Annotated in this window: 47 protein-coding genes and 1 pseudogene; 25 read left to right on the top strand and 23 right to left on the bottom strand. The window is 70.8% G+C overall.

Features of this window, described 5'->3' with window-relative positions; all coding sequences use genetic code 11:
* Nucleotides 1-122: 122 nt before the first annotated feature.
* On the bottom strand, nt 123-326 hold the full coding sequence (locus QSK31_RS44240) for a hypothetical protein (protein WP_285691044.1): 204 nt from the start codon (nt 324-326) through the stop codon (nt 123-125).
* Between QSK31_RS44240 and QSK31_RS44245 the strand changes: the two genes are divergently transcribed.
* Entirely contained in the window at nt 282-1,160 is an 879-nt protein-coding gene (locus QSK31_RS44245; protein ID WP_285691106.1) for a formylglycine-generating enzyme family protein, read from the top strand. The genes QSK31_RS44240 and QSK31_RS44245 overlap by 45 nt on opposite strands.
* Nucleotides 1,161-1,204: 44 nt before the next feature.
* On the opposite strand, the gene QSK31_RS44250 is transcribed toward QSK31_RS44245, so the two are convergent.
* The 4 genes from QSK31_RS44250 to QSK31_RS44265 form a co-directional block, all read right to left on the bottom strand.
* Nucleotides 1,205-2,290 (bottom strand): calcium:cation antiporter, encoded by a 1,086-nt coding sequence (locus QSK31_RS44250; RefSeq protein WP_285691046.1) that lies wholly within the window; start codon nt 2,288-2,290, stop codon nt 1,205-1,207.
* 382 nt (nt 2,291-2,672) lie between these two features.
* Nucleotides 2,673-3,665 (bottom strand): type I glyceraldehyde-3-phosphate dehydrogenase, encoded by a 993-nt coding sequence (gene gap / locus QSK31_RS44255; RefSeq protein ID WP_285691047.1) that lies wholly within the window; start codon nt 3,663-3,665, stop codon nt 2,673-2,675.
* Nucleotides 3,666-3,743: 78 nt separating this feature from the next.
* Nucleotides 3,744-4,682, bottom strand: a complete 939-nt coding sequence (locus QSK31_RS44260; protein ID WP_285691049.1) for a GlxA family transcriptional regulator — start codon at nt 4,680-4,682, stop codon at nt 3,744-3,746.
* Entirely contained in the window at nt 4,679-5,302 is a 624-nt protein-coding gene (locus tag QSK31_RS44265) for a TetR/AcrR family transcriptional regulator (RefSeq protein WP_285691107.1), read from the bottom strand. The genes QSK31_RS44260 and QSK31_RS44265 overlap by 4 nt, the downstream gene beginning before the upstream one ends.
* A 170-nt stretch (nt 5,303-5,472) precedes the next feature.
* Between QSK31_RS44265 and QSK31_RS44270 the strand changes: the two genes are divergently transcribed.
* From QSK31_RS44270 to QSK31_RS44285, 4 genes are all read left to right on the top strand, one after another.
* Nucleotides 5,473-5,862: a hypothetical protein gene (locus QSK31_RS44270; protein WP_285691050.1), complete on the top strand. Its 390-nt coding sequence runs from the start codon at nt 5,473-5,475 to the stop codon at nt 5,860-5,862.
* Nucleotides 5,863-5,943: 81 nt separating this feature from the next.
* On the top strand, nt 5,944-6,312 hold the full coding sequence (locus tag QSK31_RS44275; RefSeq protein WP_285691051.1) for a flavin-dependent monooxygenase: 369 nt from the start codon (nt 5,944-5,946) through the stop codon (nt 6,310-6,312).
* A 122-nt stretch (nt 6,313-6,434) separates the two neighbouring features.
* Nucleotides 6,435-7,469 (top strand): glutathione S-transferase family protein, encoded by a 1,035-nt coding sequence (locus QSK31_RS44280; RefSeq protein WP_502873109.1) that lies wholly within the window; start codon nt 6,435-6,437, stop codon nt 7,467-7,469.
* A 74-nt stretch (nt 7,470-7,543) separates the two neighbouring features.
* On the top strand, nt 7,544-8,947 hold the full coding sequence (locus QSK31_RS44285; RefSeq protein ID WP_285691053.1) for an AAA family ATPase: 1,404 nt from the start codon (nt 7,544-7,546) through the stop codon (nt 8,945-8,947).
* Between the two features lie 6 nt (nt 8,948-8,953).
* Here QSK31_RS44285 and QSK31_RS44290 read toward each other — a convergent pair whose 3' ends face one another.
* Complete coding sequence (locus QSK31_RS44290; RefSeq protein ID WP_285691054.1) at nt 8,954-9,598, bottom strand: NAD-dependent epimerase/dehydratase family protein; 645 nt, start codon at nt 9,596-9,598, stop codon at nt 8,954-8,956.
* A gap of 66 nt (nt 9,599-9,664) precedes the next feature.
* Between QSK31_RS44290 and QSK31_RS44295 the strand changes: the two genes are divergently transcribed.
* The 6 genes from QSK31_RS44295 (at nt 9,665) to QSK31_RS44320 (ending at nt 18,706) form a co-directional block, all read left to right on the top strand.
* A complete protein-coding gene (locus QSK31_RS44295) occupies nt 9,665-12,523 on the top strand; it encodes an SWIM zinc finger family protein (protein ID WP_285691055.1) in 2,859 nt (952 codons plus the stop codon).
* Between the two features lie 64 nt (nt 12,524-12,587).
* Nucleotides 12,588-13,649 carry an ATP-binding protein gene (locus QSK31_RS44300; protein WP_285691056.1) on the top strand — a complete coding sequence of 354 codons (1,062 nt, stop codon included), beginning with the start codon at nt 12,588-12,590 and terminating at the stop codon, nt 13,647-13,649.
* A complete protein-coding gene (locus QSK31_RS44305; RefSeq protein ID WP_285691058.1) occupies nt 13,642-15,834 on the top strand; it encodes a DUF5682 family protein in 2,193 nt (730 codons plus the stop codon). The genes QSK31_RS44300 and QSK31_RS44305 overlap by 8 nt, the downstream gene beginning before the upstream one ends.
* Nucleotides 15,835-15,981: 147 nt before the next feature.
* On the top strand, nt 15,982-17,166 hold the full coding sequence (locus tag QSK31_RS44310; RefSeq protein ID WP_285691059.1) for a VWA domain-containing protein: 1,185 nt from the start codon (nt 15,982-15,984) through the stop codon (nt 17,164-17,166).
* Between the two features lie 297 nt (nt 17,167-17,463).
* Nucleotides 17,464-18,228, top strand: coding sequence for a class I SAM-dependent methyltransferase (locus tag QSK31_RS44315; RefSeq protein WP_285691060.1), 765 nt, complete (start codon nt 17,464-17,466; stop codon nt 18,226-18,228).
* A 40-nt stretch (nt 18,229-18,268) separates the two neighbouring features.
* Nucleotides 18,269-18,706 carry a nitroreductase family deazaflavin-dependent oxidoreductase gene (locus QSK31_RS44320; protein WP_285691061.1) on the top strand — a complete coding sequence of 146 codons (438 nt, stop codon included), beginning with the start codon at nt 18,269-18,271 and terminating at the stop codon, nt 18,704-18,706.
* Between the two features lie 262 nt (nt 18,707-18,968).
* On the opposite strand, the gene QSK31_RS44325 is transcribed toward QSK31_RS44320, so the two are convergent.
* The 4 genes from QSK31_RS44325 to QSK31_RS44340 all read right to left on the bottom strand — a co-directional run bounded on the left by QSK31_RS44325 (nt 18,969) and on the right by QSK31_RS44340 (nt 23,057).
* Complete coding sequence (locus tag QSK31_RS44325; RefSeq protein WP_285691063.1) at nt 18,969-19,781, bottom strand: ABC transporter ATP-binding protein; 813 nt, start codon at nt 19,779-19,781, stop codon at nt 18,969-18,971.
* Nucleotides 19,778-20,773: a FecCD family ABC transporter permease gene (locus QSK31_RS44330; RefSeq protein WP_285691064.1), complete on the bottom strand. Its 996-nt coding sequence runs from the start codon at nt 20,771-20,773 to the stop codon at nt 19,778-19,780. The genes QSK31_RS44325 and QSK31_RS44330 overlap by 4 nt, the downstream gene beginning before the upstream one ends.
* A gap of 188 nt (nt 20,774-20,961) precedes the next feature.
* Nucleotides 20,962-21,951: an iron chelate uptake ABC transporter family permease subunit gene (locus QSK31_RS44335; protein WP_502873110.1), complete on the bottom strand. Its 990-nt coding sequence runs from the start codon at nt 21,949-21,951 to the stop codon at nt 20,962-20,964.
* A gap of 83 nt (nt 21,952-22,034) precedes the next feature.
* Nucleotides 22,035-23,057: an ABC transporter substrate-binding protein gene (locus QSK31_RS44340; RefSeq protein WP_285691067.1), complete on the bottom strand. Its 1,023-nt coding sequence runs from the start codon at nt 23,055-23,057 to the stop codon at nt 22,035-22,037.
* Between the two features lie 176 nt (nt 23,058-23,233).
* Between QSK31_RS44340 and QSK31_RS44345 the strand changes: the two genes are divergently transcribed.
* Complete coding sequence (locus QSK31_RS44345) at nt 23,234-24,379, top strand: DUF5925 domain-containing protein (protein ID WP_285691069.1); 1,146 nt, start codon at nt 23,234-23,236, stop codon at nt 24,377-24,379.
* A 139-nt stretch (nt 24,380-24,518) separates the two neighbouring features.
* On the opposite strand, the gene QSK31_RS44350 is transcribed toward QSK31_RS44345, so the two are convergent.
* Both QSK31_RS44350 and QSK31_RS44355 read right to left on the bottom strand, forming a co-directional pair.
* Nucleotides 24,519-25,232, bottom strand: a complete 714-nt coding sequence (locus QSK31_RS44350) for an ABC transporter permease (RefSeq protein ID WP_285691071.1) — start codon at nt 25,230-25,232, stop codon at nt 24,519-24,521.
* A complete protein-coding gene (locus QSK31_RS44355; RefSeq protein ID WP_285691072.1) occupies nt 25,229-26,143 on the bottom strand; it encodes an ABC transporter ATP-binding protein in 915 nt (304 codons plus the stop codon). The genes QSK31_RS44350 and QSK31_RS44355 overlap by 4 nt, the downstream gene beginning before the upstream one ends.
* A gap of 108 nt (nt 26,144-26,251) precedes the next feature.
* Here QSK31_RS44355 and QSK31_RS44360 point away from each other — a divergent pair, with 108 nt between their 5' ends.
* Together QSK31_RS44360 and QSK31_RS44365 are read left to right on the top strand one after the other, a co-directional pair.
* Nucleotides 26,252-27,433, top strand: coding sequence for a sensor histidine kinase (locus QSK31_RS44360; protein ID WP_285691074.1), 1,182 nt, complete (start codon nt 26,252-26,254; stop codon nt 27,431-27,433).
* Nucleotides 27,430-28,020 (top strand): response regulator transcription factor, encoded by a 591-nt coding sequence (locus tag QSK31_RS44365; RefSeq protein ID WP_285691076.1) that lies wholly within the window; start codon nt 27,430-27,432, stop codon nt 28,018-28,020. Before QSK31_RS44360 ends, QSK31_RS44365 begins: the two co-directional genes overlap by 4 nt.
* On the opposite strand, the gene QSK31_RS44370 is transcribed toward QSK31_RS44365, so the two are convergent.
* From QSK31_RS44370 to QSK31_RS44390, 5 genes are all read right to left on the bottom strand, one after another.
* The gene (locus tag QSK31_RS44370) at nt 28,017-29,258 is read right to left on the bottom strand and encodes an adenylosuccinate synthetase (protein ID WP_285691078.1); all 1,242 of its coding nucleotides are present in this window, start codon (nt 29,256-29,258) and stop codon (nt 28,017-28,019) included. The two genes, QSK31_RS44365 and QSK31_RS44370, sit on opposite strands and share 4 nt — an antisense overlap.
* The gene (locus tag QSK31_RS44375; RefSeq protein ID WP_285691079.1) at nt 29,255-30,184 is read right to left on the bottom strand and encodes a hypothetical protein; all 930 of its coding nucleotides are present in this window, start codon (nt 30,182-30,184) and stop codon (nt 29,255-29,257) included. The genes QSK31_RS44370 and QSK31_RS44375 overlap by 4 nt, the downstream gene beginning before the upstream one ends.
* A 180-nt stretch (nt 30,185-30,364) precedes the next feature.
* The gene (locus QSK31_RS44380; protein ID WP_285691080.1) at nt 30,365-31,444 is read right to left on the bottom strand and encodes a molecular chaperone DnaJ; all 1,080 of its coding nucleotides are present in this window, start codon (nt 31,442-31,444) and stop codon (nt 30,365-30,367) included.
* The gene (locus QSK31_RS44385) at nt 31,441-32,193 is read right to left on the bottom strand and encodes an NUDIX hydrolase (RefSeq protein WP_285691081.1); all 753 of its coding nucleotides are present in this window, start codon (nt 32,191-32,193) and stop codon (nt 31,441-31,443) included. Before QSK31_RS44385 ends, QSK31_RS44380 begins: the two co-directional genes overlap by 4 nt.
* Nucleotides 32,194-32,967: 774 nt before the next feature.
* The gene (locus QSK31_RS44390; RefSeq protein ID WP_285691082.1) at nt 32,968-33,258 is read right to left on the bottom strand and encodes a DUF1540 domain-containing protein; all 291 of its coding nucleotides are present in this window, start codon (nt 33,256-33,258) and stop codon (nt 32,968-32,970) included.
* A 168-nt stretch (nt 33,259-33,426) separates the two neighbouring features.
* Between QSK31_RS44390 and QSK31_RS44395 the strand changes: the two genes are divergently transcribed.
* Both QSK31_RS44395 and QSK31_RS44400 read left to right on the top strand, forming a co-directional pair.
* Nucleotides 33,427-34,506: a glycosyl hydrolase gene (locus QSK31_RS44395; protein WP_285691084.1), complete on the top strand. Its 1,080-nt coding sequence runs from the start codon at nt 33,427-33,429 to the stop codon at nt 34,504-34,506.
* A 137-nt stretch (nt 34,507-34,643) separates the two neighbouring features.
* Nucleotides 34,644-36,431 carry a beta strand repeat-containing protein gene (locus QSK31_RS44400; RefSeq protein WP_285691085.1) on the top strand — a complete coding sequence of 596 codons (1,788 nt, stop codon included), beginning with the start codon at nt 34,644-34,646 and terminating at the stop codon, nt 36,429-36,431.
* Between the two features lie 82 nt (nt 36,432-36,513).
* Here QSK31_RS44400 and QSK31_RS44405 read toward each other — a convergent pair whose 3' ends face one another.
* On the bottom strand, nt 36,514-37,161 hold the full coding sequence (locus tag QSK31_RS44405) for a hypothetical protein (protein WP_285691086.1): 648 nt from the start codon (nt 37,159-37,161) through the stop codon (nt 36,514-36,516).
* A 166-nt stretch (nt 37,162-37,327) separates the two neighbouring features.
* Here QSK31_RS44405 and QSK31_RS44410 point away from each other — a divergent pair, with 166 nt between their 5' ends.
* Genes QSK31_RS44410 through QSK31_RS44430 form a run of 5 tightly spaced genes read left to right on the top strand, consistent with a single transcriptional unit; the run spans nt 37,328 to nt 42,261 of the window.
* Nucleotides 37,328-39,175, top strand: coding sequence for a S8 family peptidase (locus QSK31_RS44410; RefSeq protein WP_285691087.1), 1,848 nt, complete (start codon nt 37,328-37,330; stop codon nt 39,173-39,175).
* Nucleotides 39,176-39,195: 20 nt separating this feature from the next.
* Nucleotides 39,196-40,137 carry an aldo/keto reductase gene (locus tag QSK31_RS44415; protein WP_285691089.1) on the top strand — a complete coding sequence of 314 codons (942 nt, stop codon included), beginning with the start codon at nt 39,196-39,198 and terminating at the stop codon, nt 40,135-40,137.
* The gene (locus QSK31_RS44420) at nt 40,131-40,976 is read left to right on the top strand and encodes a patatin-like phospholipase family protein (protein ID WP_285691091.1); all 846 of its coding nucleotides are present in this window, start codon (nt 40,131-40,133) and stop codon (nt 40,974-40,976) included. Before QSK31_RS44415 ends, QSK31_RS44420 begins: the two co-directional genes overlap by 7 nt.
* Nucleotides 40,977-40,996: 20 nt before the next feature.
* Nucleotides 40,997-41,596: a sulfite oxidase-like oxidoreductase gene (locus QSK31_RS44425; protein WP_285691092.1), complete on the top strand. Its 600-nt coding sequence runs from the start codon at nt 40,997-40,999 to the stop codon at nt 41,594-41,596.
* A complete protein-coding gene (locus tag QSK31_RS44430; RefSeq protein WP_285691093.1) occupies nt 41,566-42,261 on the top strand; it encodes a ferredoxin reductase in 696 nt (231 codons plus the stop codon). The genes QSK31_RS44425 and QSK31_RS44430 overlap by 31 nt, the downstream gene beginning before the upstream one ends.
* Here the strand turns inward: QSK31_RS44430 and QSK31_RS44435 are convergent.
* Entirely contained in the window at nt 42,239-43,333 is a 1,095-nt protein-coding gene (locus tag QSK31_RS44435; protein WP_285691094.1) for a flavin-containing monooxygenase, read from the bottom strand. The two genes, QSK31_RS44430 and QSK31_RS44435, sit on opposite strands and share 23 nt — an antisense overlap.
* Before the next feature lie 3 nt (nt 43,334-43,336).
* A complete protein-coding gene (locus tag QSK31_RS44440) occupies nt 43,337-43,729 on the bottom strand; it encodes a hypothetical protein (protein WP_285691095.1) in 393 nt (130 codons plus the stop codon).
* 147 nt (nt 43,730-43,876) lie between these two features.
* On the opposite strand from QSK31_RS44440, the gene QSK31_RS44445 reads away from it, so the two are divergent.
* On the top strand, nt 43,877-44,671 hold the full coding sequence (locus QSK31_RS44445; RefSeq protein ID WP_285691097.1) for an SGNH/GDSL hydrolase family protein: 795 nt from the start codon (nt 43,877-43,879) through the stop codon (nt 44,669-44,671).
* Between the two features lie 277 nt (nt 44,672-44,948).
* Here the strand turns inward: QSK31_RS44445 and QSK31_RS44450 are convergent, their stop codons facing one another.
* Both QSK31_RS44450 and tuf read right to left on the bottom strand, forming a co-directional pair.
* Nucleotides 44,949-45,860, bottom strand: coding sequence for a Fic family protein (locus tag QSK31_RS44450; RefSeq protein ID WP_285691098.1), 912 nt, complete (start codon nt 45,858-45,860; stop codon nt 44,949-44,951).
* Nucleotides 45,861-46,108: 248 nt separating this feature from the next.
* A pseudogene (tuf, locus tag QSK31_RS44455) lies at nt 46,109-47,236 on the bottom strand (elongation factor Tu); the annotation flags it as partial.
* Between the two features lie 31 nt (nt 47,237-47,267).
* Between tuf and QSK31_RS44460 the strand changes: the two are divergent.
* Complete coding sequence (locus QSK31_RS44460) at nt 47,268-48,878, top strand: recombinase family protein (protein WP_285691099.1); 1,611 nt, start codon at nt 47,268-47,270, stop codon at nt 48,876-48,878.
* 176 nt (nt 48,879-49,054) lie between these two features.
* Nucleotides 49,055-49,651 carry an integrase core domain-containing protein gene (locus QSK31_RS49000; RefSeq protein WP_352244613.1) on the top strand — a complete coding sequence of 199 codons (597 nt, stop codon included), beginning with the start codon at nt 49,055-49,057 and terminating at the stop codon, nt 49,649-49,651.
* A gap of 821 nt (nt 49,652-50,472) precedes the next feature.
* On the opposite strand, the gene QSK31_RS44470 is transcribed toward QSK31_RS49000, so the two are convergent.
* Nucleotides 50,473-51,306: an alpha/beta fold hydrolase gene (locus QSK31_RS44470; protein WP_285691103.1), complete on the bottom strand. Its 834-nt coding sequence runs from the start codon at nt 51,304-51,306 to the stop codon at nt 50,473-50,475.
* Between the two features lie 126 nt (nt 51,307-51,432).
* Between QSK31_RS44470 and QSK31_RS44475 the strand changes: the two genes are divergently transcribed.
* Nucleotides 51,433-52,092, top strand: coding sequence for a TetR/AcrR family transcriptional regulator (locus QSK31_RS44475; protein ID WP_285691105.1), 660 nt, complete (start codon nt 51,433-51,435; stop codon nt 52,090-52,092).
* The last annotated feature ends 138 nt before the right edge of the window (nt 52,093-52,230 follow it).

Here is a 52,230-nt window from a genome sequence, read left to right on the forward strand (position 1 = left end):
CACCCTGCAAGTGCCTTCCGTGACAGGAAACTTGGACCCTCAGCAAGTCCTATTTTCCCTGATCAGAAGGCACTTCTTCGTTTCTGCCCAGTCCTTGGACACCCCTTAACGAAGGGTCGAGGCTAGCCGGCGTAAGCGATCTGGACGAAGACCTTCGAGCCCGCATCGCATACGGCCGGACCCTGGGTGCGCTGAAGGACCCCCGTCTTGAAGAGATCGACAGCCGGCACGGCCGTGCGCTCCTCCCGCAGTTTGTCACCGTTCCCGCCGGGAGCCACCGGATTGGCGCCGAAGACACGCCTTATCGACTGGAGCGGCCCGTCCATCACGTTGATCTTCCGTCCTTTGAAATCGCGGTAACTCCGGTAACCAATGCCGAGTACGCGATGTTCATCGCAGCGGGCGGCTATGAGACCGAGCGGTGGTGGCGCACTGACGCGTCCCGGCGCTGGCTTACCGGCGACGGGATCCTCGACGAGATCGCGGACGAATGGGCCAAGAAGCGCGACAATCTTCGACGGCGTCCACGTTTGCCAGTGGACATGCTCGCGCAAGGCTCCGCGACGCTGGCGCAAGCGGTTGGCATGGTGAAGCTCACCAGCATGGACGATGACCAGCTCCGCGAGGCACTGTCCGGTGTATATGGGCGCGGAGCTCCCCGCCAGCCTGCCTACTGGCACGATTTCCAGCTGAATCATCCCTCGTGTCCGGTGGTCGGCGTCAGCATCTACGAATCCGAGGCCTACTGCGCGTGGCTCGAGGCGGTTACCGACGCGCCCGTTCGACTTCCGACTGAACATGAGTGGGAGGCCGCGGCCGGGTCGAACGACACCTTTCCTTACGGATCCGCCGCCGATTTGTTCGCCGCGAACACCTTCGAGCTTCATGTGCGGACCACAACACCGGTGGGCATCTTCCCCCAGGGAGTCACCGCGACCGGATGCCTGGACATGTCCGGGAACGTATTTGAGTGGACCGCGAGCGTCTATCAGCCCTACCCGTACGAGTCGCACCGACAGGGGGCCGACTCCGCCGGCGACGTCCGCATCTGCCGAGGCGGTTCCTGGCGTCACCATCAGGTCCGCGCCCGCTCCGCCTACCGCGGCCGTGGCCACTGCTTCGTCCGTAATGACGATTTGGGCTTCCGTATCGCACGTTGACCGCGCGGTCGCACAGATCTCAATGACGTCGGCCGGTGACATGATCAGGGGCTGGCGGCCAGGAAGAGGAAGACCGCCAGGAGGCCCAGGTGGATGCCGCCCTGGAGGACGTTGGCCCGGCCGGGGACCACGGTCAGGGTGCCTACCGCCATGGTCAGGACCAGCAGGACGATCTGGGTGCCGCCGAGACCCAGGAGCAGCGGGCCTTCGAGCCAGATCATCGCGATCGCGATCGCGGGGATGGTCAGGCCGATGCTGGCCATCGCCGAGCCGAGTGCCAGGTTGAGGCTGGTCTGCATGCGGTCGCGTTTCGCGGCTCGGACCGCGGCGATGGTCTCGGGGAGCAGGACCAGGAGGGCGATCACCACGCCGACCACCGACTGGGGCAGGCCCGCGGTGGCCACGCCCGCCTCGATGGACGGGGACACGCCCTTGGCCAGGCCGACCACGGCGATCAGCGCGACCAGCAGGAGGCCGAGGCTCATCCCGGCGGCCCTGCTGGTGGGCGGGTCGAGGTGTTCCTCCTCGTCGATCACCTTGCCCGCCGTGGTGATCGGCAGGAAGTAGTCGCGGTGGCGGCGGGTCTGGACCATCACGAAGAGCAGGTAGAGGCCGAGGGAGGCGACCGCGGCGAAGGCCAGCTGGGCGGGGGAGAACTCGGGGCCGGGACGGCTGGTGGTGAAGCTGGGCAGCACGAGGCTGAGGGTGGCGATGGTGGCCACCGCGGCCAGGGCGCCGCCGGTGCCCTCGGGGTTGAAGACGGCTATCCGGCGGCGGATGGCGCCCACCAGGAGCGAGATGCCGAGGATGCCGTTGACGGTGATCATCACCGCGGCGAAGACGGTGTCCCGGGCCAGGGACTGGGTCTTCTCGCCGCCGCTGATCATCAGCGTGACGATCAGGGCGACCTCGATGATGGTGACGGCCACGGCCAGGACCAGGGAGCCGTACGGCTCGCCGACCTTGTGGGCCACCACCTCGGCGTGGTGCACGGCGGCCAGCACCGCGCCGGCCAGGAAGAGTCCGACGATGATCACGATCGGCGGTGGCAGGTCACGGCCCCACGTCAGGATCAGGGCGGCGATGGCCAGCGTGGGGACCGAAACGGTCCACTTGACTTTGGCAATCATCTACCAAGATTGCCAGACTCTCAGCGTCCCAGCCCGGCTTCCCGCACGGACGATCGCCTCGGCGCGGTCGGCGACCTGGAGTTCGGCGAACACGTTCGACACGTTGTCGCCCCAACTGACCCGCCGCGTGCTTCCAGCGCTTGCTTCCCGGCGCGCGCTTCCGATAGGTAAGCAGAGCAAAGCGGCATCACGAACGACCCTGGTCCGGGCGGACCAGGGTCGTTTTTGATCTTTGCCTTGAGGGTGACCACGCACGCAGAATGAAGGGTGCGCGGCTCTGTTCTGGCCGCCCCGCGGCCTTGGCGCCGCGCGCCCGGCCTCGGCGTGAGCGACGGTCAGCGCCACCCACCCAGGCACGACATCGATCTTCTGCCCTTGATCTTCAGCTCATCAACTCGAGGGTGTCGATGACGCGGTTGGCGAACCCCCATTCGTTGTCGTACCAGGCGACCACCTTGACGTGGCGGCCGTCCACCCTGGTCAGCGCCGCGTCGAAGATCGCCGACGCCGGGTTGCCGGTGATGTCGCTGGAGACGAGCGGCTCGTCGGCGTACTCGAGGATGCCGTCGAGCGTGCCCACCGCCGCGGCGCGGTAGGCCGCCAGCACCTCGTCGCGGGTGACCGCGCGGGCGACCGTCGTGTTGAGCTCGACCAGCGAGCCGACCGGCACGGGCACCCGGATCGAGTCGCCGGACAGCTTGCCGTCCAGCCGCGGCAGCACCTTGCCGATCGCCTTCGCCGCGCCGGTGGTCGTGGGCGCGATGTTCACCGCGGCCGCACGCGCCCGGCGCAGATCGCGGTGCGGGCCGTCCTGCAGGTTCTGCTCCTGGGTGTACGCGTGGATGGTCGTCATGAAGCCGTGCTCGATGACGGCCAGGTCGTCCAGCACCGACGCCAGCGGGGCGAGCGCGTTCGTCGTGCAGGACGCGTTCGACACGATCACGTGCCGGTCCCGGTCGTACTCGCCGGTGTTGACGCCGAAGGCCAGCGTCACGTCGGCACCGTCGGCGGGCGCGCTCACCAGCACCCGCCGCGCGCCGGCGTCCAGGTGGCCGCGGGCCGTGTCGGCCTTGGTGAACCGGCCGGTGGACTCGAGCACGATGTCGACGTCCAGTTCGGCCCAGGGCAGCTTGGCGGGTTCGCGTTCGGCGGTCACCCGGATACGGCGGCCGTCGACGACCAGGTCACCGCCGTCCACCTCGACTCCCCGGCCGAGGCGGCCGAGCGAGCTGTCGTACTTGAGCAGGTGGGCGAGGGTCTCCGGGGCGGCCAGGTCGTTGACGGCGACCACCTCGAGCTTGCTGTCGCGTTGCATCAGGGCTCGCAGGGTGTTGCGGCCGATGCGTCCGAATCCGTTGACGGCTATGCGAGTCATGCGACTCAGCGTGCTTGGCGGGCTGCTGGAACGACAGTGGCTTGGAAGCCACCGTGCGCAAGGATCCCGCCATCAAGATCAAGAGTGGAACGTGTGGCGGTACTCGCTCGGGGACGTGCCGAGGATCCGCTGGAAGTGCAGCCGCAGGTTGGCCGACGTGCCCAGGCCGACCCGGGCGGCGATCTGCTCCACGCCCAGATCGCTGAGCTCGAGCAGTTCCCGGGCCTGGTCGACGCGGGCGCGCAACACCCACTGCATGGGCGTGTAGCCGGTGTCCTCCACGAACCGCCGCGAGAACGTGCGCGCCGACACCTGCGCGTTGCGGGCCAGCGTCTCCAGGGTCAGCGGCTCACCGAGCCGGGCCAGCGCCCACTCCCGGGTGCCGGCGAACACGTCGCCCAGCGGCTCGGGAACGCTGCGCGGCACGTACTGGGCCTGGCCGCCGCTGCGGTACGGCGCCGCGACCAGCCGACGCGCCACGATGTTGGAGAGTCCGACGCCGTGGTCCCGGCGCACCAGATGCAGGCACAGATCGATGCCCGAGGCCGCGCCGGCCGACGTGAGCACGTCGCCCTCGTCGACGAACAGGACGTTCTCGTCCACCCGTACCGAAGGATGCTTTTCGGCCAGAGCCCTGGTGTAGTGCCAATGCGTGGTCGCGCGCTTGCCGTCGAGCAGACCGGTCGCGGCGAGGGTGAAGGCGCCGGTGGAGATCGCCGCCAGCCTCGTGCCACGGGCCTGGGCCTTCCGCAGCGCCTCGACCACCTCGGGCTGGGGTTCGGTGGTGGACGGCCGGCGATAGCCCGGGATGAACACGGTGTCGGCGCGCTCGACCGCCTCCAAGCCGTCCGCCACCAGGTAGGACAGTCCGTCACCGCCGGTCACCGGGCCGGGCGCGGCGCCGCAGACGCGCACGTCGTACGGCATGGTCGGGCGGTTGGCGAAGACCTGCGCGGGGATGCCCACGTCGAGCGGCTTGGCGCCGTCGAGCACGAGCACGGCGATGCGGTGATTCATCGGGCTCCCCCGTTCTCCGGCCCGCGCTTCAGGCCGGTCAGGTAGGCGCGGATCAACGGCTCGGCCGGCGGGCGGGCGTCAGGATCCAGGCCGCCGCCCGCCACCCGGTCGAAGAGCAGGCCGTCGATCAGCGCGACCAGGCCGGGGGCATGCCTGGCCGGCTGGCGTACGCCGATGGCGTCGAGGGCGGCCTCGGCGGCGGCCAGCGTCCCGGCCCGGATCGGCGAGCGTGACGTGATCAGGGCGTGCAGCTCGGGATCGGAGGTCAGGTCGACGCTCAGCGCGTACCGGGCGCGGTGATCGTCGGGGCGCTGGGCGAGCAGATCCAGGCCGGCGGCGAGGCTCTTCGCCGCGGCGGGCACCGTGCGGGCGGGCGCGGCGGGCACCGTGCGGGCGGGCGCGGCGACCGGGCGCAGGTCGGTGACCGTGCGGGTGGCCAGCCGGTGCACGATCGCCTCGATCAGCTGCCGCCTCGTCCGCAGGTAGTAGGACGTCGACCCGGCCGGCAGATCCAGCTCACGGTCGACGGCCCGGTGCGTCAGCGCCCGCAGCCCGTCCCGCGCGACGATCGCGATCGCGGCGTCCGCCAGGGCCGGCCGTCGATCTGTGCTCTCCGTCATCTTCACGCGCATACTCTACAGGCGTAGAGTCCTCTACATGTGTAGAGTCACGGTGATCGGGGCGGGCATCGGCGGGCTGGTCGCCGCCATCGGGGCTTCAGCGGCGCGGCATCGAGGTCACGGCGGCGCTGAGGGAACTGCGGGTTGTTCATCGGGCCGACCTGCACCGGGTGCTGGCGGCGGCGCTCGAGCCCGGCACGATCCGGTACGGCGTCTCCGCCACCGCCGAGCCGGACGGCTATGACGTGGTGGTCGCGGCGGACGGGCTCCGGTCCGCCACCCGGGCCTCGTGGCCGGGCGATCCTGGGGTTCGGTACAGCGGCTACAGCACGTGGCGCGGTGTCACGTCGCGGGCGGTCGATGTCGGCGGGGCGGCCGGGGAGACGGTCGGGCGTGGCGAGCGATTCGGGATGGCGCCGCTGGCGGACGGGCGGGTGTACTGGTTCGGGGTCGCGTCCATGCCCTCGGACGATGCTGGCGGGTCGGGCGGCGGGGCTGGGTTTTACGGGGAGGTCGGGGAGGTTCGGGGGCTGGCACGCGCCTATCGCCGCTCTGCTTGACGCGACCGAGCCGGGGCGATCTTTCGCACCGGGATCTACGACCTGGCCGGGCCGTTGCCGACGTTCCGGCGTGGGCGCACGGTGCTGCTCGGTAACGCCGCGCACGCGATGACGCCCGACCTGGGGCAGGGCGCCGGGCAGGCGATCGAGGACGCGGCCACGCTGGCGGTGCTGCTGGCCGGGGCCCGAGGCAATGCCGGGACGCGGGGTATCACTGGGGCGCGGGGTATCACTGGGGCACGGGATATCGACGAGGCGTTGACGGCGTATGACGAGATCCGGCGGGCCCGGACTCAGCCGATCGCCGTGCGCGCGCGTCGGATGGGCCGGCTGATGCAGAGCCGCAGCCCGCTGCGCGATCTGGCGCTGCGCCTGACCCCGCAGCGGCTGGTGAGTGCGCAGCTCAGCGCGCTCCAGGCCTGGCAGCCGCCGCACACCGCCGCGAGTTGATCTTGCGATTTCGCGCGGCCGCCGCCCCTCCCCCACCCCGTCACTGGGTGGGCGGTCAATGTAGCTCGGGGGTATGACAAAACGTCACGGTTGTCCACAGGCCCGACGGGGCATCAAAGACCATGAGGACGAGGCCGGCGACGAGGCAGGATGACTACATGGGCACCCAGGGTGAGTTCAAGCGCGACATGAACTACATCTCCACCCGCATCACCGCGGACGGACGCGACGGCTACCCGGTCGAGCCGGGCCGCTACCGCCTGATCGCGGCCCGCGCCTGCCCCTGGGCCAACCGGGCGATCATCGTGCGCCGCCTTCTCGGCCTGGAGGAGGTGCTCTCCATGGGGGTGGCGGGCCCGACGCACGACGAGCGCAGCTGGACCTTCGACCTGGATCCGGGCGGGCGCGACCCGGTGCTGGGCATCGAGCGGCTGCAGGAGGCGTTCTTCGCGCGGGACCCGGACTACGCCAAGGGGATCACGGTGCCGGCCATCGTGGACATCCCGACCGGGCAGGTGGTGACCAACGACTTCGCCCAGATGACCATCGACCTGTCGCTGGAGTGGACCAAGTTCCACCGCGAGGGTGCTCCCCGGCTCTATCCGGAGGAGCTTCGCGCGGAGATCGACGAGGTGAACGACGGCGTGTTCCGGGATGTGAACAACGGCGTCTACCGTGCCGGGTTCGCGTCGTCACAGGAGTCTTACGAGAAGGCGTACCGGAGGCTCTTCGATCGTCTGGATCTGCTGGAACGGCGGCTGGAAAGGCAGCGCTATCTGGTCGGCGAAACGATCACGGAAGCGGATGTGCGGCTGTTCACCACACTCGCCCGCTTCGATGCGGTGTACCACGGCCATTTCAAGTGCAACCGGCAGAAGCTGGCCGAGATGCCGGTGCTGTGGGCGTACGCGCGCGATCTTTTCCAGACCCCGGGATTCGGCGACACGATCGATTTCGTGGACATCAAACGCCACTACTACGAGGTCCACACGAACATCAATCCGACGAAGATCGTGCCGCTGGGACCGGATCTGAGCGGCTGGCTGACCCCGCACGGGAGGGAAGAACTCGGTGGGCGGCCGTTCGGCGACGGCGCTCCTCCGGGGCCGCCGCGGGAACCCGTCCCGTCCGGGCACGGCGCAACCGACGGCAGATGACTAACATCAATGTCGTGACCGGACAGAAAATGCGACCCCCACGACACCTGCGATAACGAGTAGCCTGCCGAGTCATGATCGACGAGCCGGAGGTACGCGCGTTCGCGGAACAGTTCCGTGCGTTTCTCAAGGCGATCGAGGAGTCCGTTCCGGCGCCCGAGCCGACCCGCCTGCATCAGCGGGTGACCGATCATCTGGGCGGCGACCCGACCGAGCAGCCGGTCACCACCGAGGGCTTCGCCGCGTACGACCTGGCCAACGTCCAGGCCGCGATGGACGCCTACCTGGCCGGCGACGGTGTCAGCGTCGACCTGATCGGGCTGGTCGGCAGCGGCCGTGACCACCACAACCTCGCCGATCTGATGAACAACGCCCGCAAGCAGGCGCAGTTCGACATCGGCACGGTCGACTACACGACGGTCACGGTCGGCGTGGGACGCGAGCGCGCGTGCGTGAGCTTCGGGCTCTACCTGATCTCCGACGGCGACAAGCGGCTGGCCGTGCTGATGCGACTGAGCAACTACCGCGGCGGCGCGCTGGAGACCTTGATCGAGGTGATGGGCGGCGGGGCCGAGGGCGGGCAGACGTTCCTGCACCGGATCCGCGAGGAGATCATCCGGCACCACATCTGCCGTGGCCAGGTGCTGTCGTTCGAGCCGTGGGAGTACGGCGCGGGCATGGGTCCGCTGCGCTTCCACGAGCGTCCCTCGGTGGAGGCCGCCGACGTGGTGCTCCCGGCCGGCACGCTGGAGGCGGTGCACCGGCAGATCCTGGGGGTGGCCGAGCACCGCGAGCGGCTCCTCGCAGCCGGCCATCACCTCAAGCGCGGCGTGGTCCTCTACGGCCCGCCCGGCACCGGTAAGACGCACACGGTAAGGCACCTCATCGGCGCGCAGCGGGAAGCGACCGTGATCGTGCTGACCGGGCTCGGCGTGCAGTACATCCGCGAGGCGTGCAACCTGGCCCGGGTGCTGCCACCGGCGCTGATCGTGCTGGAGGACGTCGACCTGGTCGCCGAGGAGCGGACCACGTCGTACAGCAATCCTCTGCTCTTCCAGCTGCTCAACGAGATGGACGGGGTGGCTGGGGACGCGGACATCGCCTTCCTGCTCACGACCAACCGGCTCGACCTGGTCGAGCCCGCTCTCGCCCAGCGCCCGGGGCGGGTCGACCTGGTCGTCGAGGTGCCTCTGCCGGACGCGCCGGGCCGGCGGCGGCTGCTGTCGCTGTACGGGGTGTCCGCGCACCTGGAAGCCGACGAGGTGGAGTCGGTGGTCACCAAGACCGAGGGCACCACCGGCTCGTTCTTCGCCGAGCTGTCCCGCCGCGCCGAGCTGCTCGCGGCCACGGCCGGTGACGCGCTGGTCGGCATGAAGCACGTGACGGCGGCGCTGGACGAGCTCGCCCGCAGCCGTGAGGCCGCCGCGTCGTCGGGCCGGCCGCAGTCGCCACCCGCGGCGAGCACGCCGTACGTCTGATGGTGTCTATCGAAGATCTTCGTGCTGGATGATGTGCGTGTGGAAGCCGCCACGGGCTGCCCGCAGCATCGCGCGTCCCAGCTTGTCGCTGCTGGTCGAGTACTTCGGCGCCACCCGGTCGAACACGTGCAGCAGCGGGCCGGCGACCGCGAACGCGCCCCGGAAGAACCGCGACCTCGGCCCCGCGCCGTGCGTCGGGATGATCAGCCCGGGCCGGAACGCGTAACCGTTCGGCAGCAGCCCGATGATCTCCGCCTCGGCACGCCCCTTGACCCGCTGCCACATCCGCCGGCCGGCCGGGTCGGTGCCCGCTCCGGAGACATAGACAAAGGTCAACTGCGGATTCAGACCCTTGAGGGTACGCGCGGCAGCGAGCGGGAACTCGTACGAGATCCGGGTGTATTCCGCCTCGTCCTTGCCGACCGACGACACGCCGAGGCAGTAGAAGCACGCGTCGGCGCCGGCCAGGTCGTCCACGATCGGGCTCAGGTCGGCGAAGTCGGTGAGGGTGACCTCGTGCAGCTTGGCGTGGCGTACCCCGGTCGGGCGACGGCCGACACTGACCACGCTCTCGACGTCCTTGGCGAGCAGGCTCTCGCGCAGCACGCCCTGCCCGACCATCCCGGTCGCCCCGAAGACGATGACCTTCACGGCCCCAGACTGCCCGATCGTGGCGGTGTTGTCGAAACTGTCGGACCCACTCCATAGGGTGTCGGCGTGTCCATCGAACGCTGGTCGGTCGAGCAGGTCAGGGCGGTCGCCCCCGACCCGGCGTCCGCGCGCGCCGGTCAGGGGCTCGGCGCGCCCTCGCAGTGGTCCGGTTCGGGGGCGTCCGACGACGTCCTGTGGGGCCTGTGCCGCACCTACCGGGTGGCCGTCGACCTCGCCGGCCCTCGTTTCAAGTGCTCCTGCCCGAGCCGGAAATTCCCCTGCAAGCACGCGCTCGGGCTGCTGTTCCTCTGGGCCACCGCCGGGGTCGGCTCGTCGCCGGCCCCCGACTGGGCGTCCTTCCCCGCCCCGCGCGTGAAATCGGACAGACCGCCGGACCCGGTCGCCGCCGCCAAGCGGGTCGCCCAACGCTCCGACCGGGTCGCCGCCGGCATGATCGAGCTGGGCCGGTGGCTGGACGACCAGGTGCAGGCCGGGCTGGCGGCGGCCGAGCGTGGCGGTTACGACAACTTCGACGAGATGGCGGCGCGTCTGGTCGACGCGCAGGCGCCGGCGGCGGCCTCCGCGGTGCGCCGGCTGGGCGGTCTGGTGGGGGTCGGCCCGCACTGGGCCGACCGGGTGCTGGGCGAGATGGGCCTGCTGCGGCTGCTGGTCGCCGGGCACGATCGGCTCGGCGAGCTGCCACCCGGCCTGGCCGCTTCGGTACGCACGCGGATCGGCTTCCCGGTCAGCACGGCGGACGTGCTGGCCGGGCCGCGCGTCACCGACCGCTGGCGGGTGCTCGGCCGGGTCGACTCCGAGGACGGCACCCTGCAGTCCCGGCGCATCTGGCTGCACGGCGCCACGACCGGGCGCTTCGCGCTGCTGCTGTCCTTCGCCGCACCCGGCCAGTCGCTGCAGTCCGATGTGGTGCCCGGCCGTGATCTCGACGCGGAGCTGTGCTTCTATCCCGGCGCGTGGCCGTTGCGCGCGCTGATCGCCGAGCGGCGCGGCGACTTCCCGCTGACCGCGCCCGCCGGGCAGCCGATCCGCGCCGCCCTGGCCGGGTGGACCGACGCCCTGGCCGCCGAGCCGTGGCGTCCGGACGCTCCCGTGCTGCTGGGCGGGGTGCGTCCCGCCGCCGACGACGACTGGCTGGTCGACGAGGCGGGCGACGCGCTGCCGCTGGCGGCCGGCTTCCGCAACCCGTGGTGGCTGCTCGCGGCCGGTGGCGGGCGGCCGGTCACGGTGGCCGGCGAGTGGTCGCCGGGCGGGTTGCGGCCGCTGGGCACGTGGGTGGAGGGCCAGTTCGTGGCGGCGCCCGAGCAGACGTACGACGGGCCGAACCGCCGCGAGCCGGAACTCCCCGCCGACCTGCTGGCAGCCGCGCTCGTCGGCACGGCACGGCGCCCGTGGCAGCCGGCTCCCGTCACGGTCGGCGGGCGGGCGCTCGACCTCACCGCGGGCGGCCACGCCGCCAACCCGGCCGCGGGCGGTCGGGTTCTGGGGGCGGGCAGCCTGTTGGAGGCGGCCGGCATCGCGCTGGTCTATCGCCGCGCCGGGGTGATGCCCGCCGCCGGGCACCGGGCGATCGGCGCGGCGCCGGTCGAGACGCAACCGACGCTGCCGTGGGCCGCGGGTGAGCGGCTGCGGCGGATCCTGACGCCGGGCGAGGCGCCGTTCGGGTCCACGGCCACGCCGGTCTACCTGGCCGAGTGGCTGCGGCTCGCGGGCGGGCGCGGCGGCCGGGCGCCCGGTGGTCAGCTGCCCGGGCTGCTCGACCAGGCAACCACCCACGAGGACCTCCGCGCCGGGACGGCGGCGGTGGCCGGGGCGCGCGGGCGGTGGCTGGCCGGGATGCGGGAGAAGTGGGCGTGGCTGCTGCTCGAGTCCACCGCGGCGCCGGACCGGACCCTCTGGGAGACCGGGACCGCCGACGAGCGGGTGGCGTTGCTGCACCACACGCGCCTGCACGAGCCGGGTGCCGGTCGGGTGTTGATCGAGGCCACCTGGGACGCGGACCCGGCCGGTGACCGGGCACGGTTCCTGACCGAGGTGCGGCACGGACTGTCCACTGCGGACGAGAGGCTGCTCGAGCGGGCGCTGGACGATCGCACCAGCTCCGTGCGCACGGCAGGACTCGAGGTTTTGAGAATGCTGCCCGGATCGGCGTGGTCGGGGCGGATGGCGGCGCGGGCCCGGGCGGCGGTGCGCCTGGAACGGCGGGTGATCGGCCGGGACCGGCTCGTCGTCACGCCACCGGAGGAGCTCGACGACCTGACGCGCCGGGACGGGCTGACCCCTTCGGGCGGGGCCAGGCGCGGTGCCGGGCCGGGCGCGCACCGGCTGGAGGAGATCATCGCCGGGACGCCGCTGGCGGTGTGGCAGGAGTACGCGAAGACGCCCGCGGCCATGATCGAGCTGGCGCGCGGCGACGACTTCGAGGACGCGCTGCTGCACGGCTGGGCGCAGGCCGCGATCGACCAGCGTGACGCCGTGTGGGCGGGCGCGCTGGTGGCCAACGACGCCCGCAACGACGGGCCGGCGCTGCGGCACATCGTCCGGTGGGACCTGCACTCGCTGCTGCCGCCCGCCCAGCTGGCGCGGATCGTGCTGGACTTCCTGGTCCGGCGGGACTACCAGGTCAGCCGCCTGCTCACCGCCCTGTCCGGCGAGTGGCCCGACGAGCTCGCCACGGCCGCCCTCGCGGCGCTGCACCACGGTGTGCGCTCCGACCAGGAGTCCTGGCTGGTCCACGAGCTGTGCCCGCCCGCCATCGCCGGCATGCCCACCCGCTACGCGCCGCGTGTCGCCCAGCTGGCCGAGTCGCTCGACAGCGAGCTCGGCCCCACCATCCGTACCCGTCCCATCGCCGAGCTGGCCGCGGCCCTGAACTTCCGCGCCGAGATGCACCAGGAGTTCCAGTGACTCCCCGCCTCGCCTCCGCTTGTCCTTTCGCCGCCTTTCCTTCTCTTCGCCACCTGGAGTTCGAGTGACCGCGCTGCGTCCGCACGCCGAAGATCAGTACGCCGACGAGCTGGCCGCGCTGGCTGCCGCCGACGATCGGCCGCGCCCGCCCGGGTGGCGGATGTCGCCGCACGCCGTGGTGACCTATCTGCTCGGCGACGGCGCCAAGATCACCCCGAAGTACGTCGGACCGCGGCGGCTGCTCGAGGTGGCGGTGTCCACGCTGGTCACCGACCGCGCGCTGCTGCTGCTCGGCGTACCCGGAACTGCAAAGACCTGGGTCTCCGAGCACCTGGCCGCCGCCATCTCGGGCGACTCGACCCTGCTGGTGCAGGGCACGGCCGGCACGGCGGAGGAGGCCATCCGGTACGGCTGGAACTACGCGCGTCTGCTCGCCGAGGGGCCGAGCGAGGCCGCCCTGGTGGCCAGCCCGGTGATGCGGGCGATGCGGACCGGCACGATCGCCCGGATCGAGGAACTCACCCGGATGCCGTCCGACGTCCAGGACGCGCTGATCACCGTGCTGAGCGAGAAGACGCTGCCGGTGCCCGAGCTGAACACCGAGGTGCCCGCCCAGCGCGGCTTCAACGTGATCGCCACCGCGAACGACCGCGACCGCGGCGTCAACGACCTGTCCAGCGCGCTGCGGCGCCGCTTCAACACCGTGGTCCTGCCGCTGCCGGCCTCCGCCGACGAGGAGGTGGACATCGTCGCGCGGCGGGTCGCCCAGCTCGGCCGGTCGCTCGACCTGCCCGAGGTGCCGGCCGCGATGGAGGAGATCCGCCGGGTGGTCACGATCTTCCGCGAGCTGCGGTCCGGGATGACCGAGGACGGCCGCACCAAGCTCAAATCCCCGACCGGCACCCTGTCCACGGCCGAGGCGATCTCGGTGATCACCAACGGGATCGCGCTGTCCACCCACTTCGGCGACGGCCGCCTGCGTTCCGCCGACGTGGCCGGGGGCATCCTCGGCGCCGTGATCAAGGACCCGGTGTCGGACGACGTGGTCTGGCGCGAGTACCTGGAGACGGTGGTTCGCGAACGCGCCGACTGGCGGGACTTCTACCGCGCGGCCCGTGATGCCTGAGCAGTTCTACGGCATCCGCCACCACGGCCCCGGCTCGGCGCGTGCCGTGGCGTTGTCGCTGGCCCGGCAGCAGCCGTCGATCGTCCTGATCGAGGGGCCTCCGGAGGCCGACGACCTGGTCCCCTGGGTGGCCGACGCCGCGCTCGAACCGCCCATCGCGCTGCTCGGCTACTCGGCCGACGACCCGCGGCGGTCGGCCTTCTGGCCGTTCGCGGTCTTCTCCCCCGAATGGCAGGCCCTTCGCTGGGCCGTGACGCATGACGTGCCGGTCCGCTTCTTCGACCTTCCCTTCAGCTTCCGCCTCTCCGCCACCGCTCCCCCCTCCAAGGAGGACAAATCGGTCCGGCCGGTCGACCCGATCGGTGAGCTGGCGGCGGCGGCCGGCTACGACGACCCCGAACGCTGGTGGGAGGACGTCGTCGAGCATCGCGGGATGCCCGCGTTCGAGGCCGTGGGCGAGGCGATGGCCGCCATCCGGGAGTCCTCCCCCGAGGACCCCGAGGACCTGGTGCGCGAGGCGTACATGCGCACCGTCCTCCGCGAGGTGCGCCGCGAGCACGAGAACATCGCGGTCGTCTGCGGCGCCTGGCACGTGCCCGCTCTGGACCGCAAGGTGACCCTCAAGGAGGACCAGGCGCTGCTCAAGGGCCGGCGCAGGAGCAAGGTGACGTTCACCTGGGTGCCGTGGACCTACGGGCGGCTGTCGTCGTGGTCCGGCTACGGCGCCGGGGTGCGCTCCCCCGGCTGGTACCACCACCTCTTCACCACCACGTCCGAAGTGGTGCCGCGCTGGCTGGTGGACGCGGCCGGGGTGCTGCGCGCCGAAGGGGTGCCCACGTCGTCGTCGCACGTGATCGAGGCGACGCGGCTGGCCGAGGCGCTGGCCACGCTGCGGGGGCGGCCTCTCGCCGGGCTGGCCGAGGTCACCGAGGCGGCCGAGTCGGTGATGTGCGACGGGGAACGGCTACGCGTCGAGCTCATCGATCGCAAGCTGGTCGTCGGCGAGCGGCTCGGGTCGGTGCCGGAGGAGATGCCCGCCGTACCCCTGGCCAAGGATCTCGCCGCGCAGCAGCGCGGGCTGCGCCTCAAACCGGAAGCGTCGCAGCGCGTGCTCGAACTCGATCTCCGCAGGGAGATCGACCTCAACCGGAGCAGGCTGCTGCACCGGCTGCGACTCCTCGACGTGCCGTGGGGACAGTCGCAGTCCGGGCGGCAGGGCACGGGCACGTTCCGGGAGAGCTGGCGGTTGCAGTGGCAGCCGGAGTTCGCGGTCAGCCTGGTCGAGGGCAGCATGTGGGGCACCACGGTGGCGGCCGCGGCCACCGCGCGGGTCACCGACCGGGCCCGCAAGGCGGCGACGCTCGCCGAGGTCACGGCGCTGGTCGAGGTGTGCCTGCTCGGCGACCTGCAGGAGGCGTACCCGCCGGTGCTGGCCGCCCTGGACGTACGGGCCGCCGAGGACTCCGACGTCACGCACCTGATGGCGGCGCTGCCCGCGCTGGCACGCACGGTCCGCTACGGGGACGTACGCCGCAGCGACGTCGAAGGCCTGTCCACCGTGACGGCGAGCCTGCTCGGCCGGGTCTGCGCCGGGCTGCCCGCCGCGGTCGCCTCCCTCTCCGACGAGGCGGCCAAGGACCTGCGCAAACACATCGACGGCGTGCACGCGGCGATCGCCCTGCTCGACGACGAGCCGATGCGCGAACGCTGGCTGGCGGCGCTGACCTCGGTGGCCGGCCGTACCGAACTGCACGGCCTGCTGGCCGGCCGCCTCACCCGGCTGCTGATGGACGCGGGCCGCCTCGCGCCGGCCGAGGTCCGCCGGCGGCTGCGGCTCCCGCTGACCGTGGGAACGCCACCGGCGCACGCGGCGGCGTGGGTCGAGGGCTTCCTGTCCGGCGGTGGCCTCCTGCTCGTCCACGACGACCTGCTGCTGGAACTGCTCGACGACTGGCTGGCCGACATCGAGAGCTCCTCGTTCGACCAGGTGCTGCCGTTGCTGCGGCGGACGTTCGGCGCTTTCGCGGCGGGCGAACGGCGGGCCATCGGCGAGCGGATCGCCCACGGGCGTACGGCTGTGAACGGGGCCGAAGCCGCACTGGACCATGAGCGGGCGGCTCAGGTCCTGCCTACGCTGGCCGCCCTGCTCGGCGTTCCGGCGCGGTCGGCCGGTGCTCCCCGATGACCGCCGTGCCTGTGGACAGCGCCAAGAATTTGTCGTACCCCTGCCCTACATTTCGGCCCACCCAGTGCACGGGGTGGGGGAGGCGGCGGGGGCCCGATCCAAGATCAAATTTTCGGCGTTCCGGATGTGCGGCGATGAGGTGCGGCGATGAGTGAGCGGGACGACCAGACTCGCGGGGAGCGGCAGCGCCGGTGGCGGCTGGTGCTCGGCGGCCCGGCCGACGACGCGCTCGGCGAGGCCGACGGGCGTGACGGGCAGATGGATGCCGCGCTGGCCGCGCTCTACGACGCCGCTGCCGGTGACGACGAGGGCGGCGAGCAGAAGTCGCGGCGGTCGGCCGGGCTGGGCGGCTCCGCGCCGCGGGTGGCGCGCTGGCTCGGGGACATCCGCGAGTTCTTCCCGAGCACCGTCGTGCAGGTGATGCAGGCCGACGCCATCGAGCGGCTCGACCTGCACCGCCTGCTGATGGAGCCGGAGATGCTGCAGGCGGTGGAACCCGACGTCCACCTGGTCGGCACGCTGCTCTCGCTCAACCGCGTGATGCCCGACCAGACCAAGGCCGCGGCGCGGCATGTCGTCCGTACCGTCGTGGACGACCTGGAGAAACGCATCGCGCAACACACCCGCGCGGCCGTGACCGGCGCCCTGAACCGCGCCTCCCGCACCACCCGTCCGAGGCCGGCGGACATCGACTGGGACCGCACCATCCGCGCGAACCTCAAGCACTACCAGGCCGAGCAGCGCACCGTGATCCCCGAGCGCCTGATCGGGTACGGGCGCCGGTCGCACGCCGTGCAACGTGACGTGATCCTGTGCGTCGACCAGTCCGGCTCGATGGCGTCGTCGGTGGTGTTCGCCGGCGTCTTCGCCGCGGTCCTGGCGTCCATCCGCTCACTGCGCACGTCGCTGGTGGTCTTCGACACGTCGGTGGTCGATCTGACGGACCAGCTGAGCGATCCGGTCGAGGTTCTCTTCGGTACGCAGCTCGGCGGCGGCACCGACATCAACCGCGCCGTCGCGTACGCCCAGCAGTTGATCACCAACCCCCGGGACAGCGTCTTCGTCCTGATCAGCGACCTGTACGAGGGCGGCGTCCGGCAACAGATGCTCCGCCGCGTCGCCGAGATGACCGCCGCCGGCGTGCAGGTGGTCGTGCTGCTGGCGCTGTCCGACGAGGGCGCCCCGTCCTACGACCGCGAGAACGCGGCGGCACTCGCAGCCCTCGGCGTCCCGGCGTTCGCCTGCACCCCCGACGCCTTCCCGGAACTCATGGCGGCCGCCATCCAACGCCGCGACCTCCAGTCCTTCGCGGAGCGCTTCGCAGACCGCTGATCCGGTACGGGCCCAGCGCCCGCACCGCCGGCCCGCGTCGTCCTCGGCGCCGTTTCGCCCTCGGTTCCGCCGCGCTCCCCGGCTCCGCCGCGCCGCCGCGCGCCGGGCCGCCATCCTGCGCCTCCGCCTCCTTCGCCCCGCACCCCCTCTTCTCGCCCCGCCATCCCCTCTCCCCTTTGCCGCGCTCTCCCTTCGCCGCGCTCTCCCCCTTCGCCGCGTTCTCCCTCTTCGCCGCGCTCTCCCCTCGCCGCGGTTCGAGGCTTGCGCGCGCCACTCCATGTAACTACCGTTCGACTTGTGAGTGCTTACATCGCCCATGCAGAGGCATGGCAAGAGAGCTGGGATCGGCAACAGCAGGGATACCTGCCCGATCGTGAGGAGAGGTTCGCCGCGATGCTCGACGCGGTGGACGCGGCAACCGGCGGTGAGCCCCCACGGTTACTCGATCTGGCGGGCGGCACAGGCACGATCACCTTGCGTGCGCTGGCGCACTTCCGCACTGTCACGGCCACCGTCGTCGATCAGGACCCGGTGTTGCTCGCCCTGGCCCGCGCGTCACTCGACGAACGGGCCGCCGTGGTGGCCGCCGACCTCAACGACTCCTCGTGGGTGGAGTCGCTGCCGCACCGCGAGTTCGACGCAGTGCTCACTGCGACGGCCATGCACTGGCTGCCCGAGCAGCGCCTGAACGAGCTGTACTCCGAGATCCGCGGCCTGCTGCGTCCGGGCGGAGTGTTCATCAACGCCGACCAGATGGCGGACGACGGACTGCCGGCGTTCGGCAAACGCCTGTTGGAGCGCGAAGATGCCCGCCGGGACGCGCGTTACGCGGCCGGGGCGGTGCTGTCGTGGCGTGACTGGTGGGACAAGGTGCGCGCGGACGAGTCGTTCGCCGAGCTCATCGCCGAGCATGACCGCATCTACCCGCCCGAGCGCGGCACGCACACCGAGTGGCTGCCGCCGGTGTCCTGGCACCTCGAGGCGTTGCGCGGGGCGGGCTTCGCCGAGGCGGGCATCCTCTGGCGCGGCGGGCCGGACGCCGCGGTGATCGGCGTCCGCTAGATCACACCTTCGTTCCACGACGGAAAAGTAAGGTCATCACATGCCTTTGTCCGGAGAGTACGAGCCGAGTACGTCGAGTTGGGCGCGCAAGCAGGCTGAGGCCTACGAGTCGTCCCACGGCACCAAGGCCACCGATATCCAGGGCAAGCCGATCATCGTGCTGACCTCCGTCGGCGCGAAGACCGGGTTGCTCCGCAAGACCGCCCTGATGCGCGTCGAGCACGACGGCGCCTACGCGGTGGTCGGCTCGCTCGGCGGCGCACCGAAGAATCCGGTCTGGGTCTACAACCTGCGCGCCAACCCGCTCGTGGAGTTGCAGGACGGCGCCGAAAGGCACGACTACACGGCCCGCGAGCTGCCGGAGGGACCGGAACGCGACGAGTGGTGGCAGCGCTCCGTCGAGGCGTTCCCGAACTACGCCGGCTACCAGCGCAAAACCGAGCGCCTCATCCCGGTGTTCGTCCTGACCCGCGCCTAACCGTCACAAGCCCGAGCCCTCCATGCCGGGGTTCGGGCCGCGCACGTCCCAGCCTCGAGCGCGCCATCCCCGTGTTCGTGCCGGCGCACGCCCAGCCTTGACCGCCCGAGCGCCTATCCCGGCGCTCGGGCCGACGCACCGCTCAGCTCCGGCCGCGGCACCTCACCTCGGCGTCGGTGCTGACGCACCGCTCAGCCTTGACCCCCCGAGCACCCATCCCGGCGCTCGGGCCGACGCACCGCTCAGCTCCGGCCGCGGCACCTCACCCCGCCGTCGGTGCTGACGCGGCGCGCCTTGCCGCCCGATCGGCCGGCACCACCAGCGGGGTGCCGGTCTGCGGGTCGGGGATCACCTCGCACCTCAGCCCGTAGACGTGCTCGACCAGCTCAGCCGTGATGATCTCGGACGGCTCGCCCTGCGCCACCACCTGGCCCGCCTTCATCGCGATCAGGTGGGTCGCGTAGCGGGTGGCCTGGTTGAGGTCGTGCAGCACCGCGACCAGGGTGCGGCCCTCCTCGTTCAGGTCGGCGCACAGGTCGAGCAGCTCGATCTGGTAGGCGATGTCGAGGTACGTGGTGGGCTCGTCGAGCAGCAGGATGCCGGTCTGCTGGGCGAGCGCCATGGCCATCCACACTCGCTGGCGCTGGCCGCCGGAGAGCTCGTCGACCGCCCGGTCGGCGAGCGTGGTCACACCCGTGGCCTCCATCGCGAGCGCCACCTGCTCCTCGTCCTCGGGTGTCCACTGCCGCAGCAGCTTCTGGTGCGGGAAGCGGCCGCGGGCCACCAGGTCCGCGACCGAGATGCCCTCGGGTGCGATCGCCGACTGGGCGAGCAGCCCGAGCCGCCGCGCGACCTCCTTCGACCGGTAGGACGAGATCGCCGCGCCGTCCAGCACCACCGTGCCGGCCTTCGGCGTGAGCAGGCCGGACAGTGCCCGCAGCAGCGTCGACTTGCCGCACGCGTTGGGGCCCACGATCACGGTGAACGACCCGTCGGGGATTTCCACGGTCAGCCCGGACGCGACCACCCGCTGGTCGTACGCGAGGGTCAGGTCCGCACCGGAGAGGCGGGTCATGAGGCTCCCTTCCGCCATTGCACACTGAGCAGCCAGGCCAGGTAAGCCCCGCCGACCGCGCCGGTGACCACCCCGACCGGCATCTGGGCGGGAGCGAGCAGCCGCTGCGCGACTAAGTCGCTGACCACCATCAGCAGCGCTCCCGTGATCATCGAAGGCAGGAGCGGGAGAGTCGCCGACCGCGCGAGCCGCTTGGTGATCTGCGGCGCGGCGAGCGCCACGAACGCGACCGGTCCCGTGGCGGCGGTCGCCACGGCACAGATCGCCACCGCGAGCAGCACCAGGATCAGCCGGGTGGGCCCGGCCTTCACGCCGAGCGAGTGCGCCGTGTCGTCGCCCATCTCGAGCAGGTGCAGCCGCCGGCTCATCAGCAGCAGCGGCGGGGTGAGCAGGATCAGCGCCACCCCCAGCAACTGCACGTAGCTCCAGGTGCGCCCGTTCAGCGTCCCCACCAGCCAGACCGCGGCGGACTGCGCGGCGTCCAGGCGAGCACGGCTGATCAGGTAGCTGTTCAGCGCCACGAGCATGGCGCTCACGCCGATGCCGACGAGCACCACCCGCCGGATCGCGCCGCCGCCGACCGCCGCCAGGCCGTACACGATCAGCGCGGTGGCGACCCCGCCCACGACGGCGCCGAAGGCCGCCCCACCTGGCCCTGCGCCGAACACGATGATCGCGAGCACCGCGCCGGAGGCGCTGCCGGTGGTGAAGCCGACGATGTCCGGACTGCCCAGCGGGTTGCGCGACAGGCTCTGGAAGACGGCGCCGGACGCGGCCAGCGCCGCCCCCGCCAGCAGTCCCAGGCACAGTCGCGGCAGCCGCAGGTCGAGCAGCACGAACCGGTCGGCCCGACGCCCCGCCCCCGAGAACACGTCCATCATGTCGGCCAGCGGAATCCGCGTCCCGGCGTAAACCACCGTGACCGCGGCGGCGACGAGGACTCCGGCCAACAGCAGAACCGTGACGCCGGTCGTACGCAGGTCGAGCCGCACCGCGACGCCGCCGGCGCGAACAGAGACCCGCCTGCGCTGAGCGACCGATCGCTCCGCCGTCCCCGTCCCTGTCCCGGTCCCCGTCCCGGTCCCTGTCCCGGTCCCCGTCCCGGTCCCCGTCGCCGTCGCCGTCGCCGTCGCCGTCGCCGCAGAGCTTTCAATTGGCGCGGGGCGCTCGGTCGGCTCGGTCATAGCGGCACGATCCGGCGCCGGAGGATCACGGCCAGGAAGATCGGGGCACCGATGAAGGCCGTGATCAGACCGGCCTGCAACTCGCCCGGCCGCGCGACCACCCGCCCCGCCACGTCGGCGAGCAGCAGCAGCGCCGGCGCCAGGATCAACGAGTACGGCAGAAGCCAACGCTGGTCGGGCCCGACGATCGCGCGGGCCAGATGTGGCACCGCCAAGCCGACGAAGGCAATCGGCCCGACCGCGGCCGTCGCCCCGCCGCAGAGGAGCGTGATCGCGATCGCGCTGAGCACCCGGGTGCGACCGAGGTTCGCGCCCAGCGCTCTCGCGGTGTCCTCGCCCAGCGCGACCACGTTCAGGGACGGCCCGAGCCCGAGCGCGAGCAACGCTCCCGCCACGATGAAGGGCAGCACGCCCAGCACGACGTCCATGTCCCGGCCGGCCAGCCCGCCGACGACCCACAGCCGGTAACGGTCGAACGTGGTGACGTCCAGCAAGGCCACCGCGTTGGTGATCGCCAGCAGAGCCGCCCCGACGGCGGCGCCGGCCAGCGCCAGCCGCTCCGGCGAGGCGCCCGACCGGCCGCGCGTGCCGAGGAGGTAGACCACGACGAACGCTCCGGCGGCCCCGGCGAAGGCGAACCAGATGTAACCGGTCAGCGAGGTCACCCCGAGCGTCCGGATAGCCAGCACCACGGCGGCCGCGGCCCCCGCGTTGATGCCGAGGATGCCCGGGTCGGCCAGCGGGTTGCGGGTGAGCGCCTGCATCAGGGCGCCGGCCAGCCCGAGCGCGACACCGGCGGCGAGGCCGAGCAGCGTACGCGGGATCCTCAGGTCCTGAATGATCGTCAGGTCCTCGGCGCGGGAAGGATCGGTGATCCGCCCGTCCAGCGCGTCCCAGACCGTGCTCAGCGGGATCGCCTTGGTGCCTATCGCGATGCTCAGTGCCGCCGCCCCGACCAGGATGGCGACGGCGACGACCAGGCCCAGGCCGCGTGTGGTGAGACCACCACGCGCCCGGACCCTTTCCGCGGCCGGGAGGTAACCGGCCTTGACGGCCGCCGCCGTGGTGGTCACTTCAGCGCGTCCCGCACCATCGGCAGGAACTTCTCCAGCGTGAACGGGGTGCTGAGCACCGAGTTGGTGGAGAACGCGTTGACCAGGTCCGCGTCGTCGACGATCAGCAGCCGCCCGGCCTTGGCGGCCGGGATGCTGTTGAGCACGGTGTCCTTCTTGAGCTCGGCGCCGGCCCCGATGCCGAACATCACGGTGAGGTCGGCGTCGAGCAGGCTGACCCGCTCCTTGGAGATCTCCGCGTAGAACGACGCCGGCTTCAGAGCCTCGATCTTCGGCGAGTTGGTGAAGCCGAGCGCTTCCATGAACTGCACCCGGCCGTCCCCGCGGGTGTATGCGCCGTACTGACCGGCGAAGGCCGCCGCCACGCACACCGTCTTGCCCGCGAACGTCGGGTTGGCCGCCTTGGCGTCGGCCAGCGCCTTGTCGTTGTCGGCGACCAGCTTCTCGCCTTCGGCCTTCCGCCCGAGCGCCTCGGCGATCATCACGGTCTGGTCCTTGAGCGTCGTCCCGTACGGCTGGGTTCCGGTCGGGCCGGACAGCGTGGGCGCCAGCTTCTCCAGCTGTTCCCAGGTGGCCTTCACGTTGTCCGACTTGGTGAAGGTGACCAGGTCGGGCCGCAGCGCCGCCACCGCGTCAAAGTTGATCTCCGGGCCCTTGAGCACCGTCGGCTTGGCCCCGTTGAGCTTGGCCTGTGCCCACGGCCCGACGCCGACCGGCCACGCCTGGAACCAGTCGAGGATGCCGGCCGGGACGACGCCCAGCGCGAGCAGCACGTCGGCGTCCGCCCAGCCGAGCGAGACGACGGCCTTGGGCGCCTCCTCGACCGTGGTCGTGCCGAACTGGTGGGCGACCGACGCCGGGAAGGTGCCGCCGCCCGTGCCCGGCGAGGCAGCGCCGCCGGTGCCGCTGCCGGTGCCGGTGCCGTCGCCCTCGCTGCCACACGCGGCGAGGAAGCCGGCTGCGGCCGCACCGACAGCGCCGAAGAGCAGTCCCCGGCGGGAAAGGTTATGGCCGGTCATGAAATCTCCCGATTCATCAAGTAAGGCTTGCCTCACCTTAGCGGGCCCCCTTCGTCCCCGCGCAACCCGCTGGCCTGCATCTTCGACTGTCCGGACTGGACGGAGGATGATGCGCGGGAATCGCTCAAAGGGGAAACGGCTGTATTTCCGGCCGCATCGGGACGATCATGGTGGGTATGCGTGCACCCCATCAGTCCGTCGACCGGCTCGGCAGCCGTCCTGTGGAGGCGGCCGCAAGCCTGCCCACCCACCACGCTCTGCCGCTGGCCGCGTCCGTCGACGACGGGGACCGCCTGATCGACGTGGTCGACCTGCTCGCCCTGGACGCGTTCGTCACCGGGCGGGAGCCGTTCGGCCGCAGCAGCTACCTCGAGAACGTCCGCGCCGACGCGCCGCTCAGCACCGACGACGCCCGCGTCGTGCGGGACGCCGTCGAGGAGGACGGCCAGGGCCGCCTCTCCGTCGGCGAGGGGTGGACGCTGCACGTGTCGCGCTGGCGTCAGAGCCGCCGCGCCCGCGTGACGGTCACCGCGATCAGCGCTGAACTGGCCGAGTCCGTGCTGGCCGCGGTCACCGAGGGAGCGGTCGAGGAGCCGCAGCCCGCGCCGGAGAGTGTGCCCATCGGTTTCTGGCATTTCGGCGCCCACGGCCCGCGCCGGGTCCAGCGTGAGATCGACGCCGCACCGTGGCCGGAGATCAGGGGCAACTACGCGACCCCGGTCGCCGAAACGCTGGAACGCCTGATGGTGCTCGACGGCAGCGTCGTCAGCGGCCGGCTCCTGCTGCTGCACGGGGAGCCCGGCACCGGCAAGACGACCGCGCTGCGCGCACTCGCCCAGCAGTGGCGTTCGTGGTGCCAGGTCGACTGCGTGCTCGACCCCGAGCGCCTCTTCAGCGATCCCGCCTACCTGATGAGCGTGGCGCTGGGCACCGGCGACGACGACGAGCCGCGCTGGCGCCTGCTGATGCTCGAGGACTGCGACGAGCTGGTCAGCGGCGAGGCCAAGGCGAGCGCCGGCCAGTCGCTGTCCCGCCTGCTGAACCTGACCGACGGCCTGCTCGGCCAGGGCCGCAACGCCCTCATCGCGATCACGACGAACGAGGACCTGGCCTCCCTGCACCCGGCCGTGGTGCGACCGGGCCGGTGCCTGGCCAGCATCGAGGTGGGCCGGCTGCCCCATGCGGAGGCTGCACACTGGCTGGGCACGTCGAGGGGTATCGGGCCGGAGGGCGCGACGCTGGCCGAGCTCTACGCCCTGCGTACCGGCGCCCAGCCCGTCACGGTGCCGAAGTCGACGCCCAGCACCGGCATGTACCTGTAGCACTTGTCGCACCTCCTTCGATATCGTCGCCGGCCGGGCTCGCGTGAACGGGCACGGCCGGCGCTCGCGGCGCCCAGGTGCACGTCGAGCGGACCCGGACCTTCTGTATCGATGACGCGGACTTCTGCATCGATGGCGCTCAGCCGGTGCGCGGATCCCATCGGAAGTAGCGCCACGCCAGCAGCCCGGCCACGCCGGCGATGGTCACCATCACCGCGACGTCACGCCAGCCGTCGAACCACGCACCGCCTGGATGCCATGCCAGCCGGACCAGCTCGGTCACCGCACCGCCCGGCAGCAGGAACGCCCACTGCCCGCCCTGCAGCACCCAGAGCCCCCCGCCGCACAGCGTCAGGAACACCGGCACCGTGGTCAGCTGAGCCAGCTCCGGCGCGGGAGTCACCACAGACGTGACCACCGCCAGGACCGAGGCGCACGCCGTGCCCAGGCCGACCGCGGCCACGAGGGGCCACCACCGTCCGGGCGGATCGACGCCGGCGACCAGGGTCACCGCGATCAGCAGAACGGTCTGGACGATCCCGAGGAGCACCAGCGGAGCCAGCAACCCCGCCCAGGCGCCGACCGGAGTCAGCGCACTCTCGCGCAACCTCTTGAGCACTCGCTCCTGCCTGCGCGCGGCCAGCATGGTCACCGCCTGCAGGTAAGGCGTGCACCCGAGAAGCAGCAGCACCTGCATGGCCACGGCATCCGCGTTGAGCCCCATCGACGAGTCGCGCGCCAGCAGCATCCAGCCGACGCCCGCACCGACCGGCAGCAGCACCGCGTTGGCGAGCGCGAGCGGGCTGCGCCACAGCAGCGCGAACTCAGCCCGCGCGAGAACCGGCCAGATCATCGCCCCTCCTCCCCCGCCGCCCATTGCCCGCCCAGCCCTGCCCCACCTGGTCCTGCACCGCGGAATCCCGCACCACCCGGCCCTGCCCCGCCCGGCCCTGCCCCACCGCGTCCCGGACTGCCCTTCGACGCCGCGTCCTGCACCGCCTGGTCTCTCACCGCCCGGTCCTGCCCCGCCTGCTCGCGTACCGCCACGTGCTGCGCCGCCTGCTCGCGCACCGCCGCCTGCTCGCGTACCGCCGCGTGCTGCCCAGCCGTCACCGCGCGGAATGCCGCCGCCGCGTCCCCGCTGCCCGAACGCGCGACCCGGCCCTCGTGCAGCACGACGAAACGATCCGCGTACTGCGAGGCCTCCTCCAGGTAATGCGTGGTCACGAGCACGGTGGCGCCGGCCGTCACACGGTGCCGGAGCACCTCCCACGCGCTGTCCCGTGACTCCGGGTCCAGGCCCGCGGTCGGCTCGTCGAGCACCAGCAGGGGAGGATCGCCGGACAGCGCGATCGCGAGGTCGAGGCGACGGCGCTCGCCGCCGGAGAGGTGCCGCACCTTGACCCTGGCGCGCCCGGCCAGGCCCACCTCAGCGAGCGTCCCCGAGGCCGCCCGCCCGTTGAGCCCGGTCCACAACCGGAGTGTCTCGGCGCTGGTCAATCCGGGTGTGAAACCCGAGTCCTGCGGCACCATGCCGATCAGTGGCGCGAGGGCGCGCCGCTCACGGCACGGATCGCGGCCCAGCACCCGGACTGTGCCGGCGGCCGGGCTGAGCAGGCCGCGAATGAGGTCGACGAGGGTGGTCTTGCCGGCCCCGTTGGTGCCGAGCAGAGCGACGATCTCGCCGGCACGGACGGTCAGGTCGACACCGGTCAACGCCTGGTGGCCGGCATAGGCGAAGTGGGTCCCGCTGCACTGAATCATGGGTGAAGCGTGGCCGCGTCCGATGCCCGCGGGTAGTGACATCGTGTCATCGAAGCTGATGACATTTGTCAGTACCGGACCGGATCCGCCGAGCGGCATGATGGCCCCATGACCCGCTCGTTGCGCTATCTGCGGCACTTCACCGCAGGCTCGCTGCTCTTCTCCGCGCTGCTCGTGGTGGCCTTGTCTCCCACGCCGGCCGCGGTGGCGGCGTGCGCCGTGGCGGGTGTTCTCTATGTGCGAGCGCTCTACGCTCGGCCCGGCTCCTGGGTGCTCCGGCTGATGCCGGTGGGCGCGGTCGCCGCGGTGATCGTCACCGCACAGGACCCGCGGAGCATCTGGCCGACAGCCGCCGTGCCGGCCGTGGTCACGACGGGAGCCATGATCTGCACGCGGTGGCCGCGCCTGCCCATCGCCGGCATCGGGCTGGCCGTCACGGGCGTGACCGTGGTGCTGGCGACGCGAGACTGGCCGGCGGCGCTGATCGCGACCGGCGCGACGTTCATCTGCGTCTCCGCTCTCATGGCGCAGTTCTGGGTGTGGGAGGTCGCGGTCCAGGTGGATCGTGATCGGGTCCGCGGAGCGGTGGACGCGGTCGACCGGGAGCGCCAGCGGTTCGCGGCCGACCTGCATGACATCCAGGGGCACAACCTTCAGGCGATCGTTCTGAAGAGCGAGCTGGCCGCCCGGCTGGTCGCGGTCGATCCGGGGCGAGCGGCGGCCGAGATGAGCGCGGTGGAGGAGCTGGCGCGTAGGACTCTCGCCGAAACCCGCAGCGTGGCGCACGGCTACCGCGAGGTGTCGTTCGAGACGGAGCTGGCCAACGCGGTCGGATTGCTGAAGGCGGGCGGTGTTCGCTGCCACACGGATCTCGTCGCCTACGACGACGTGCGACCCGAGGTTCGGCGCTTGCTCGCGCTGCTCGTGCGCGAGGCGACGACGAACGTGCTCCGGCACAGTGACGCCGACAAGGCCGACATCACGCTCGCGGCCACCGCCGACGAGGTGCGGCTCACGGTTCGCAACAACAACCCACTCGCCCGCTTGCACGGCGACGGTCAAGGGCTCACCGGCCTGGCGGAGCGATTCACCGCAGCGGGCGGCAGGCTGCGCTGGGCGTCGAGCACCGACTGCTTCGAAGTCGAGGCGGCGCTGCCGCGGACACCCGGGGAAGACGATGGCACCGGCCACACCGGCCACCTCGAGATCGGCCGCCACGAGAGCGCGGCAAACAGCCAGACAGTGACCCCGCACCGGGACCGGGCCGAGCGAGGGACGGCGGCTCCATGATCCGCTTGCTCCTTGCCGACGACGAGGTGCTGATCCGCGGCGCCATGGCGGCGCTGCTCGATCTCGAGGCGGACATCTGCGTGGTCGGCGAGGCTGCCGATGGGGAGACGGCCGTGGCGCTGGCCGGGCGGGTGCGGCCCGACGTCGCCGTGTTGGATCTCGAGATGCCGCCCGGTGACGGCATTGCGGCGGCCGAGCAGCTGACCATCCCCGTCGTGCTGGTCACGCGACACGCGCGGCCCGGTGTTCTGCGGCGGGCGCTCGGGGCCGGCGTGCGTGGCTTCGTTCCGAAGACCACGCCGGCGAGTGCGCTCGCCGAGATCATCCGCCAGGTTCACGGCGGGCGGCGCTATGTGGATCAGGACTTTGCGGCCTATGCGCTCAGTGAGCAGCCGTGCCCGCTGTCGCCACGGGAGAGGGACGTCCTGCGCGCCACGCGGCAGGGTAAGCCGATCAAGGAGATCGCCGCCGCCACCCACCTGGCTCCGGGGACTGTGCGGAACTATCTGTCCACCGCGATCGCCAAGCTTGCTGTCAACGATCGCCATGCCGCGGCCCGGGCGGCGTGGGAGCAGGGGTGGATCTAACGATGGGAGGGAACGCTCTTCGGGGCCGCGGTCAGCAGCGAGGCGTGCACCTTCTTGTGGCCGGTGGCGGGGCCGTGAGACTCGAGCAGCACCGGAGCACCGAGCGCCGCGCCGATCTCGGCCGGCCAGTCCGCCGGGCGGTGCAGGTCGCCGGGGCAGGCCTCGGACAGCAGGGCCGTCAGGGCCGACTGGTGAGACAGATCCTTGAACTCGCCGGGAGCGATGCGGTCCCAGCGGGCGCCCTCGATCTCGTAGGACGTGCACATCTGGAGCGCCGGACTTGCCACGTCCAGGTGAGTGACGGCCAAGCCGTCGACGCCGCCGCACACCTCCACCGCATAACGGTGGGCGACCGCGTCGAAGTGGCCCACCCGGAACGTCCCCTGCCACTCTCCTACGCCGTTGTGAGCCTCCGGCAGATCGAGGGGCGCCTCCGTGACGAACGGCCCGGCACCGTGCCGGGTCGTGTAGGTCCGCACCACGCCGAGCCGCAGAAAGTCGTCGCACAGCGCGGCCACGTTGCCGAACGTCGTCGTGGACCACGTGGTGTAGGGATGCCATCCCCGCCACTCGTCGAGCAGCACGCCCTGGGCGCCCTCGAAGATGCACGGACCTTCGCGGAGCAGAGTCGCGACATGGTTCCAGTCCACAATCGACACCGCCCGTCCGAAGGCCAGGAAAGCCTCCACCACGGCGGGAAGGGGCGGCGCGGGAAGCGGGCCGTATTCCTCGGTCAGGACGGATCGGACCTGCGCCAGCCGGGCACGCAGCCGGGCGGGCGAGCGGACGTCACCGACACGTGGGGCGGACGGGTGCTTGAGGGCGTACGCCATGGTCTGTCCCACACCCATGCCGCAGGAACCGTGGCGGCCCGCACCGCGCCGCTGCTCACGCACCTGGTTGGCGGCGCGATGCCACGGAGTGGCGAGCAGTGCGTCCTCGTCGACGGTGAGCAGGTGGTACGGGTTGCCCAGGGCGGATGCCTCGGCGGACAGCGCCAGCGGGTCGACCACCATGAAACGGGTGAGGTGCGTGGGCACGCCTTGCAACGTGCCCGAGCCGAACTGGGCGAAGGTGTGATGCCGGCCGGACGCGGTGATCACGTTGTGCGCGGCCTGCGCTCCCCCGTTGAAGCGCAGGACCGCGCGGCGGGGAGCGGTGGCGCACAGCGCGTCCACCACCGACCCCTTGCCGGCGTCGCCATAGCCGAGATCGACGACCGCGATGTGCCTGGTCACAGCCGGATGTTCCCGGCCGACGTGGGCAGCTGCCGCCGCAGCGGTGCCAGCGCCTTGCCGACCGTGGTGGCGGCCGTCGAGCCGTACTCCGTCAGATCCGCCAATCCGGCATCCAGATCGATGGTGTCCTCGCCCATGCCGACCGTGAGCGCGATCGTCTCGCACACCGCGTCCAGGTCGTCGAGCTCGATCACGTTCTGCCCGAGCAGCCCGCGCCATCGCGTGAGCACCTCGGCGTCACCGCCCCAACCTGCCGCCGTGGGCAGGAGGTAGTAGACGTGGAAGGTGCGCTGCAGTTCGGCCAGCATCGCCTCGGTGCGGATCGGCTCCGTCAGCTTGTCGCCGATCCGGGCCCGGACTTCGTTCGGCTTCACCGCCGGGTACGGCATCTCGTCGCCGATCAGGAAGAGGTAGCCGCGACGGCCGCGGTTCAGCATGGAGTCCAGCGACGTGTGCCGGGCCATGAAGTACATCGCCAGCTCGTAGGACTCCATCTTCTGTCCGCCGCCACCGCCCTCGAGGACGATGCGCGCGAGATCGTCGTCCATGCGGTTGTCCGATTCGAACTGGCCGACCTGCAAAGGCACCCGGTCGCACGTCGCGTCGCCGACCGCGCCGAACATGATGTGCGGATCGGTGGCGTAACCCTTGCGGGTCAGCAGGCCGAGCAGCTGCGGCAACTTCGTCTGCAGTACGCGCGGCACGCCGCCCATCGAGCCGGTCACGTCGAACAGCACGGCGATCGGCGTGCTCGACGGGTGCTCGTGGCTGTCCCGGCTCTCCCGGTGGGTGACACCCTTCGGGTCGAGTGCGGCGTGCGCCTCCCGGGCACCGCCGTCGCTGTAGGCGAAAGCGCTCGCCCCGGTCGCCGCACGATAGTTCTTCGCGGCGTCGTACACATCGGTGGACCAGCGTCCACTGCCCATGATCGTGCCTCCTTCTCAGACGTGGATTGCTCAGACGTGGGTTACTCAGACGTGGGTTACTCAGACGTGGGTTACTCAGACGTGGGTTACTCAGACGTGGGTTACTCAGACGTGGGTTACTCAGACGTGGGTTACTCAGACGTGGATTGCTCAGACGTGGATTGCTCAGACGTGGATTGCTCAGACGGTGAATGGCCGGAACTTCCGCGGGCCGAAGCAGGCGAAGAGCACCTCGTCCAGCTCGGCCAGCAACGCCCAGGCGTCCTGAGGACGCATGCGGGGCGCGTCATAGAGGCAGCCGTCCAGAAATCGGGCGATCGGCGCGGGCGGGCGCCGGATCAGCCGTCGCATCAGGACAGTCGCCAGGTAGATGTCGGTCGCCGGGGTCGCCGGCTGCTTCGCCAGTGCCTCCGGCGGATAGTCGGCGCGGTGCTGGGCGACCAGCGCGGTCAGCGGCGTGCCGGTCGCCACCGAGTAACACCAGTCGACCAGCACCACACCGTGCTCCTCGGGATGAATCAGCACGTGCGCCGGCAGCACGGCGCCATGCACCACGCCAACCCGGTGCGCCCAGCCGAGCCCGGTCAGCAGCCGCCGCCACATCCACGCCGCGTCACGCGCGTCGATGCCGTCCGGGCGTCGCCGCAGCACCTCGGCGAGCGTCACGAAGCCGTGCAGTCGCTCGAGCACATTCACCCGCTTGCGGCCGTCCCGCGTCGACTCGATCAGACGCGGCGCGTAGGGCCGGTACTGGCGATCACCCTCCGTCCACAGTGTTCGCAGCGCGACGGCCTCGGCGGTCATCAGGTCGTTGTCGCCGGGCAGCCGCGGCACCTTACGCAGCGCCCGGCCGCCGTCGTGCGGCACCAGATCGGCAATGTCGCCGCTCAGCCCGTCGTGCATGTCGGCGTGGTCACCGCTCGGCCCACCCGGCTTGTCGGCGTGGTCACCACTCGGTCTGAACGCCGCCCACAGCGCCGACAACTTCGCGAAGGCCTCGGTCGCCCGCGCGCTCTCCGTCGCGGGTGCGGCGTCCGGGTGCACGATCTTCGAGAGCTTTCGGTACGCCTCGACGGGCTCCCCCACCGCAGCGGCCGAGTCCCCACCGCCGACGAAGATGGACGCCGGTTCGGAGCGCGGTCCGGCCGGATCAGCGAAGCCTCCCGCGGAGTCAGCCGACGCCGGGGCGGTGCGTGGTCCGGCCAGGTCGGCGAAGCTTCGGGCGGAGTTGATCGCGGCGACCGCCTCCTCGAATGTCATCGCACGTCCTCCTCCCTCGTGGGGCGCAGCAGAGCCGGGTGGAGCAGGCGGGCGTCGCCTGCGCGGTACAGGCGGGCCTTCGGGCCGCCGCGCTCGCCACCCCGGGCTGCGGTCGCTCCGGTGCTCTCCACGAAGCCGGGCACCGACAAGACCTTGCGGTGGAAGTTGCCGGCGTGCAGGTCTTCGCCCCATACGGCGGCGTAGACCGCGCGTAGCTCGCTGATCGTGAACTCGGCGCTGAGGAAGGCGGTGGCCAACGGGGTGTATTCGAGCTTCGACCGGGCCCGGTCGAGGCCGTCTGCCAGCACGGCCGTGTGGTCGAAAGCGAGTTCACCGATCTCGTCGACGGGCACCCAGAACGCGCTGGATGCGTCGCCGCCGGCACGGGGGTCGGGCAAGCTGGGCGCGAACGCCAGGTAGGCCACCGACACGACGCGCATTCGTGGGTCGCGACCCGGGTCGCCGTAGGTTCGCAACTGCTCGAGGTGCACCTGGTCGAGAGCGTCCTCGCCGGGGCGCAGAGCTGTTTCTTCGGCGAGTTCCCGCAGCGCCGCGGAGTCCAGCGTCTCCGCCTCACGGACGAAGCCGCCGGGTAGCGCGCGCCAACCGGCATACGGTGACTCGCCGCGCTCGACGAGCAGGGCGCACAGCCGTCCGTCCCGAATCGTCAGCGCGACGACATCCACCGTCACTGCTACCGGCGCGTAAGCGTGCGGGTCATACGTCGCCAGGAACTCTTCGTCCGTCACCGCGTGTCCTCAGTTGTTCTCAGTTCGAGTAATTCTTTATCTGAGAACAACCTAGCTCGCTAAGTCGCGATGGTCAACCGGACCGGCGGCGAAGCAAGGAAGGCGCAGGTCAAGCGATGCTGGCGGGACGCACGGCGCGGCAGAGCGGGCAGGCGAGGCGGCGAGGCGGCGAGGCGGCGAGGCGGCGAGCGGCGAGCGGAAGCAAACGAGGAGTGGGGCAAGCAGCGAACGGCGGGGCAGGGACAGCGGGCAGGGCAGGCGGGGCAGGGACAGCGGGCAGGGCAGGCGGGGCAGGGACAGCGGGCAGGGCAGGCGGGGCAGGAACAGCGGGCAGGGCAGGCGGGGCAGGAACAGCGGGCAGGGCAGGCGGGGCAGGAACAGCGGGCAGGGCAGGCGGGGCAGGAACAGCGGGCAGGGCAGGCGGGGCAGGGCGAGAAGGCGAGCGGGGAAAGCGGGGCAAGCGGCGAGCGCAGAGGGCGGCCGAGCCGAAGGGGGCCGGGAAGCGGTTGGCGGCGAGGGCGGAAGGGATGAGACCGGGGCGACAGGTGGACCGGCGGGCGGGCGGGTCGGCGGCCCGAAGCGACGCAACGGTGATCTCGGGCTGGGACCTGCGGATGAGAATGCCTCGGCCGGAGCGGTGGATCTTGCGGGGGCCGGCGGTGCTTCAGGGCGCCTCGTCAGTCGCGGAGTGGTGCGAACCGACGGCCACCAAGAATGGGGAAATAAATGAGGCCCGCCTTCTTCAGGGAAGGCGGGCCTAATGTTCATTTAGCCTTACCTGGCCTCATAGGTCAGGCAGTCGGCCCGGTCGGTGGCGCTTCCAACGGTGATGGCCGGGGCCTGGCACTCGAGGTTGCTGTTGTACTTGCACTCGGAGCGTTTGCAGGCACCAACCTGGGCCGTGAGCTGGCCGATCCCGCCCTGCAGGTCGGAGTCGACGTAGGTGTCACATTCCGAGTTGCGGCGGCCGATGGTGATCGCGAAAGCGGTGCATCCGTCGTGGTTGTAGCCGCAGCCGCTGACCGTGCACTGCGACACCCGCGGCATTTCCATCATCTGCGTCATGGCGTGGCCTCCTCGTTTTCCATGCGTCCGCCAGCCACGATAATGCAACCGGCCGCATTTCGCGGGACACGCTTGTTGTCTTTTTACCGCGATTCGACATCCGAGGTTAGGCTGCAATTACCCATTCTTAGGTAAGCCTATTCTGACGAAAACTGGGAGGATCCGCGCATGCCACGCGTCCGGCTTGCCGCCGCCCTGGTGGTGCTCCTCGCCGCCGGCGGCTGCACCACGACCGCCGACGAACCGGCGCAGGTCCCGGCGACGGCTTCGAGCGACAGCGTCCGGTCCGCTTCGCCGGCCGGCTCGCGGTCGGCAGCACGGTTGCTTGCTCTGCCGCGTACCCCAGGAATGTGGCCCGGACCGAACGGCCTGTCCGGAGTCAACGGCGATCCGACCTTGGACACCGCGAACGTCGAAGCGTTCTGTGCGGCTCGGGGGCGGCCCTGCGCGGTAGCGCAGACCTACACCGACCGCAGCACCTACCAGACCATGACCAGTGGCACCGGGTGGACCTTCGAGTTCTTCGACGACTTCCCGGGCGCCCTGGTCGTCTCGCAGGGGCTGGTGCCGACCGGCGGCGAGGCCGAGCTGCCGAGATGTGCGGCCGGCCAGTACGACGTGCAGTGGCGCGACTTCGGGAACCTGATGGTGCGGCATGGCCGCGGCGACTCGATCGTGCGGCTCGGCTGGGAGATGCAGGAGCGCACGATGCCGTGGCGGGCGACGGACACGCAGGCGTACATCGGGTGCTACCGCCGGGCCGCGGACGCGATCCGGGCCGCCAACCCGGACGTCGTCCTCGACTGGTCGATCAACGCGCACAGTTCCCCGGACGGCCTGTGCGGCGGGGTGAGCACGAACTGCTATCCAGGCGACGACTACGTCGACATCGTCGGCATCGACAACTACGACCACTTCCCGTGGAGCCCCACGAAGCAGAAGTTCGACCAGACGGCGGCCAAGGCCGAAGGGCTGTCGTGGCTGTACGCGTTCGCCCGGGCGCACGGCAAACCGTTCTCGGTGGGCGAGTGGGGCGTGGTGCCCACGGGTGACGCGAAGAAGGAGAACCCGGAGTACATCCGATGGATGCACGAGTGGTTCGCGGCGCATGCGGAGCATCTGGCGTACGAGGCGTACTTCTCCGACTGCGGCGAGGGTGGGGTACAGAGCAGTCTGTTCCGGGATGCGGCGGAATGCACCAGGAACCCGGCGTCCGCGGCGGTGTACAGATCGCTCTGGAAAGACTGACCCATCGAACTTGCTCATTACGGGCAAATGCCTGTGAAATTCACATTACGCTCCGTGCGAGAGGGCCCGGCTGCGTCGACATGCGCGGGCCACACACCCAGCCCAGACGGTTCTTAGAGACCGTAGGAGGACCTCGCATGCGCACGTCCCATCTCAGTGCCCGGGCCCGGCTCATTCGAGCCGGGCTCGCGACTGCGGCGGCCACCGCCCTGGTCGTCGCGGGTACGGCAGCGCCGGCCTTCGCAGCCGACGTCGTAGTAACCGTTTCACCCACAGCGGGCCCGGTCGGCGGCGGCAACACCGTCACCGTCTCAGGCACCGGAGTCTTCACCGGTATCACCACGCCCGGCGGCAAGCTGGTCGCCAACACGGGCCAGTGCCCGGCCACGAACACCGCGACCAGCGTTACCGCTCCGAACGTCACGATCACCAAGGCGTCCGGCGGCGGCGCCGACAACGGCGGCACGTTCGTGGTGCCGGCGACCCTGGCGAACGGCGTGTACCGGGTCTGCCTCTACAACGCCACCGGAACGACGGGGCAGATCGCCGGGCACACGGCCGACAACGCGCCCTACACGATCGCCCCGGTCGCCCTGACCCTGACTCCGGCGACCGGCGGGGTCGGCGGTGGCTCGATCACCGCGGCGGCGAGCCTGGCCTACACGACCCCCGCCACGACACTCGGCGCCCTCGTGACCACGGCGACCTGCCCGACCGCCTACAACACGGCGTCTCCCGCGGTGGCGGCCACGGCGGTCAAGACCGTCGGCGTGAACGCGAACCAGAACACCACCGTGACCATCCCGTCCGGTCTGGTCACGAACACGACCTACAAGGTGTGTGTCTACAACGGCAACGCGGGCACGAGCGCCCTCATCGGTAGCGCGACCAGCTACCAGGTGCTGCCGACACTCACCCTGAGCCCGACGGTCGGCCCGACCGCCGGCACCAACACGATCACGGCGTCGGCGAGCACCAGCGTCTTCGCCGGCTCCCCGACGCCCGGCGTCCTGGTCGTCAAGGACCCGCTGACCTGCCCCGCGACCTACGTCCCGACCACGGGCATCGTGGCCGCCACCGGCGTGCAGAAGGTCTCGAACACCAAGATCCTGTTCACGGTGCCCGCCAGCACCACACTGGACTCGGGTGCCTCGACCACTCCTTACACGATCTGTGTCTACGCGAGCACGTCCGCCGGCGCGCTCATCACCACCACCGCGGCCTACACCGTCGCTCCGGTGCTGGCCGTCACGAGCATCACGCCGGCCGGTGGCCCCGCGCAGGGCGGCAGCCCGGTGACCATCGCCGGCAGCGGCTTCCCGACGGACCCGGACGCGACCGTCACCGTCTCGCTCGGTGGCAGCCCGCTTGACGACGTCCAGGTCGTCTCCGGGTCGTCGATCACCGGTGTCACCACAGCGCACGCCGCGGGCAACGCCACGGTGAGCGTGACGACCGCGGCCGGCACCAAGAGCGCCGCGTCGCCGTTCGTCTACTCGTACGGCGTCACCATCTCGCCGAAGACCGCCCCGACGAACACCACGACCTATGTGGACATCCTCGGCGTCGGCTTCTCGTCCCTGACCTTCGGCACCGGCAACCCGACAACCGGCCCGACCGGCTCCCGGGTGTTCCTGGTCAAGGACGTCTACAACGGGGCCGCGGACTCCGTGGACACCGCGGAGTGGGATTTCGCGCCGGTTCAGGAGTGCACCGGCATCTTCCCGATCAGCGACAACGAGATCATCTGCCAGCTGGACCTGGGCGGCACGCTCGACACCGACGGAACGGCCCTCGGGACGGACGTGTCGAACGGCACGTACCAGATCACGGTCGTGAAGAACTCGCTGCCGGGTGCGACCATCGCGGCCGGTGACGTGTCGATCATCTCCAGCGGTTCGACCTTCACGGTCGCCCCGTACTGATCCGGCGGAACAAGAACGAACAGAGCATGAAGCGGGGCCCGGAGCGTCAGCTCCGGGCCCCGTCGCCCGTCCGTGAGAGAGATCAGCGAAGAGCCGACCACACCCTGTTCAGCTCGGCGACGCTGCGCGCGGCGGACGGCTTGCCCTTCGGGTCGATCGCGATCGTGTAGACGCTCTTCGCCGCGCTGATCCGCCAGCAGATCAGCAGCGTGTCCCGCTTCTTCGGGGGCACTCCCTCCGCCAGAGTGATGCTCTGCGTGCACGCCGCCGCGCCGACCTTCTCGCCCTTCTGCCCCTGCACCCAGGCCAGCTCACGCTTGCCGGTCAGGTCCTGTGGCGCCGACACCACCTGCAGCGTTCCCGCCGGCACGGGCACCTTCTTCACGGTCACGTCGGCCTCGTTGACCTTCATGCTGGTCACCGGCCGCTGGGCCTGCTGGGCCGCTTCGGCCGCCGCCCCCCGTACCGCATCGATCTGCTGTTTCTTGGTCTTTGTCCCCGTGGTAGTCGCAGTTGAAGCAGACGTGGTTGCCTTCTTCCGCGGCGCAGGGGCGTCGGCCGGCTCGGCGGAGGCCGAGGACGGCGACGAGGTGGGCACGTCGGCGGGGACAACGAAAGCCGCCCGGGGTTTGTCGTCGGACAGCTGATCCGTGATCGCGTAGGCGCCGGCGCCCAGCGCGGCCAGTCCCACGACTCCGACGATCACCTGCTTGCGGCGTGCGTGCGTCATCAACTTCATCCTTTGCGGGTCTCGACTGGGTCGCCCCGCTCCGGGCTGGGCGGCCCCGAACCCCCATGGTCGCAAGAATCAGGACATAGCGGACCAGAACCGGAAGAGACCTTCAGTCCGGCGGCACCCGGCCGATCGATTGCCTCGTCGCCAAGGGAGGATCTTCATGGGCCGGAATCTGAGCCGCTACGCATTCGGAACGCTGGGCGCGACGGCACTCGCCGCGGTGGTCACCCCGTTCCTCACGACCGCCGCACCCATCTCCGCGTTCCCGGCGGCCACGCCGGGCTCCAGCGCATCAGCCGTCCCGGAGCCGAGCGCCCCGGCGGTGGAGAACCCGGCGGTGGAGAACCGGAGGATCGACGCCGACCACCCGATCACGATCACGAAGACCACGATCGACCCGTCCGGCCGCCCGGTCTTCACCTCGGAGACCGTCACCAGCCGCGCCGCCGTCGCGAACGCGCAGCGCACCCCGGGCGTGGTCTCGGTCGACGTGGAGCAGCCGGTCAAGGCCCTGGACGCGCCGACCGGCACCGATGCCTACCGCTCCCAGCAGTGGTCGCTGCCCAAGATGCGGGCGACCGACGCGTGGGCCACCTCCACCGGCGCCGGGGTGACCGTCGCCGTGCTGGACACCGGCGTCGCGGCGAGCCACCCGGACCTGGCCGGACAGGTGCTGACCGGCTACAACGCCTTCAACCGGACGACCGGCGTCAGCTCCGACGTGCACGGGCACGGCACGCACGTGGCCGGCACGATCGCGGCGGCGACCGGCAACACCATCGGCGTGGCGGGCGTGGCCCCGGACGTGAAGATCCTGCCGGTCAAGGTGCTCGGCGACGACGGTTTGGGCACCTCGACGAGCGTCGCCGAGGGCATCGCGTGGGCGGCCGACCACGGCGCCCAGGTGATCAGCATGTCGCTGGGCGGCGGCTACGCGGCGTCCTACGACCAGGCCGTCGCGTACGCCCGGTCCAAGAACGCCGTGGTCGTCGCGGCCGCCGGCAACTCGCGCCAGCAGGGCAGCCCGATCAGCTACCCGGGCGCCTCGCCGGGCGCCATCGCGGTGGCCGCCACGGACAGCAACGACGTGGTGGCGTCCTTCTCGAACGCCGGCGGCTACGTCGACCTCGCCGCGCCGGGCGTGAACATCCTCAGCACGGTGCCGGACGGCTCGTACGCCTCCATGAGCGGCACCTCGATGGCCACCCCGCACGTCGCCGCCCTGGCCGCGCTGCTGCGCGCCAAGAGCCCGTCGCTCACGCCGGACCAGGTCGAGCAGGCGATGGAGTCCAGCGCCGAGGACCTCGGCGCCGCGGGCAAGGACAACGACTACGGGTACGGCCGGGTCGACGCCGTGGCGGCCCTCGCCACCGTCACCGGCGGAACGCCGGCTCCCAGCCCGACGCCCACCCCGACCCCGACGCCCACCCCGAGCCCGACGCCGACGCCCACCCCGACGCCGACGCCGACGCTGCCGACGCCCGCCATCGCCTCGAACGCCGAGTCCGCGACCGTGGCCTACGGGACGGCACTGAAGACGACGTTCACCGTGACCAAGGCGGACGGCAAGCCGTGGGCGAAGCTCGCCGCCCAGCTGTGCACCGCCGACGGTGACGCCGACACGTTCAAGTGCAAGAAGGTCACCACCTCGGCGAACGGCACGGTCCAGTACAACCGCACGGCGACCACCTCGCAGCGGTTCAAGCTGACCGTCGCCGCCACCAAGACCAACGCGTCCGCCGAGTCCGCCACCTACGAGATCACCGTCCGGTCGGCCGTGACCCTCGCGCAGAGCAGGAAGAACCTGACCGTGACCCTGGCCGGCGCGGCCAAGCAGACCCTCGAGCTGCAGCGGTCGGTCGACGGGCAGACCTGGACGACCGACCGCACGTTCAAGGCGTCCGCGAAGTCGACGCAGGCCAAGGTGACCCCGGGCTTCAGCTACCGGGTGGTCGTGCCGGACGTCGCGGCGGTGCTCGGGTCGACCAGCAATACCGTCCAGATGTAGTCGGCCGTACCGTGTTGACCATGATGGGACAGCGCCTGCTGGGCGCCACCGGGATCGAGGTCAGCGCGGTCGGCCTGGGCGCATGGCAGCTGGGACGGTCGGCGGAGTGGCCGGCCGGTCCCGACCCGGAGGAGGCGGTCCGCATCGCGCGGGCCGCCCTCGACCTCGGGGTCACGTTCATCGACACGGCGCCGGTCTACGCCGGTGGGCAGAGCGAGTTGAACGTCGGCGCGGCCCTCGCCGGTGTCCCCCGCGACGACTACGTGCTGTGCACGAAGGTGGGCCGCCGGCCGGACGGCAGCACGGACTGGTCGCCGGAGGCGATCGAGGGCTCGGTCCGGGGCAGCGCCGAGCGGCTCGGTGTCGAGCACCTCGACGTGGTGGTCCTGCACAGCCCGCCGCCGGAGGTTCTCGCGAGCCCCGCCTGCTTCGAGGCCCTGCGCGACCTCCAGATCAAAGGCCTGATCCGCGCGTACGGAGCCTCCGTCGATCAGGGACACGAGGTCGACACCGCGCTCGCCCGGGACGCCGGAGCGCTGGAGGTGCGGCTGTCGGCGCTCTACCAGGAGCCGCTGGCCGCGCTGGCACGGGCGGGTGAGCGGGGCGCCGGCGCGATCATCAAGGTCCCGCTGGAGTCCGGCTGGCTGTCCGGGGCGTACGACGCCGAGACCCGCTTCACCGACGTGCGGGCACGCTGGTCCCCGGCGGACGTGGCGTTGCGGGCGGCTCTGGTGGGCGAGTTCCACGCGCTGCTGCCGGACGGCGTGGGCGTGGCCGAGGGCGCGCTGCGCTTCCTGCTGGCCCTCGACCCGGTGAGCACGGTCATCCCGGGCACCCGCTCGCTGGCCCACCTGCAGGCGAGCGTCGCGGCCGCCGCCGCGGGACCGCTCGATCGGGATACTGTGGACGCCGTCCTCGGCTGGTACTCGGAACGACTCGGCGAACGGGCACTGACATGGTGAACGATGACCGGCGCGCGGTCGTGCTGGGCGGTGGCGGCGTCACCGGCGTGGCGTGGGAGATCGGGCTGATCCACGGGCTCGCCGAGCAGGGCGTGGACCTCTCCGCGGCGGACCTGTTCGTCGGCACGTCGGCCGGATCGGTGGTGGCCGCCCAGATCACCGCCGGTGCCGCGCTCGACCAGCTGTACGCCCGCGAGCTCGCGGACACCACCGGCGACCGCAACGCGGCGATCGGCGCCGGCGTCAAGATGCGCTTCGCGATCTCGGCGGTGCTGCCCGGCGACCCGGCACGCGGGCGGGCCTGGCTGGGCCGGGCGGCGCTGCGGGCGCGGACCGTTCCCGAGTCCGAGCGGCGTGCGGCGATCGCGACCCGGGTGACCGGCGACGACTGGCCGGCCACCCGGCTGCGGATCCCGGCGGTGGCCGCGGAGACCGGCCAGGTGGTGGTCTTCGACAACGACAGCGGCGTCTCGCTGATCGACGCGGTCGCGGCCAGTTGCGCGGTGCCGCTGGTCTGGCCGCCGATGACCGTCAACGGCGCCCGCTACGTCGACGGCGGGGTCCGGTCCATAGCCAATGTGGACCTGGCGACCGGGTACGGCCGGGTGGTCGTGCTGGCCCCGGCGACCCTGTCGCTGCGGCGCGAGACCCGCCCGGGCGAACAGACGGCGGCGCTCGGCCCGGGCGTACGCAAAATCTGTGTCGAACCCGGCGCAACCGCCCTGAAAGCGATCGGAAGCAACCCCCTCAGCCCAGAACGGCGCGCGGCGGCCGCCGAGGCCGGTCGCGCGCAGTCCGCCGGGGTGATCGACGACATCCGAGCCGTCTGGGGCGGGTAGGACGTCGTAGTCTCCACACCATGAGCATCATCTCGACCGGCTTCGGCGGGAGGCGGCGGTCGTCGCGGCCCGAGCTGCCGCCGGGCCAGTACCTCACCCACGACTTCCCGGTGCTCTCCGCCGGGCCGACGCCGCGCATCCCCCTGGACCGGTGGCGCTTCACCGTGACCACCGAGGTCGGCGGCAAGAAGCAATGGACCTGGGCGGAGTTCACCCAGCTGCCCGCCGAGGACGTGACCGTCGACATCCACTGCGTCACCAAGTGGTCCAAGCTCGGCACCACCTGGCGCGGTGTCTCGCTGGACACTCTCCTCGAGGACGTGGAGACCGCCGCGGACTACACCATGATCCACGGGTACGGCGGCTACACCACGAACGTGCCGATGGAGGACCTGACCGACGGCCAGGCGTGGATCGCCTACCAGTACGACGGCGAGCCGCTGGCGCCCGAGCACGGCGGGCCGGCACGTCTGCTCATCCCGCACCTGTACTTCTGGAAGTCGGCGAAGTGGGTCAACGGCATCGAGATGCTGAACGACGACGAGCCGGGCTTCTGGGAGGAGGCCGGCTACCACATGTACGGAGACCCGTGGCGCGAGCAGCGGTACCAGGGCGACTGACCTGGCGGGTGGCCACCGTCACCGAGGTCCGGGACGAGACGGCCACCGCCAGGACCCTCGTGCTCGACGTCCCGGACTGGCCCGGCCACCTGCCCGGCCAGCACATCGACGTGCGGCTGACCGCGCCGGACGGCTACCAGGCGCAGCGCAGCTACTCGATGGCGTCGGCGGGAGCGCCCCTCGAGCTGACCGTGCAGCGCGTCGACGACGGCGAGGTGTCCGAATACCTCACGTCCGGCGTCGCGGCCGGCGACAAGCTGGAGCTGCGCGGCCCGGTCGGCGGCTGGTTCGTCTGGCGTCCCACGTCGACGGCGCCGGTGCTGCTGGTGGCGGGCGGTTCCGGGATCGTGCCGCTGATGGCGATGATCCGGGCCCGGCAACGGCAGCCCTTCCGCCTGATCTATTCGGTGCGTACGCCCGCCGACGTCCTCTACGCGTCCGAGCTGGCCCGCGGGCAGCCCGGTCTGGACGTGCACTTCGTCTACACCCGGGTGCCGCCGGCCAGGCGGATCAGCGTGGCGACGATCAACACGCACGGCTGGCCGGCCGACTTCGAACCGGAGTGCTTCGTCTGCGGCCCGACCGGTTTCGTCGAGGCGGCCGCCGACATGCTGGTGGCACTCGGCCACGACCCGCGCAGGGTCAAGACCGAGCGATTCGGCTAGCAATGGTGCGGGCCTCGATGCCGACCTGGCGCAGCATCCCGCCCAGGTTGACGTCGTAGCCCATGAAGTACAGGCCCTGTAGTGCCGGCTCGCCACCGTGGACCACCGGTATGCCGGACTCGTCGAACAGCGACGGCTCGTCGAACAAGTCGCGCAGTCCCGTCCCGTACCCGGTGGCGGCGATCACGGCGTCGGGGCGCACGCTCGTACCGTCCGCCAGCTCGACCGCCGACTCCGTGAATCCCCGCACCGCGGCGACCGGGCGCACCCGGCCGGCCCGCACGTCCCGGACGATCCCGACGTCCTGCAGGGGCACGTAGCGTTCGGTGCGCAGGCGGGTCTTCAGCCCCTTGACCGGGCGCGGGATGCCGGACGCCGAGAGGTCCTTCGCCAGCAGCGCGGACACCGGGTTGACGACGCTCTCCGGCAGCCCGCCCATCAGCAGGCCGCTCAGCTGCGCGGGCCAGCCCGCGGTCGTGCGGTCGACGATGTGCGGCGGCGTCCGGATCGCGAGGCGCACCGACGCCGCACCGCCCTCGGCCAGGTCGCTGGCGATCTCGGCGCCGCTGTTGCCGATGCCGACCACCAGGACGTCCTTGCCACGGAACGGCTCCGCGTTCCGGTACTCCGCCGAGTGCGTCAGCGAGCCCGTCCAGCTCTCCCGGCCGGGCCAGGCGGGAATCAGCGGCGTGTGCAGGTACCCGATCGCGACGACCAGCGTCCCGGTCGTCCGCCCGACGCCGTGCAGCTGCCATCCGCCGTCGACCCGCGTGACCTTCCCGGCGGCCGCCCCGGTGCGCACGTCAAGATCAAATTTCTGGGCGTACGCCTCCAGATAGCGCACCAGATCGTCGCGCCGGACCCACCGGCCGTACTCGCGCGGGATCGGCATCCCGGGCAGTCCCGACAGCCGTCGCGTGGTGTGCAGGCGCAACCGGTCGTAGCGCCCGCGCCAGCTCGCGCCCACGCCCGCGCCACGCTCGAGGACGACGCTGTCCACGCCGCGCGCCTTGAGCTCCGCCGCCACGGCCAGCCCGGCGGCGCCCGCCCCGAGCACAGTCACGTTGTTCACGAGCTAGAAGTTACGGAGGGTTCCTCGCAACCGCTCGCCCAGGGTCGGCCGGGCCGCCGGCGGGGTGCCGCGCCCCGGTCCCGGCGTGGGAGTGGAAGGACGGGAGCGGCCGATCGGCTGGTCGTAGTCGGCGGCCGCGATCGCCTCGGTGATCTGCTCGTCGCTGAAGTTCTCCGAACCGGGGATCGACGGGACGAACCCGACGAGGACGCCGTTGCGCATCACCTGCGCCTCGAGCCCCGCGGTGCCGTCGTTGTCCCAGACCGCCTCGCGGCCGTCCGGCAGCACGACCCGGAGCCCGTACTGCGTGATGCCGGCGTGCGGCAGCTTGACGTGCGCGAAGACGTTGCGGGCCCGCAGCACGGTGACGATGCGCTCAGCCTGTGCCTGTTCCATGCCGCCGAAGGTAGCGCCGCACGCTGGAGAAAACCTGAGACATCGACGCATGTTACTACGAGGTAACAATAAAAACACCATGTTTCTTTTGTCACACCCTTGACTTACCGTCGGGTAACCCTCCTCCCTTTTGAAGTGGAGCGACAGATGAGACGCACCACCGTCCTGGGAACTCTCGTCATCTCAGCCCTGCTCACGCTCGGCATCGCCACCCCGGCGGCAGCCGCCGCCGGCACCGTCGACTACGTCGCGATGGGCGACTCGTACTCGTCCGGGGTCGGTGCCGCCGGCCAGTCCGGGCTCTGCCTGCGCAGCCCCAACGGCTACCCCGGCCTGTGGGCCGCGGCCAACGACCCCCGCTCGTACCGATCCGTCGCCTGCGGCGGCGCCACCACCGACACCCTCCGGGCCACCCAGCTGATCGGGCTGAGCCGCGGAACCGACCTGGTCACCGTCACCATCGGCGGCAACGACGCGGGCTTCGCGCCCACCGTGATCAGCTGCACCCTGGTCAGCGACGCCGCCTGCCAGGCCGTCGTCGACGACGCGGCGGTCGTGGTCCGCGAGGAACTGCCGGCCAAACTGGACGCCACGTACCGGGCCATCAAGCGGCACGCGCCGAACGCCCGGGTGTTCGTGCTCGGCTACCCGATCCTCTTCGACGTCAACGCGCCGACCTGCGGCTTCGCCGGGATGAGCATCCCCAAGCGCCGGGCCGTCAACGCGGCGAACGAGGAACTCAACACCCTGATCGAGGAACGGTCACGCGCGGCGGGCCTGACCTACGTCGACGTCACCGACGAATTCGCCGGCCACGGCATCTGCGCGGCGGCCAACTGGATCCACCCGCTGGTGCTCGTCCCACCGACCAACTCGTTCCACCCGACCGGCAGCGGCTACCGCTACGGCTACCTGGCGGCGCTGTCCTCAGCCCTGAACTGAACCCGTTCCCCGGCGCCGCGAAGGCCTCTCGTCCCAAGGCCTTCGCGGCGCCGCTTTGCTCTGCTTACACATACGCACCACGCTCTGCCTCGCATACGCACCACGCTCTGCCTCGCATACGCACCGGGCGTCGCTGAGCCGGCACTTTGCTCTGCTTACCTCTCCGGGTGCCGGGCGGGTGACCACCGATCTCAGCCCGGAACGGGCGGCACAGGCCGGACCCGCCGCGGCGTCGCCGAGGAGGCAGAGCTCTGGTGTGCGCGTACCCGAAAAGGGTTTAGGTGTAGGGGTCGCGGCCGGGACCGCGCACGGAAGCGGCGGCGGCCTGCGCGATGTCGGTGGCGGCGCCGTCCAGGGTGTAGACCCGGGTGGTCGCGTTGCCGCGCGGTGTCAGCAACCCCGCGCGCGTCAACGCCTGGATGTCCCGGATGGCCTGGTCGCGGCTGAGGCTCTCGTCCTGCTGATAGGTGGTGCGCCGGACCTCGCCGAGCGCGGCGGCGTAGAGGGCCGACACCACGCGCTCGGGCAGTCCGTGTTCGCCGGCCAGGCGGGCGAGATCGGTCCACAGGCGCACGGTCCAGTCGTACCGCCGCTTCACGCGCTGGGCCTGCCGATGATGCGCGGTGAACACGAACCTGAGCCACGGGTGGGCGTCCCGTTCCGGCTGGAAGCTGCCCTGCTGCACGGACCGGAGCGCCTCGTAGTACTGGACGGTGCCGGTCTGCTCGCCCAGCCACTCCTCGATCGAGGAGAACTCCGGTGCCAGCTCTCCCACCCGGGCCAGCACCGTGGTGTGCAGTGCCCGGGCGGTCCGGCCGTTGCCGTCGCGCCAGGGATGGATGCCCACGAGATTCAGGTGCGCCATGGCCGCTCGCGCGTACGCCGGGGCGTCGAGATCTCCACCGTGGAGCCACTCGACCAGCTCGCCCATCAGCCCGGGGACCGCGTCGGCGTCGGGACCGGTGTAGGCCGGCTCCAGCGGATCGCCGCTCGTCACGTAGATGCCGCCGGAGCGGTAACGGCCCGGCCACTTCGCGGGCTGATACTTCGTGATCATGAAGTGCAGCGTGGAGAGCAGCGTCTCGGAGTAGTCGAAGAAACCCATCGCCGGCGTCTGCCGCACGTACGTCATCGCGTCCCGGTACCCGATGACGGCCTGCTGCGTCTGCTCGCCGGCGTCCGCGGACATGGGTGCGTGCTCAACCAGGGCCCGGGCGTCCGAGCCACTGATCGTGATGTGCTCGATGGTGTTGGAGCCTTGGATCGCCGCCGCGAACAGGCTTCGCCGCAGCTGACCCTCCCAGCGCGGCTTGGACCCCAGGCAGAGCGTGGTGCGTATGCGAGGCAGAGCGTGGTGCGTATGTGTAAGCAGAGCAAAGTGGCAGCAGGGAACGGCCCGGGTGTGGACCCGGGCCGTTCGTGGACTGCTGGTCGCTGCTAGTCGAGCAGCTCGGTGACCGTGCCGGCGGCGACCGTGCGACCGCCCTCGCGGACCGCGAAGCCGAGGCCGGACTCCATCGGCACCTCCTTGCCCAGCTGCACGGTGACCGTGGCGGAGTCGCCCGGCATCATCATCTCGAGGCCGCCGCCGAGCTCGATCGAGCCGGAGACGTCCGTGGTGCGGAAGAAGAACTGCGGCCGGTAGTTCGCCACGAACGGCGTGTGGCGGCCGCCCTCCTCCTTCGTCAGGGCGTACAGGTTGGCCCGGAACGTCCGGTGCGGCGTGACCGAGCCGGGCACCGCGACCACCTGGCCGCGCTGCACCTGCTCGCGACGGACGCCGCGCAGCAGCACCGCCGCGTTGTCGCCGGCCTCCGCGGAGTCCAGCGACTTCCCGAACGTCTCCAGCCCGGTGGCCACCGTGGCGACCGTGGGGCCGAGACCGACCACCTCGACCGGCTCGCCGACGCGCAGCGTGCCGCGCTCCACCTTGCCGGTGACCACGGTGCCGCGGCCGCTGATGGTGAGCACGTTCTCGATCGGCATCAGGAACGGCTCGCCCAGCGAACGGTCGGGGACCGGCACGTAGGAGTCGACCGCGTCGAGCAGGTCAACGATGGACCGAACCCAGCGCGGGTCGCCCTCGAGAGCCTTGAGCGCGCTGACCCGGACCACGGGCACCTCGTCGCCGGGGAACCCGTACTCGGACACCAGCTCACGAACCTCGAGCTCGATGAGGTCCAGCAACTCCTCGTCACCGGAGGAGACCGCGTCGCTCTTGTTGAGCGCGACGACCAGCCACGGCACGCCGACCCGTTGCGCGAGCAGCACGTGCTCGCGGGTCTGCGGCATGGATCCGTCCTGCGCCGAGACCACCAGGATCGCGCCGTCCACCTGGGCGGCGCCGGTGATCATGTTCTTCACGTAGTCGGCGTGCCCGGGCATGTCGACGTGGGCGTAGTGGCGGGTGGCCGTCTCGTACTCGACGTGGGCGATGTTGATCGTGATGCCCCGCTGCGCCTCCTCCGGCGCCTTGTCGATGCCCTCGAACGCCACGAACCGGTTGGTTGCCGGGTCGCGGTCGGCGAGGACCTTGGTGATCGCGGCGGTCAGGGTGGTCTTGCCGGCGACGGAGTTAGGACACCAAACTAGATGGATGAGCATCGAATCTACGACCATCGCTGACCTGTACCTTCGCCTGTCGGATCTGCGGGCCGACGACCTCTACGAAGACGATCAGAGCAAAGGCCTCGTCGAGCACGAGCGCCAGCTGCGCGAGCGTGCCGCTCGCCTGCACTGGACCGTGGGCGAGGTAATCATCGAGAACGACATGCGCGGCGGTAGACCACAACCCGCATCAGCCTACAAGCGGCGAAAGGTGCGGTTACCAGATGGCACCACCGCCTTACGCGTAATCCGCCCCGGATTCCGAAGATTGATCAAACGGATCCGCACCAACAAATCTAACGCCGTGCTGACCGTTGACCTCGACCGGGTTGTTCGTGATCCCCGCGATCTAGAAGACCTTATCGACGTAGTCCAGGAGCGTCGGGCCAACGTTCAATCAATCACCGGCTCTCTGCGTTTCACCGATGGTGGTGACGATGCAGAAATAACCCTGGCGCGTGTGATGGTGACAATGGCGAACAAGTCCAGCCGCGACACCGCTCGGCGGGTAAGTGCCGCCCGGCTGCGGCAGGCCCTCCACGGCGAGTTCGGCGGTGGCACGCGGCCTTTCGGCTTCTGCCTAGGACCGCCGAAGCTACCGCAAGGTAGTACCTCCGACGAGCATCCCTGCCCTTGGCATGGCGGACGTGCCTGCAAGGCAGGGATCACGCCGATCGCATCGGAAACCTCTATTGTCGTCGACTGCACCGAGCGGGCGCTACAAGGCGTCAGCTTCAAACTCATGGCAGCCGAACTGAGGAGGAAGGGCGTTCCGACAGTCACTGGGGCTTCATGGAGCGCAGGGACACTGCGAGAGATCTTGCTTCGCCCTCGCAACGCCGGTCTTGTCGTCTACAGGAAGAAGATCGTCGAGGGTGTCGTCGCACCATGGAAACCGATTGTCCCCCGGCATGTTTTCGACGCGCTCCAACTGAAACTGACCCACCCAGCGCGGCACACCGGACCCGGTCCCGCCCCGAAATGGGAAGGATCAGGACTGTACCGGTGTGGGATCTGCACACCCCCGGGAAGCTCCACCGAGCGCCCGGTCACGTGCCAAGTCAAAGAACAGACCCGCAAGCCACGCTACCGCTGCAAAGCACACGCCCATTTGACTCGTGATGTCGGCCAGGTAGATCGGTGGATACACGCCCACATCCTGTACGCCCTAACCCACCCCCGGGCGTACGAGTTGCTCATGCCGGCTACGCCCGACGTGGATGTCAAGACATTGAGCACCGAACGTGCAGCGATCGTTGAAAGGCTGAAGTCCTATGCTCGTGATGAGATTCTGGGACGCCGGACTCCGGAGCAGGTGACGGAGGCGACCCTCGTCGGCCGGCAGCGCATTACAGAGATCGACGGGGCACTGTCTGCAAGCGTGACGGGCGATCCGATGGCCGATGTTCTCAACGCTCCCGATCCGGTAGCGGCTTGGGCTGCCGCTCCCCTCGCGAACCGACGTTTGATCATCGATCGGGTATGCACCGTGACTATCCTTCCGACTACGCGACGGGGCCGCGGGGGGTTCGATCCAACCGCAGTGTTGGTCGAGCCCAAACACGGACTCGGTGCCCCACCTCAACTGGCGCCCGCATAGCTCACAGCGAAGGCCTATCTGGTGTTGCGGAACCGCAGTAGATCACGCACCGCCGCTTGAGTCGTCGCTCGGAGCTGGCTCATCGGGTCATGCCCTCGTCCCCGCGTGGCAATGTTGGCCGTCCCATAGCCGCTGCCGTTGGCCGTGCTGATCTTCGCTCGGCCAACGGCAGCGGGATGCCCGGTCACTGTGTCAGCGACACGAACCACCCCACCACCTGCGGCAAAGTCGAACGCTTCCAGCAAACCCTCAAAAAATGGCTCCGCGCCCAGACACCCCAGCCCGGCACCATCACCCAACTACAAGCGCTGATCGACGTGTTCACCCACGAGTACAACCACCGCCCCACCGGTCGCCGCCCCACCGGGCCACCCCGGCCACCGCCTACCAAACCCGCCCCAAAGCCATTCCCGGCACCGACCGCACCGGCGACACCCACGACAGGGTCCGCCACGACACGATCAACGAAGCCGGCACCGTCACCCTGCGCGTCGCCGGACAACTCCGCCACATCGGCATCGGCATCGGCATCGCCCGAACCTACATCTTGGTACTCGTCCAAGACCTCAACGTCCGGATCATCCACGCCGCCACCGGAGAACCCCTCCGCGCCTCATCATCAAACCCGACCGCGACTACCAGCCCTACGGCGGTGGGCTCGGCTCGGACACCGCGCAGTAGCTGTGTCAGAAGCCGGGTCGGGTCGGCGTGGTGCACCTGCAGCTCGCCACCCAACTCGGCCTCGCCCTGCACATGCTCGACGGCGATGCTGACCCGGACCATCGGAGATAATGGCGGCAAGCGGCGCTGAATGCCGCGGGCCTACGCGGTACCCCAGAGTCAGGGCTCGCCCGCAACACCGCCGGCGAGCTGGCTGAGGTCCTGCGCTGGGCGCGGTCGTAGCTGCGAGCCGACTCCGCCGCAGGCGGGGAAAATACCGGCCGTTTTGCCCACGAGCTGCCGATGCTCGCCGGTACCCTGGACGCCGGCCTGCGGCAGGTGACTCGAAGCGGGGACCTCTTCGTCCGCGCCGATTTCCTGCGCAAGCCGGCCGGGAAGCTCATCTAAATGGCCAGTAAAGGATGGAGGCCCGTCTCCCGCGACAACGACTTGGTCCGCGACCTCAGCCGTCTGCTCTTCCGGGCCGCCGGCCCTGCCAAACCTGCCGACGCCTCGGCTGCCGCGCAGGGATTTTCCCAACCGCCTCGCCCGGGCGCCGCCTCTACCGTCGAAGCGCCAGCCGGGCTCAACCTGCCGCCTCCTGCCTCCCTGCGTCGAGGTCGCTCATTTCGCTCGCGTCCGTGAACGACGTGAGACTGGCGGCACCTGCCTGTCAGGTCGCCCTATGGATCTGCGGGCGGCGACTGCAAGATCCTGCTCGATTCGGCCTGCAGTCGACGCGTTCGATACCGCCGCAGTAAAGAGCTGACGTGCTGACGGCTCCTAGGCCACGCGGCCGGGCCGCGACCAACCGACCTCAGGGTCAGCTGCCAATAGCGCAGCCGGCCGTACCCAGCCACCAGGCCGGCCCGAGGGTAGGGGGCTCACCGACCTCCTCACGATCGGCCGATGTCGGATTTCGTTCAGGAGATCCTCAGTTACCCCGGGAGTCGGCCGCAGGAGCCCTTTCTGGATCCGGCAGTTCTGCCCAGAAGTTCATCAGAGCCTCAGCAACCGGCACCGGCGTCTCCTCCGGCCACCAGTGGCCCACACCCTCCAGATGCGCCATCTTTGCACCCGATTGGCGCGCTGCCCACTCGTGCTGCACCAACGTCCCGCTGGCTCTCTCGAAGTCGTCAACGGCGATGAGAGCGAGCCCCGGACGTTGCGCGGCGCTCGGCAGGAGCCGTCCCGCTTCGGCCATCGCCGGCTGTCGTGCCGACCGCAGCAGCTTGAGGACCGCGCGACCCATCTCGGGATCCATGCCTGCCGCGACTCGCTCCGCCATGCGCCCGGTCATACCGAGGGCTGACGCCACCGCAAGTCGCTGCTCCAGATCGCCTCCCCACAACTCCTGCACCGAGGCTTCCCCCGGGCCCTCCTGCTGCCACACCTGTGCCCGCGGATGCCAGAGGAAGTCGGGTGCGAACACGCCGAGCGCATCGGAGGCCCAACTGCGAATCAAATCCGGACGGCTCATGGCCAGCGCCGCGACGTGAATTCCGCCCCAGTCGTGACCGACCAGGTCGACCGGAGCGCGGAACAGCTCGAGCTGCGACGCCAGCCAGTCTCGATAGCTCGTGGCCGACGAGTCGAAGCCGCGGGGCACCGGGACACCGAACCCGGGCGGGGACAGGACGACCGCGTGGACTCGGTCGAGTTCCCCGATGAACGGTCCCCAGATGGCCGCTGACTCGGGATTGCCGTGGACGAGGACGAGTGGAGTACGCGACACGAAGGCACCTCGCTGATACTTGTTGGTCAACACACAAGTATCGTAGCCGATCCCTTCGTCCGGGCCGCTCGCGCGCACGCTGCGCGGTGCCAGGCGACGGGACAAACGCGCAGACCGGCGGACCATATGCTTGGTCGACCCAATGCCTGAGGAGTCCTGGTGCCCGATCAGCCGCCCGCTCGCCGCACGCAGCAAGAGCGTCGTGAAGAAGCCGAACGCAAGGTGCTAGCTGCCGCGACGGCGCTGATCGCCCAGCACGGGTCACGCGCGCTCACCCTGGCTGAGGTCGGCAAGGCAGCCGGCTACAGCCGGGGGATCGTCTCTCATCACTTCGGCAGCCGCGAGAATCTGCTCCGCACGGTGATGCGTGATGCTCGGACCTTCACCCTCCCGGATCCTGGGGATAGCGCCGCAGACTGGCTGGCGGAGACGGTTCGTGCCTACCTCAAGAACGTCACCAGCCGGCGTCCGTCTGCTGGCGCGTTCCTGCAGATGTGGGGCGAGGCGATTGCCGCCGATCCCGTCCTGATGCCGCTCTACGCGGAACATGACGCCAGCTTCCGTCGGCTCCTCGCCGACAAGGTCCGCGAAGGGATCCACGACGGCTCGGTGCGAGCAGATGCCGACCCGGAGGCGATGGCCGTGTCTCTGGTTGGCCTCCTCCGCGGGATTGCGCTCCAGCTGATCTCGACCCCGCCCCCGGCGCGAGTCAAAGCAATCATCGACGAAGCCGAGCGATCCACCCGGCGTGCTCTCAGTTCCCGTCTGGCAACTGAGTCTGTCGCTGGGCCGGCGGTGCGGCGCGTCCCGGTGAGATAGGGAGACGCCGCGCTAGACCGGGACTTCGCACATGCTTTTGGACTGCCGTTATAGCCAGCGTGGTCGGGTGGGGTCGACTTCGAGCAGGGCGAGGAGTTGGGCTTGGAGCCAGCCGGGTTGGGGGATTTTGGGTGGTTG

This window comes from Actinoplanes sp. NBRC 103695 (genome assembly GCF_030269485.1).
In the GTDB taxonomy this organism is placed as follows: domain Bacteria; phylum Actinomycetota; class Actinomycetes; order Mycobacteriales; family Micromonosporaceae; genus Actinoplanes.

Bases quoted from the DNA above. Each gene is read 5' to 3' on its own strand.
- QSK31_RS44415 (WP_285691089.1), top strand. From the start codon at position 39,196: ATGATGGGACAGCGCCTGCTGGGCGCCACCGGGATCGAGGTCAGCGCG.
- QSK31_RS44375 (WP_285691079.1), bottom strand. From the start codon at position 30,184: ATGGGCAGTGGACGCTGGTCCACCGATGTGTACGACGCCGCGAAGAAC.
- QSK31_RS44340 (WP_285691067.1), bottom strand. From the start codon at position 23,057: ATGACCGGCCATAACCTTTCCCGCCGGGGACTGCTCTTCGGCGCTGTC.
- gap (WP_285691047.1), bottom strand. From the start codon at position 3,665: ATGACTCGCATAGCCGTCAACGGATTCGGACGCATCGGCCGCAACACC.
- QSK31_RS44350 (WP_285691071.1), bottom strand. From the start codon at position 25,232: ATGATCTGGCCGGTTCTCGCGCGGGCTGAGTTCGCGCTGCTGTGGCGC.
- QSK31_RS44320 (WP_285691061.1), top strand. From the start codon at position 18,269: ATGCCTTTGTCCGGAGAGTACGAGCCGAGTACGTCGAGTTGGGCGCGC.
- QSK31_RS44420 (WP_285691091.1), top strand. From the start codon at position 40,131: ATGGTGAACGATGACCGGCGCGCGGTCGTGCTGGGCGGTGGCGGCGTC.
- QSK31_RS44395 (WP_285691084.1), top strand. From the start codon at position 33,427: ATGCCACGCGTCCGGCTTGCCGCCGCCCTGGTGGTGCTCCTCGCCGCC.
- QSK31_RS44260 (WP_285691049.1), bottom strand. From the start codon at position 4,682: ATGAATCACCGCATCGCCGTGCTCGTGCTCGACGGCGCCAAGCCGCTC.
- QSK31_RS44285 (WP_285691053.1), top strand. From the start codon at position 7,544: ATGATCGACGAGCCGGAGGTACGCGCGTTCGCGGAACAGTTCCGTGCG.
- QSK31_RS44425 (WP_285691092.1), top strand. From the start codon at position 40,997: ATGAGCATCATCTCGACCGGCTTCGGCGGGAGGCGGCGGTCGTCGCGG.
- QSK31_RS44460 (WP_285691099.1), top strand. From the start codon at position 47,268: ATGAGCATCGAATCTACGACCATCGCTGACCTGTACCTTCGCCTGTCG.
- QSK31_RS44400 (WP_285691085.1), top strand. From the start codon at position 34,644: ATGCGCACGTCCCATCTCAGTGCCCGGGCCCGGCTCATTCGAGCCGGG.
- QSK31_RS44390 (WP_285691082.1), bottom strand. From the start codon at position 33,258: ATGACGCAGATGATGGAAATGCCGCGGGTGTCGCAGTGCACGGTCAGC.
- QSK31_RS44360 (WP_285691074.1), top strand. From the start codon at position 26,252: ATGACCCGCTCGTTGCGCTATCTGCGGCACTTCACCGCAGGCTCGCTG.
- QSK31_RS44365 (WP_285691076.1), top strand. From the start codon at position 27,430: ATGATCCGCTTGCTCCTTGCCGACGACGAGGTGCTGATCCGCGGCGCC.
- QSK31_RS44410 (WP_285691087.1), top strand. From the start codon at position 37,328: ATGGGCCGGAATCTGAGCCGCTACGCATTCGGAACGCTGGGCGCGACG.
- QSK31_RS44405 (WP_285691086.1), bottom strand. From the start codon at position 37,161: ATGACGCACGCACGCCGCAAGCAGGTGATCGTCGGAGTCGTGGGACTG.
- QSK31_RS44355 (WP_285691072.1), bottom strand. From the start codon at position 26,143: ATGATTCAGTGCAGCGGGACCCACTTCGCCTATGCCGGCCACCAGGCG.
- QSK31_RS44440 (WP_285691095.1), bottom strand. From the start codon at position 43,729: ATGGAACAGGCACAGGCTGAGCGCATCGTCACCGTGCTGCGGGCCCGC.
- QSK31_RS44240 (WP_285691044.1), bottom strand. From the start codon at position 326: ATGGACGGGCCGCTCCAGTCGATAAGGCGTGTCTTCGGCGCCAATCCG.
- QSK31_RS44305 (WP_285691058.1), top strand. From the start codon at position 13,642: ATGCCTGAGCAGTTCTACGGCATCCGCCACCACGGCCCCGGCTCGGCG.
- QSK31_RS44265 (WP_285691107.1), bottom strand. From the start codon at position 5,302: ATGACGGAGAGCACAGATCGACGGCCGGCCCTGGCGGACGCCGCGATC.
- QSK31_RS44445 (WP_285691097.1), top strand. From the start codon at position 43,877: ATGAGACGCACCACCGTCCTGGGAACTCTCGTCATCTCAGCCCTGCTC.
- QSK31_RS49000 (WP_352244613.1), top strand. From the start codon at position 49,055: ATGCCCGGTCACTGTGTCAGCGACACGAACCACCCCACCACCTGCGGC.
- QSK31_RS44345 (WP_285691069.1), top strand. From the start codon at position 23,234: ATGCGTGCACCCCATCAGTCCGTCGACCGGCTCGGCAGCCGTCCTGTG.
- QSK31_RS44450 (WP_285691098.1), bottom strand. From the start codon at position 45,860: ATGTCCGCGGACGCCGGCGAGCAGACGCAGCAGGCCGTCATCGGGTAC.
- QSK31_RS44310 (WP_285691059.1), top strand. From the start codon at position 15,982: ATGAGTGAGCGGGACGACCAGACTCGCGGGGAGCGGCAGCGCCGGTGG.
- QSK31_RS44380 (WP_285691080.1), bottom strand. From the start codon at position 31,444: ATGACATTCGAGGAGGCGGTCGCCGCGATCAACTCCGCCCGAAGCTTC.
- QSK31_RS44325 (WP_285691063.1), bottom strand. From the start codon at position 19,781: ATGACCCGCCTCTCCGGTGCGGACCTGACCCTCGCGTACGACCAGCGG.
- QSK31_RS44280 (WP_502873109.1), top strand. From the start codon at position 6,435: ATGAGGACGAGGCCGGCGACGAGGCAGGATGACTACATGGGCACCCAG.
- QSK31_RS44250 (WP_285691046.1), bottom strand. From the start codon at position 2,290: ATGATTGCCAAAGTCAAGTGGACCGTTTCGGTCCCCACGCTGGCCATC.